Source organism: Brevibacillus sp. NPDC058079, from assembly GCF_042885155.1.
GTDB lineage: Bacteria > Bacillota > Bacilli > Brevibacillales > Brevibacillaceae > Brevibacillus.
In genome coordinates this window covers 590,811-648,481 of the sequence record NZ_JBHVSO010000002.1, presented here as the reverse complement: position 1 = coordinate 648,481, position 57,671 = coordinate 590,811, and the positions used below count along the sequence as shown (strand labels likewise).

Here is a 57,671-nt window from a genome sequence, read left to right as displayed (position 1 = left end):
TCCGGAAAGAACGGCGTTCGAATCTTAGTAAAGTCCTTGTGCTTTGGTGGGGGCTACTCAGTGCCTAATAACCTCTTCACCTTGAAGGATTGACATATCTGACGTTTTTGACGGTTTTTGCTAGCAAATCAATATTTGCTCTATACTAAGTATACACACGATGAATAAGCCGCTCGGGTAATTAACCGGGCGGTTTTTGTTTTAGGTACACGAATTTGGAAGGAGTAAGAGTATTGAGCTAATCGGATGGTTGCATGTCCTAATCTTTGACTTGCCACTTTAGGATTGACACCTTGAGTAAGAAGAAGCGTCCATGGGCATGTCTTGGGTCATAGAGACACATTTTTGGAAATTCTACGCTCTTTAAGACTCGTTTGTACGTTCTGTTCAGATTTGAAGGGATTGTGGTGTCTCTAATATCTTACAAACGCCAAAACTATTATCTTGATAACCTGTACCTCAAGCTCTCTTTTCTTCAAAACGCATACTTCTGTACTCAGCTGCCACAGAGTCGCTCTAAAATGTCAAAATTGGTAAAAACAAGCAGGAATCTGTCGTTTTTAGTAGAATATAACCCTCAATAAGTAATTGAGGTGAAAAAGTTAAATGCTGTTTGTCCTATTTTCAACATTAGAATACCTCGCAATTTTTGCTCTTATGACTACACTATTTCGGTTTGGTTTTTTGGTGCATATCAACCGGATTCTCTTTGTGAGTCTGGTATTAATGCTTTTCTCGTTTGGGCTACGACAATTTACGCCATATGAAGACTATGCAACCATAGCCCAAGTCGTCATAATCTTTGGGGCATTAATCTTAGTATGGAACGTGAATTGGGGACATGCTGCCTTAATGACTATTATCACATCAGGAATATACTTGGGTATTCAGATGATGGAAGTGTTCTTCCTGACCGTTATAGGAATCCTAGAGACAATTGAATCGTTAGGGGATCGAAGCATCAACACAGGGTTCATATTCCAGACAATCTCCGCATTCCTTACCTTTGCATTATGCTATGGACTTAGGAAATGTAGACTGCAATTTACATTTGTCAGAGACGGAGCGCCTTTCTTTATTCACCATAGAATCAACATGGTTATTTTGTCACTGATCATTGTAACAGGTGTATTGATAACGGTCTTGTTTAAATTAGCAAGTACATATGGAATTGCTTCCTTAGTGTGGATTTTCTTTGGGATGGCAATCGGAATCACTATACTGGCATGGCTGGCTATAAAAAGGGATGGGGAATATGATTGAAACTCTCGCTGAAAGAATAGCCATACAACTAAAGTCGATCAATCCGCATGAAACGAAGTCAGTCCCTACAATGAAGTTTGGGTTAATCCTTATCATCAACATGCTGCTCATCATTACGATTAGCCTTACCCTTTCACTCATGATAGGGACATTTCAAGGAACATTAATCACATTGGCCGGATTTTTAGTACTACGCCAATTTTCAGGAGGATTTCACTACTCATCGTCCGTCTACTGCACCATGACAAGTATAGTGGGAGCTGTATTAATCCCTCTAGTTCCCCTTCCTAATGATTTTGTCACCCCGATAATTATCATCACATTAGTCCTAGTAGCACTTTTTGCACCCCAAGAAATGGAAATGCAATCACGACTATTCAAACAAAATCAGACGTTGCTCCTCAAAAGCATCTCAATTATCATCGTCAGTTTATTATTTTTCATAGAAAGCGAGACGCTGGTAAAGACCTTCTTTGTGCAAGCGCTGACGCTAATTCCACTGAAAGGAGGTGGAAAAGATGAGAAATAAAGCGATGATGTTCGTAGCGAAACATGTTTCTACAATTGCTTCATTTGTTGCGGTATTGGCGGTAACTACAGCATCCTTTGGTTTCGTGGGGAAACCTGAAATTCCAGAGGAATTAAAGAAATAATGGGCAATGAACGGGGAAAAATGGTTGTCCCATTGCAATTCTGTAAGTCTTTACTTTATGAACAGAACATCCGTGTATGATTATATTGTACTTATAGACTGCTTCTTTCAAATCATTACCAATAACCTCATTCCCCTTGATGGACAAGGGGGTTCTTTTTTTTATTGCGCTTGGTTCATTGGCGTCTACAACACTGTTTTTTGAATCGTTAATGAATCCAAGTGGACTGTCTCTTAGTCGGAAAATCGACTTTCGAGACAGCCCTCCTTGTTTTTACATACGCTTAACGCTTAATGAAACTTGGAAATAGCGAATTTAGCTGTAAAATTCATTTTTTTCATATAGGAAGAGTTCGCTCCAGCTTGAAATTGTACAGAAATATTGCCGTCTTTTTCTGCTTGAAAGACGCGTCCGTAAGGTGAATTAGTAGGGTATGTACCAATCACTTGATTATCCGCATCAAAGACTGTATAAGAAATCGGGAATCCTGAATTGGTTACAAATATCGTAAGTTCTTCTCCCTTTTTAAGCGAGAAAGATTCTTTTTGCGTTACTTCGTATGAGCTCAGAGAATAGTATTTCGTAACTTCTCGCATGTCTAAAGCCGTTGTTGCTGCGCTAGCATTTGAGACTTCCAATCCTGGCAAAGATACACCTGATAGTACTGCAATTCCTAATGCCCCTGCTAAAATAGCTTTTTTCATAATTGTAATGCCTCCTTTTTTGCTCATCCATGAGCGAAAGTAAATATTTGGAAATTACATCCATTATAATCTCGTTGAAAATGGTTATCAATAAGTTTTTTGTTCGATTTGTTAGATTACCTCGTACGGCGTGATAAACAGGGCATAAAAAAAGAGAGTGATTCAATTGAATCAACATCCCCCTAAAAACGGCACACACATCCCTGTATCCGGACAAAACCCTTCATTCGCCGCACACAACCTCTCCGTAAACCCAGGCTCCTCCTGCGCCAGAAACTTATAGTAACAAACAATTTCATGATTCCTTACAGCTAGACTATTCAACTGAAAATCCAACAAATTCTTCCGATCCACATGCTGATAGTACAAACCTTTCTTCGTAAACGGAGGAGGGTACACCTTGGACGGCAAAGTCGGAATAATATCATGAACATTCACGATCCGAACACTGTTCTTTACAGTCTCATTAAACCGCGAAGCAAAGACAGGATCTCCGACACGAGGACTCCCATACGTATACACAACAGGTCGCATAAACTTCGTATTCACCGCAATATCCAAACCAGCAAGTGCGGCCAAACCTCCCCCTAAACTGTGCCCCGCAACAAATAGTCTTTTCGATCTTGATAGCTTGCTCAACTCCCGAATCAATTCATCTCTCGCAGATTGATAAATACAAGTAAACCCACGATGGGTCTTTCCTGCCTTTTTGACAAAACGATAGGGGACTTGATACAAATCTTGATCAGACTCATTGTCATTAAACGTGCGTGTTCCCCGAAAAGCAACAACAATACTGTCTGGAGACTCGGCTACAAAACCAAATATCTCTTGCTCTGGAGTCTCAACACCAGCCAATGCTCGAATCGTCGAGCGCTGACGATACCCTTTTGGCAAGACAAGTGAATCTGTTTCAAAAAGCTGATAGGCCTGATGGATCATGGCCGCAAGTAAAATCGCATCTTCGCTGTTATATATACGATCGATCATTCATGTGTCTCCCTTTCTGAGTTTCCAGGCTGTAAAAGCTAGCATTTGCCTTGAAACGGAATACACGTATCGGTATCGGGACAAAACCCCGGATTTTCCACACAGAGCGTTTGGGCATAATCAGGGTCAAGCTGAGTGAGGCTATGAAAATAGCAGGCGATACTATCGTTGCGAGGCGTATTATTCAGTTGAAACGAGATCGGAAACTTGTTTTTTACATGTTGATAATAGATACCTTCCTGGGTAAAAGGAGGCGGATACTTTTGATCGGGGAATGTAGGAAAAGGGTCGTGAACATTTACAATGCGTAGACTATTGGCAACAACTTTATTAAAGCGTGAAGCGAAGTGGTGGTCACCAATACGCGGACTGCCATAGGTATAAACGATTGGTTGCCGAAACTGCGTGTTTTCCGCAATATCTAAAGCTGCCAGCACAGCTAGCGCGCCGCCGTAGTTGTGACCAGTAATAAACAGCTTTTTAGATGCTGAAAACTGATTTATTTTTCTGAGTAACCGATCCCGTGTTGATTGATACAGGCATGTAAATCCACGTGAGGTTTTCCCTGCATCTGTAACAAAAGGATAGGGGACTTGGAGGATGTCATAAGCTGCCAAAAGGTCTGCCGGATATGCTGCGTATCCTCTGAAGGCAATGATGATTTCATCTTTTGATTCTGCTACAAAACCATATACATGTTCTGTTGGATTCTCTGCATCTGCAAAAGCCCGAATCGTATATCGAAGCTGAAAACCTTTGGGTAAGATAAGCTCCTCTTCAAAAAATAGGAGATAAGTCTGATAGCTCATGGCTGCAAGGAAAATGGCAGCCTGACTAGTAAACATGTTGTCTTCGTCCGAGAAAACCATGTAGACAAATTCCTTTCCAAACAAGAATAAGGATCTAACACTTTTGAAAGGGCATATATCGAACTCTTGTCTGTCCCTCCCAAATGATAGCAGGGCAATTCTATTCGAATGACACTTACCATGAGCCTATGTTTTTACGATGGAATGCGTGCTTGTATGAAGAAAATATATGACTGCTTATCGGACAGGAGGGGAGGGTGCAATGACGAATTATAAAGTGGTGTGGAAGAAAAAGGAAAAGGAAAAGGAAAAGGGGCGCGTACGCAACGCTCCCCTTTTACAAAGGTTTTGAGAGGATTTCAATTCCCACATCTATTGTTTTCTCTACTCCCATAAAGGTTAAAAGTATTTTCGCTCTATTTTTGTGCCTATCCACTTTTTTGATAATGCCTTCCAGTCCTATTAGGGGACCCGCTTCTACGATCACCTTTGAATTTTCTAGATAAACTTTTGAGTAATCGACAACCTCACCGTTTCCCATGAGTTGGAGTATCAGGGTGATTTCTTTTTCGTCAATGCTCGAATAATAAGCGCCCTCATCTTGCGAATAGTAACTACCGTTATTGACCAAACGCAAGCTTCCAGGAATTTTTTTGATTTTATGGAACATTTCGTTAGTCATTTCAGTCTTAATAAGTACATACCCAGGAAAAATATTCTTGATGACATTATACACAATGCCTGACTTTTTCTCAGGAACCAATCTCTTCGGCACAACGGACATTAAAGACTGCTCATTAAAATAGAGTTTGAGGTACTTTTGAACGACTTCTTCTTTACCAGATTCTACAAAGATGGCATACCATTTCAAGGTGAGCAATCCTTTCATTATGAAGTGGATTCGTAAGTATCTGGAGCGCTGGCTGCTTTCCAAAAAAAATGGGAATGATTGAGTAGATGAATTACCATTTTTTATGGTATTATACTAAATATACCCAATTTTTTTGCGTTATGCAATAAACTCGGTTGTTGTAACATTCTGTATAAATATAAAGAGATAGCGATATAAGTTTTTTATCGAAAGTAAAATCCCTTAGGGAATTTAAGCGATGTTTCGGCACGTTAAAGGAACGTAGGGAGGTCATACGGAGAAACAGTAGTGTGTATATTTATTTACCCACGAACTGGGGAAGCTCTGCCCTTTGGCATAGTAGGAGAACGGAAGGCGGAGAGAGGAATGCATACGTTTTCACAGATATCGACCAGAGAATTCGTTATAAAAGGTACAGATAGAGAGTTTCGTGCCAGTTTGTGCATAGGCTACTTTTCTGTTCCCGCAGATTTTTTAAAAATAGTAAAATTCCTGCACCCAAAAGAATTCGAGTACTATTTTCATCTGGAGTTTGAGCGGAGAGTAAAAAGCTACCTGACAGGGAGATATGTCGCCAAAAGAGCTGTTTCGGTTTTGACTGGAGAAGACAGCTTAGAGCGAATATGTATGGAACAGGGCATTTTTCATCACCCTGTCGTGAACTTACCGAATACAACTAATGTCCAAGTGAGTATCACCCACTGTGACGATCTTGCAGCCGCCATTGCTTTTTCGGAAGAGCTACCAATGGGGATTGATATGGAGAGAATTAGTGTTGATAGAAATAAAGTTCTAGAGACGCAAATGACTGTGAAAGAGAGCAGCTTGTTCTCGTACTTGCCTTATTCCTATGAAACGAATCTTACTCTTTTCTGGACAGTCAAGGAAGCGTTATCCAAAATTTTGAAGACAGGCTTAACAACCTCTTTTCATATCTATGAAATAAGCCAAGTGGAGGCAAAGGACGGGGTTGTTTATAGTCATTTTGAAAACTTTCCTCAATACCATACGGCATCCTTTATCCTTGGTGACTATGTGTGCTCGATCACCTACCCGAAAAAGACAGAGTGGAGTGTTGCTGTAGTAAAGGATGTACTTCAGGAGATAGAACCATCCATGACAAATCTCGGATAAAAATTCCCCATTAGCGGTCAATTGACCAGGCTGTGGGGAGTTTTCTTTATAAAAAACCTTCATGAAAACAAGGGGTGCATCATACATGGAAAAGCCTGTTGTGTTTATGTTTTCTGGACAGGGGTCTCAGTACTATCAGATGGGGAAAGACCTTTTTGATCAGAATCCGGTATTTCGCAAATGGATGCTTAGGTTAGATGAAAAGGTACATTCCCTGATCGGGGAGTCTGTCCTTGCCCAGTTATATGATGACACGAAGCGTCGAGACGACATATTTGATCGCACCCTTTATACGCATCCCGCCATTTTTATGGTGGAATACGCTCTGGCCCAGGTTCTCATGGAAAGCGGAATGAAGCCCGACTATTGTCTGGGGAGCAGTTTGGGGGAGTTTGCGGCGGCGGCTGTGGCTGGGATCATGCCTGTGGAAGAATTGCTGCAACTCGTGGTTGAACAAGCCACCCTTTACGAAACGTATTGTCAGAAAGGGAGTATGCTTGCGATTCTCCACAATCCCGATCTTTATTATCAAGAGCCGCTCTTGCAGCGAAATAGTGAGTTGGTAGCGGTGAATTTTCATTCGCATTTTGTCATTTCCGGGAGCAGTCATCAGCTACAGCGCATGGAGGATTATGTAAAAGGCAAGGGGATTATTTGTCAACGACTACCTGTATCGTATGCGTTTCACTCATCTTACATCGATCCGGCTGAACCACATTATCGGGAGGTATTGAAACATAAATCGTTTGGAATTCCCCAGATTCCCTTTGTATCGTGTGTTCATGGCGAAATCATGAAGGAACTGCCAGTTGACTACTTTTGGCAAGTGGTAAGAAAACCAATGCAGCTTCCAAAAGCTGTCCAAGAGCTGGAGAAACAGCAAAGCTATATTTATTTAGATTTGGGACCAGCAGGAAATTTGAGTAATTTTACAAAGCGAAATCTGCGGCAAGATTCACAATCAGAATGCCACTCGATTATCACTCCTTTTAAAAAGGATGGCGAAAATGTAGAGCGCATCAAGCAGCTATTCTCAAATAAAAGTTTGAATACAAACAGAAAGGAAGGCAGAAAAATGACCACATATGTTTTCCCAGGGCAGGGCTCCCAAATAAAAGGAATGGGGGGCTCTCTTTTTGATGAGTTTCCAGAAATAACGGCCAAAGCTGATCAGATATTAGGTTATTCCATCAAAGAATTATGTCTGCATGATCCAGACAAACAATTAAGTAAAACGCAATTTACCCAGCCTGCTCTGTATGTGGTAAATGCGCTTAGCTATCTGAAAAAAGTGAAGGAAACCGGGAAAAAACCTGACTATGTGGCGGGGCACAGCTTGGGTGAGTACAATGCACTTTTTGCATCAGGGGCGTTTGATTTTGAGACAGGCTTACATTTGGTGAAAAAAAGAGGCGAGTTGATGAGTCTGGCCGTCGGTGGAGGGATGGCGGCTGTGATCGGGTTTACTTTGGAGCAAGTGGAACGCGTATTACATGAAAATAATTTGACCAGTATCGATATTGCCAATCACAATTCTCCTGCTCAATTTGTGATTGCAGGTCGAAAAGAAGATATCGAGCGTGCCAACCCTGTTTTTCAGGAAGCAGGCGTAAAAGTATACATACCGCTAAAGGTGAGCGGAGCATTCCATTCCCGTTACATGAGTGATGCGAAGCAGAACTTTGAGGACTATTTGAATCAGTTTGCGTTTTCCAGTATGACCATCCCTGTGATTTCCAATGTTCACGCAAGACCCTATAAACAGAGCGATGTGAAACGAAATTTGGTTGAACAAATTACACACCCAGTGAAATGGAATGACACCATTCGATATCTCCTGGCCTTGGGGGAAAACGAAATAGAAGAAGTCGGCCCTGGTACTGTGTTGACCAAATTAGTTACTACGATCCGAAATGAAGCAGAGCCGCTGATCATAGAAGTGGAAGAAGAGAAAGAAAACATGGAGCAAGAGGTAAAGCCGGTTGCTATCGCCGTACAGGCGGAAGAGATATCGAACCACATGGAGCAGCCTAAAGGAATTACCGCTTCTTCACTAGGAAATCAGCAATTTAAGCAGGACTACAAACTGAAATATCCCTACCTGGCAGGAGCGATGTACAAGGGAATCTCATCGGAAAAGCTGGTCATTAAAATGGGGAAAGCCGGGATGATGGGCTTTTTCGGAAGCGGTGGCTTACAGCTGGATAGAATCGAGCGTGCCATCCAACAGATTCAACGTGAACTACAGCAAGGCGAGCCGTATGGGATGAATTTGCTGCATCATCCAAGCGACCCGTCGATGGAAGAAAAAACCGTCGAGCTGTATCTTGCTTACCAAGTGAGGGTGATTGAAGCATCTGCATTTATGGCGATTACCCCTGCGTTGATTATCTATCGGGCCAAGGGATTAAAGCGGACGATGAACGGGCAAGTGGAGGCGGCAAACAAAATTTTTGCCAAGGTATCACAGCCTGAAGTAGCGGAAGCCTTTTTAAGTCCGGCACCTGAGTACCTGATAGAAAAATTGCTGCAAGAACAAAAGCTGACAAGGGAAGAAGCGAGTCTGTTACGAGAAGTTCCGATGGCGGATGAGTTAACGGTGGAGGCCGATTCTGGAGGAAATACTGATCACGGTGTAGCATCTGCTTTGATGCCAGCGATGATCAGGCTCCGAGATAACATGATGCACAAGTATGGATACCGTAAGCCGATCAGAATCGGGGCTGCGGGCGGCATTGGAACTCCTGAAGCTGCTGCGGTCGCTTTCATGCTTGGGGCGGATTATATTGTCACAGGTTCGATTAACCAGTGCACAGTGGAGGCGGCGACCAGCGAGTCGGTGAAGGATTCGTTGCAGTTGGCCAATGTTCAAGACACAGAGTATGCTCCAGCCGGTGAAATGTTTGAAATGGGAGCCAAAATTCAGGTGTTGAAAAAAGGCTTATTCTTTCCAGCGAGAGCGAACAAATTGCACGACCTCTATCGTCAATACAACTCGCTTGATGAAATCGATGAGAAAACCAAGAAACAGCTCCAGGAAAAGTATTTTAAACGCAGCTTTGAAGAGGTGTATGAACAGATGAAAACTACTTGCCCACCTCAGGAACTGAAAAGAGCGGAACGAACGCCTAAATACAAGATGGCGTTACTTTTCAAATGGTATTTTAACCGCTGTTTTGACTGGGCTTTGGATGGAGCCGAAAGCTATAAAGTGGATTATCAGATTTACTGCGGTCCTGCGCTAGGTTCTTTTAATCAATGGGTGAAGGGAACGGCTATTGAAAACTGGAGAGACCGTTATGTTGATCAAATCGGTGAAATGATGATCAAGGAGACAGCCACCCTTTTGAATCAACGTATCTATGCCTTAACAGGTTCAAGTAAGTAAATAAGGAATGACTCTCAAATAAGAAAGGAACGGCGAAAAATGAATTTGGAACTAGTAGAATACCACCCTAAAGGCGTTTCAAGCGAAGCGCCTCTTCTTTTTGTACATGGAGCATGTCACGGAGCATGGTGTTGGGAAAAAAACTTCCTTCCTTATTTTGCTGAAAAAGGCTTTTCTTCCTATGCACTGAGCCTTCGTGGACACGGTGAAAGTGACGGCTTTGAAAACCTTCATTCCTACACACTACAAGATTACGCGGATGATGTTCTTGAAGTGATCGGGCGTCTAAAAAACAAGCCAGTGCTGATCGGACACTCCATGGGCGGAGGCATTGTGCAGAAGATCTTGCACCAGCATCCAGATATAATCTCGGGTACCGTTCTCGTTGCCTCGATTCCTCCGCATGGCGGGATGCGCGACTTATTCCGATTGATGTTCAATAATTTTAAAGAAGCTATGCAGCTATTTACATATAACGAAAAAAGAGATGCCTCACTGCTCGCCAATGTCTTTTTTTCCAAGGAGCTGCCGATTGAAAAAAAGGACGAGTGGGCGAAGCTCTTGCAGCCTGAATCACTGAAAGCAAGAACCGAGATGAATGGAAAAATTGTTCCAAAAACCATCAGTGGGAAAGCTCCGATGCTGGTTCTCGGCTCCAAGCAGGATCGGATGATTTCTGAGAAAACAACGCGCCGAATTGGCAAAACATACGGAATTGAACCCGTTCTGTTCCAAAATATCAGTCATGATATGATGCTTGATCCTGAATGGGAAGCTGTTGCTGGCCACATTTTGACTTTTTTGAGCGAATCTATATCTGAATGGCGGAGGTAGGGAATAACATGGAAGGTTCTTATCAAATCGCAAACATTGCAACGAATGTTGAGGTAGAAATAGAACGTTTGAAATCTCAGGTGGAGTTGTTTTGGGATAAAGAGTTGAAGCATCATATTGAGTTTGGTCTGACAGATGGGATGTCGGTCATAGAGCTAGGCTCGGGGCCAGGATTCGTAATGGAAAAGGTCATGCAGGAGTTTCCAAATTGCAGAATGACGGGATTGGAGATTGATCCTCTTCTCGTTGATTATTCCAGAAACTATTTGACACAAAAGCAATCTGATCGATTTGAGATTGTCGCGGGATCCATTATGGAAACTGGCTTACCTAGCGATTCCTATGATTTTGCCATAACTCGACTCGTATTGGAACATTTACCCGACCCAGTCGGTGCGGTTCGTGAAGTTGCGAGGTTGTTAAAACCAGGTGGCAAAGCGGTATTTATCGACAATGATTTTGAGATGCACATCATGACCACCCCACATGTACCAGAATTGCGAGAGCTGTATGATGCCTACTGTGCGGCACGCTATGCGGAAGGCGGCAACCCGAAAATCGGTCGTGAACTGCCAACGGTCCTCAAGCAAGGCGGACTTGGAAAAATAGATTTCGAAGTCATTTGCGCTCACAGTGAGCTTCTTGGGTACGAAATGTTTCTAAAGTCGGAGGGTGTAGGCATTCCTGTGCAGTTGGTGCGTGATGGTTATTTATCCAGCAAGGCACTGGGCAAGCTATCTGTTGCATGGCGAAACATGCTGAATACGGAAGGTCATTCTATTCTCAGACAGCTATACATGGCTGTTGGTGAGAAATCGGTGTAGAAGAAAGGGGGGAGTCGAGTATGAAGGTACTTTTTCATTCATTTCATGATATAGAAACCATTGTGAAAGAAGTAATGACCGACTTATTAAAAGATACGACGAATCCCTTGGATTTCGATAAAAGCTTTGTGGAACTAGGTATCAGCTCGGTTTTGTCTGTAGAAATGGTAGAGATGATTAATGAAAAGCTAGGCATTGACTTGGGGATTGAGGTCGTTTTTGATCATGAGAATATCAAGCAACTAGCCACGCATATTTTCGAAAAATATCAGGAAATCGCTCCAACAACAGATCGTACCCAAGCCGATAACGGTTCATCAACGATTGCGGGCAAGATAGGTAAAATCATTGCTCAGCTATTGGATACACCTGTGGAAACCTTGAATTTCGATAAAAGTTTCATCGAGCTGGGTATCAATTCTGTGTTGGCGGTCGAATTAATAGAAGCAATCAATGCTGACTTGGGGATTCATCTCGGCGTAGAAGTGATTTTTGACTATACAGAGGTGGGTGAGCTGGCTGCATATATCTCTCTGCAATTTGCAACAGAGCTGGCAGCAGATGACAGCCAAATCCTGCCTACTGTTTCAGAAAATGAACGGAATCATTCGAATCATACAAGAAACGAAATTCGCCACTCTGATATCGCGATCATCGGAATAGCAGGCAGATTTGCTGGCTCAGATTCAGTGGAAGCGTTCTGGGAGCATCTTGCGTCTGGCGACAGTTGTATCGAGGAAATAACGCGCAGTGGTTGGGAAGCGGATCATTATTACGGCGGGCTTCTCAAGGACATTGATCAATTTGATGCATCCTTTTTCAATATTTCCCCTGATGAAGCAAAAAGTATGGACCCTCAACAACGGTTGTTCCTGCAAGAATCCTATAAAGCTTTTGAGGATAGCGGATACTCTGTTGAACAGTTATCCGGGAGAAAAGTAGGGGTGTTTGTTGGGGGACGCCATTCAGACTACAAAGAGAAATCCATGTTGGCCGAAGGTGTCTCTTCACAAACGATGCTAGGCAATGAAATGTCGATGTTAGGAGCAAGACTCTCCTACTTTCTAAATCTCAAGGGACCAAGTCTCGCAGTAGATACAGCTTGTTCCTCTGCTTTGGTAGCCATTCATTTAGCCTGCGACAGTCTTCGCAGGGGAGAAACCGAAATGGCTCTTGCAGGCGGAGTGGCGATACACAGCTCCCCTGAATTTTTTGTGATGTCCTCGAAAATGGGGGTGGTCTCACCCGATGGGACTTGCAACACTTTTGACAATGATGCAAACGGAATGGTGTTTGGAGAAGGCGTTGGAGCAGTCGTACTGAAGCCAGTTGCGCAAGCATTGGAAGATGGCGACCATATTTATGCCGTCATCAAGGGCTCGACTGTGAATCAGACAGGAAAATCAAACGGGATTACAGCACCGAGCATGATTACCCAAAAAGAATTGATTGTGGATGCCTATGAAAATGCAGGGGTTCATCCGGAGACGATCAGTTATATCGAGACGCATGGGACAGGAACGCAACTGGGCGACCCTATTGAAGTGAAGGCATTGATTGAAGCATTTCGTTCGTTTACGGATAAAGCGCAATTTTGCGCGATTGGCTCACATAAGCCCAACATCGGTCATACTACGATGACATCGGGATTGGCGAGTCTGTTTAAAGTTGTCATGGCGATGAAATATAAGAAGATCGCGCCGACGATCAGCGTCAAGGAAGTCAATAAGCATATCAAATTGAACGGAAGTCCCTTTTTTATCAACACCGAGCTCATAGAATGGAATACCAGTGAGGCCACTCCGCGAAGAGCAGGTGTGAGCGCTCTAGGATCGAACGGAACCAATTGTCATCTGATTCTGGAAGAAGCGCCAACGGTACAACCAAAACCAAGCAATCAGCAAGTAGGAGCGTATTACTTGTTCCCGTTTTCAGCCAAGAGCGAGTCAGCTCTCACGCAAAAACTGGATGAAATGTCCCAATGGTTAGCAAAAGAAGCGGGACGTTTTCACGAACAAGATATTTCCTATACCTTGTTCACAGGAAGAAGTCATTTATCACACCGTTGCATGTTTATTGCCAAAGACGTAGATGAATTACGGCAAAAAATTGCGGAAGTAAAAGAAACGGGAACATCTACGGATTATTCTGTCCAGTATGAAACGGATTCCGTGCGGCTAGACAAGAGCTTGAAAGAGTTCGGAGAAAAATTAATGACGGAAGTATCAGAGAACAGTTCGCTAACCACCCATGCAAGGAAAGAGAAGCTGTCCACGCTTGCTGATTTATTTGTAAAGGGATACAAGCTGGATTGGAGTTCCTTATATAAAAACGGCAGATACAACCGAGTGCCTCTGCCAGCCTATCCATTTAGAGGGGAACGCTATTGGCTGCCCAAAACAGAGAGACAGGATCGCTTGCCCAATACTCACCCCGAATTGTGGAAGGAGATGGACGAGCTTCTCTGCAAGCAGTTATGGGGGCAAATGCAGTCCATCGGTTGGTTTACTGACAAGAGTGTGAATGTCGCCGACCTTAAGGCAAAAACAGGCTTCCATCACCGTTATGAAAAATGGATGGAAGAAAGTATGGCGATGTTAACTCGTCATGGCTATCTTGATGGCTTTGATGGAGAGCAATGCCTGGTGGTTGATCCGACTTTGATCGAGGTAGAAGCTGTATGGGAAGAATGGGATCGACGCAAGGTGGCGTGGCGTGAGGATGCCAATCTGGAAGTGCGGATAAGATTGCTGGAAGCTACGATGAAATCTCTGCCGCACATTGTAACAGGCAAGAAACTTGCTACGGATGTTATGTTTCCCGGCTCTTCTATGGAATTGGTCCAACATATTTATAAAAATAACCCGGTGGCGGATCACTACAATGAAGTGCTCGCGGAAACAGTCGCAACTTATGTGGAAGAACGCTTGAAAAAAGATCCTTCTGCAAAAATTCGCATCATAGAGATTGGTGCGGGAACGGGCGGAACGAGCACGTTTGTCTTTGAAAAGCTGAAGCCTTATCAGGAGTTTATTGAAGAATATTGCTATACCGACATCTCCAAAGCATTTTTGATGTTCGCGCAAAAGGAATATGGACCGCACGTTCCGTATCTGACCTATCAAATTTTTAATGTGGAAGCGCCTTTTGCTGAGCAAGGAGTTCGAGAGGGCTATTACGATCTGGTGATTGCGGCTAACGTGTTGCATGCCACCAAAGATATTCGCAAGACATTGCGGCATACCAAAGCTGTTTTACGAGAAAACGGTTTGGTTCTTTTAAATGAGATTAGCAGTAATTCCTTGTTCCTTCATCTGACCTTTGGGCTTTTGGAGGGCTGGTGGCTGTCTGAAGATACGGATGTACGTATTCCTGGTTCTCCTGCCTTAACTCCGGCATGCTGGCAAAAGGTACTGGAAAATGAAGGATTTCACACGATCTCTTTTCCAGCTCGGGAAGCTCATGATCTGGGGCAGCAGATTGTCCTTGGAAAAAGCGATGGCGTCCTTCACCCTGATGTTCGAGTCGGTGCGAGTGTTTCGCCTATCGCACGTGAGACGGTTCAGCAGGCAAAAGCAGAAGGGAAAGTCTCTTCGCAGCCAGCACCCCAAAACATCCCAAGCCAGTCTGTGGTGACCGAGCAGACAGTGACGGATTATGTGAAAGATATGATTATTGAAAAGCTGGTCACTGCATTGGAAGTCAATGTCGACTCGGTCGATGTGGACGAGCCTTTCAGAGATTATGGATTGGATTCCATTCTTGGCGTTAGATTGGTTCAAGAGATCAATCAAGCGTTGATGATTGAAATTGAGACGACGATTCTTTTTGATTACAGTACGGTAAATCAACTAACAAGCTATATTTTGTCTGAGTACAAAGCGGTCATTGCTCAAGCGTTAGGGCAGAAGATCAGTCTATCTGAGCAGAGGGAAGATTTCGTCTCTGCTATTCAGACCAAGCCATTCATTCAAGCAGCTCCTATGCTTTCAGAGGAAAAAGGGAGCGTGTCAGAAAAAGCTTCGTTCCTCACTGAACCTATTGCGATTATTGGTATGAGCGGTACGTTTGCTTCATCTAACAACGCTGACGACTTATGGGATCACTTGGTGAACGGTTCGGATTTACTTACGAAAGTGACTCGCTGGGATTTATCGGAGTACGGTCTGAATGAGGCAGAGGGTTATCAATACGGCGGGCTTGTAGAAAATATTGACTTGTTTGATCCGCTTTTTTTCAACATCTCCGGTCTCGAAGCTGACTATATGGACCCGCAGCAACGATTCTTTTTAGAGGAATCCTGGAAAGCGTTGGAGGATGCTGGCTATGCGGGTCAAGGCGTGCAAGGAATCCAATGCGGCGTCTACGCAGGATGTGCCAAAGGTGATTACGATCGCCTCGTGGGAGAGAATCCTCCTGCCCAAGCTTTTTGGGGAAATATGGAGTCCATTGTGCCTGCTCGGGTTGCTTATCATCTGGACTTGCAGGGACCTGCCGTCACGATTGATACGGCTTGCTCCAGTTCCTTGGTGGCGATTCATATGGCGTGCCAAGCCTTGCGGACAGGTGAGGTCGACATGGCATTGGCAGGTGGTGTCTTCATTCAATCTACGCCAGGATTTTATTTGTCTGCCAAGCGAGCAGGTATGCTGTCACCGACAGGACGCTGCCATACGTTTGATGAGCGTGCCGATGGATTTGCGACGGGGGAGGGCGCTGGTGTCGTTGTACTGAAACGTCTCTCGGAAGCTATTGCTTGCGGTGACCATATTTATGGTGTCATTCGAGGCTCGGGAATCAATCAGGATGGGATGACGAATGGGATTACGGCGCCGAGTGCGAAATCTCAGGAGCGCTTGGAACGCAATGTCTACGATACATTCGACATCAATCCTGAGCAAATTACGATGGTGGAGGCTCATGGAACAGGAACCAAGCTGGGAGATCCGATTGAGTATCAAGCGCTCACTCGTGCTTTTCGGGCCTATACGGATAAAAAAGAATTTTGTGCGATTGGATCGATCAAGACGAATATTGGTCATACCCAGATCGCAGCAGGTGTTGCAGGGGTTATCAAAATCCTTTTGTCATTGAAACACAAACAATTAGCGCCATCCCTGCATTTTGAAGCAGGAAACGCAAACATTAAGTTTGCAGACAGCCCTTTTTATGTCAATACAAGCCTGAAGGAATGGTCAGTGGAGTCGCAAGCCAAACGTTGTGCGGCGATCAGTTCCTTTGGAGCCAGCGGTACAAATGCGCATATGGTAATCGAAGAGGCGCCTCAGGTAGAGCAGAATCATGCGAAAAAGCCAGGCTATTTGATTGTGTTGTCGGCGCGCACTTTTGAACAGCTACGCCAACAGGTTGCCCAATTGCATTCGTTTTGCGAAAAAGCACCGGAGACGGATTGTGGAAATATCAGCTATACGCTGTTAGTAGGCAGAAAACATTTCCATCACCGTTTCTCTTGCATTGTTCAACATACAGCCGAGCTTGTTCAGCTTTTGAAAAAGTGGCTGGAAACAGGAAAAGCATCCCAGGCTTTTGTTTCCGAGTTACATGAAAAAGATCATCGTGAACAAACTGCATTGAAACGTTACGGAAATCAAAGCATCGAGAATCTGCATGTGACGAGTCAGGCAAGTGAATATTTGGAGCAGCTGTCTGTGATCGCGGAATTGTTTGGGCAGGGATATGGATTAGATTATGACAAGCTGTTTGCGAACGATCCGTATTCTCGTATTTCACTTCCCACGTATCCTTTTGCCAAGGAACGCCATTGGGTACTGGAGAGTGAAACAAAAGCAAATGCAAGGGGAACGGCAAAAACTACCACAGCGACCGTGATACATCCCATGCTGCATCAGAACACTTCTACTTTTTCTGAGCAACGGTTTAGCTCCACCTTTACGGGAGAAGAGTTTTTCTTGGCGGATCACGTAGTCAAAGGGCAGCGGGTGTTGCCGGGAGTTGCCTATCTGGAGATGGCAAGAACCGCGATGGAGCACGCTGTAGGAGAGAACGTCCACGGGGATACGGCAATTAAACTACAAAATGTCGTATGGGCTCGCCCTATCGTTGTAGGCGATCAGCCTGTTCGGGTACATACGGGTCTCGTTCTCGAAGAAGATGGTGAGGTATCCTACCAAATCTATAGCGAGGCAGAGGGCAGTGATGCCGAGATCGTGGTACACAGTCAAGGAAATGCTGTGCTTACCCCGCACGCGGAGTTGCAAATGCTTGATTTGCCTGTTTTGCAAGAGCAGTGCAGCGAGCAGGTGATTTCATCCGAGGAATTCTATGAGTTCTTCAGAGCGATTCACATTGATTATGGACCCGGACATAAAGGAATAGACAAGGTATATGTCGGGGCTGGACAAGTCTTGGCAAAGCTTATTCTACCGTTGTCGGTCACCGGCTCAGAGGATCAGTATGTCTTGCATCCAAGCTTGATGGATTCAGCTTTGCAGGCCTCTGTGGAGTTGACACTATCCTCCCGTCATGTGATGTCGTTGGATAGTCAGGCAAAACGCAAGCCAGTGATGCCTTTTGCCCTAGAGGAGATTGAAATCATCAGCCCGTGCACCTCTGAGATGTGGGCATATGTGCGCTACAGCGACGGCAGCCAAGCAGGGGATAAAGTAGAAAAATACGATATGGATCTATGCGATGACACTGGAACGATTTGTGTACGTATGAAGGGATTCACATCTCGGGTACTGGAAAGAGAGATTCAAACAGATCGTACAGCAACAAAAGCGGCAGTTGAGACCTCCAGCGAATCGCTGATTGGAACCATGCTGCTCAGCCCTGTATGGGAAGAGGTTGTGTTGACCAGAGGTTCGGAAATGCCACTTGCAAGCGATCAGATTCTGATTGTTTGTGCAGATGACGAGAACCGAAGCCTTGTTCAACAACGCTATCCTCGGGCAGCTGTTATGGTGATTACACCCGCAGAAAGTATGGATGAAATAGCGGTGAAGCTTGCGCAGATTGGTTCGATTGATCATATCATCTGGATTGCGCCATGGATTGATTTAGAATACTTGGCAGAAGAGGCACTTATCATCGAGCAGGAGCGCGGTGTATTTCATGTGTTTCGCTTGCTAAAAGCCCTGCTCAAATTGGGCTACGATACCAAGGAGCTAGGATGGAGTCTCGTAACCTTCCAGACCCAACCGATTCATCCAAACGATGTGGTCAATCCTATTCATGCCAGCCTTTACGGATTAGTCGGTTCGATGGCAAAAGAATACACAAACTGGCGTATCCGACTTGTTGATCTGGAAGCTGGTCGTGCTTGGCCAATAGAGGAGGTTTTCAAACTTCCGCCAGATGCTGAGGGGAATGCATCGGTTTACCGCGGAGGAAAATGGTATCGTCAGGAATTGATTCCATTGCGTCAACCACAATGGGAACCGGCTTCCTACAGACAGGGTGGAGTCTATGTGGTGATTGGAGGTGCTGGCGGTATTGGCGAAGTCTGGAGCGAATACATGATCAGCACGTATCAAGCGCAAATCATCTGGATTGGACGCCGAGAAAAGAATGCAGAAATCCAAGCCAAAGTGGATCGACTGGCTACGCTCGGACCTGCTCCTGTCTATATTGCGGCGGATGCGACGAATCGCAAGTCCTTGTATTTTGCCTATGAAGAGATTAAAAAACGATATAAACAAGTGAACGGAGTCATTCATTCCGCGATTGTCCTGCTAGATAAAAGTCTTGCAAATATGGACGAAGATCGCTTCCGTGCCGGACTTTCGGCAAAGGTAGATGTAAGCGTGCGGATTGCTCAAGTATTTGATCGGGAGCCATTGGATTTTGTCATGTTCTTCTCATCCATCAATTCATTTACCAAGTCTCCTGGACAAAGCAATTATGCGTCAGGTTGTACGTTTAAAGATATATTCGCGCACCAGCTTTCGTTGCATAGCCTCAGTGCAGTGAAGGTGATGAATTGGGGATACTGGGCGAACGTAGGCATTGTTGCCACCAAGGATTATCAGGAGAGGATGGCACAGGCAGGATTAGGCTCCATTGAACCTCGCGAAGCGATGGCGGCCTTGGAAAACCTGCTTTCTGGACCGATGAATCAGGTCGCGTTGGTGAAAACAACGAGATCACAGGCCATGCTTACGATAAATCCGGATAAATTAATTCACATCTATCCAGAAAAACTGGTATCCCACATCGAACGTGTAAAGAATGATATGCCCAAACTAGAGTTTTCGTCTCAACGCAGACAATCTGAAATGGAGGCTTATAAATGAATACAATGGATAAGCTTCTCAGTGAACTACTCTATGGTCAATTACAATCAATCGGGCTGTTTACGGTAAAAAAACAGACATTAGCAGAACTCAAAGCCAAATTGCATGATAGGTACGGCAAATGGTTGGAAGAAAGCATAGCCGTTCTCGTGCAAAACCATTATCTTGTGTACGATGGAGAGTCACTCATCGCAAACGATGCCACTCCTATCGATCTCGATACAGCATGGGAAAAATGGGAGGAAGAAAAAACAGCATGGCTAAACGCACCGAATAGTAAAGCTCAGGTGATTCTGGTAGAGGCAACCATGCGTGTACTGCCAGAGATTTTACTAGGAAAGATTCCCGCTACAGAGATCATGTTCCCTAATTCCTCGATGGAATTGGTGGAAGGGATTTATAAACACAACGAGGTTGCGGACTACTTTAACGAAGTGCTCGCGAATACGATTGTTACCTATGTGAAGCAGCGTACGGAGCAAGATGCTTCTGCACGGATTCGAATTTTGGAAATCGGGGCGGGTACAGGTGGAACTAGTTCGATCGTACTGCCAAGGCTAAAACCCTTTCAGAAGCATATCGAGGAATATTGTTATACCGATATTTCGCAAGCCTTTTTACTTCACGCCGAAAAAGAATATGGAGCCGAAAATCCATATCTCACGTATCGGATTTTTAACGTGGAAAAGCCTGTGGAGGATCAGGATATCGCTGCGGATACCTATGATCTGGTGATTGCAACAAACGTTTTGCATGCTACGAAAAATATTAGTCAAACCTTACACCATGCCAAAACAACTTTACAGAAAAATGGCTTACTGATTCTGAATGAGTTGACCAGCAATACCTTGTTTGCTCACTTGACGTTTGGCTTGCTGGATGGATGGTGGCGCTATGATGATCCAGAATGGCGTATTCCCGGTTGCCCCCTGTTAACGGTTGAAACATGGCAAAAGGTGTTGAAGAAGGTAGGATACCGATCTGTTTTCTTGCCAGCTGAAGAGCAAGTGGATTTATGCCAACAGATTATTGTGGCAGAAAGTGATGGGGTTATTCGTCGCAGCAGTCAACCGAGGCAGTCGGCGGTTACAGTTGCGTATTCGCCTGCAAAAAAGCAAGCCTCAAAGTTGAAGGTGAAGCCACTCAAAAAACAAGTGCCTGTTCGCACAACACCAGCGAAAAAGTCAGGCAGAGTCACTGAGGCATTGCTTCGTGAAAAAAGTACGGCTTATATCAAAAAGTTAATTGGTGAAACGCTTAGAATTCCGACCCAACAGATAAAATCATCAGCCTCATTAGAACAATATGGGATTGATTCGATTCTGGTTGTGCAATTGACCAATTCGCTTCGCAAAGATTTTGCGAATATGAGCAGTACGATATTTTTCGAGTATCAAACGATTGATGCCTTGGTAGAGTATCTCATAGAGACGCAAAAGGAAGCGTTGATCAAGGTAATAGGATTCGAAGCACAAGAAGCAATTGACGAAACATACCCGAGCGAGATAGAGAATGAGGAAATGACCGTCTCTGCTTCAACGGCGTACACCAATCTTCCTGTGAGAAAAACGAGACGCTTTTTATCCGTTCGGGAACAAGAGAGCAAGGAATCCATTTCGCCTTTATCTGTGGTGCGGGATGTGGCGATCATCGGTCTTTCCGGGCGTTATCCGCAGGCGAAAAATGTGGATGAATTCTGGAATCATTTAAAAGAGGGGAAAAACTGCATTTCCGAAATCCCTAAGGATCGCTGGGATTGGAAGAACTATTTTGACGAAGAAAAAGGCAAAAAGGAATCTATGTATACAAAATGGGGCGGATTTATCGAGGATATGGATAAATTCGATCCCTTATTTTTTCAAATCTCCCCAAAAGAAGCCGAGGAGATGGACCCGCAAGAACGGTTATTTTTACAAGAAGCCTATGCGAGTATTGAAGACGCTGGATATACGCCTACAACTCTGTGTGAAAGCAGAAAAGTAGGCGTTTTTGTCGGCGTGATGAATGGTAATTATCCGACGGGAGCCACTTATTGGTCGATCGCGAACCGACTCTCATATCTATTAAACTTTCAAGGTCCAAGTGTGGCGGTGGATACGGCTTGCTCCGCTTCTCTCACAGCGATTCATTTCGCCTTGGAAAGCCTGTACAGCGGTACAAGCGAGTGTGCAATCGCAGGGGGAGTCAATCTCATTGTCGATCCTGTCCACTATATGAAATTGTCAGCTTTGACGATGCTCTCTCCTACGAATCAATGCAAATCCTTCGGCGATCAAGCGGATGGCTTTGTGGATGGAGAGGGTGTGGGCGCTATCGTCTTGAAGCCTTTGGATAAGGCGATAGCCGATGGTGACCATATTTACGGAGTCATCAAAGGAAGCATGATGAATACCGGTGGGAAAACGAATGGCTATACTGTTCCGAATCCGCAGGTACAGGCGCAATTAGTGGCAGATGCCTTACAACGTGCCAAGGTACATGCAAGAACGGTCAGTTATCTGGAAGCACACGGAACAGGAACGGAGCTGGGTGACCCGATCGAGGTTGCTGGACTTACTCGCGCCTTTGAAAAAGACACCCAGGACAAACAGTTCTGCGCATTGGGATCAGCGAAGTCGAATATTGGACATTGTGAGAGTGCGGCAGGAATTGCTGGCGTAACGAAAATATTATTGCAGTTGAAGCACGCGCAATTAGTGCCTTCCTTACATTCCAGCACGCTCAATCCCAATATTGATTTCACCAAGACTCCGTTTGTGGTTCAGCAAGAGTTGGCGGAATGGAGAAGACCGATTGTAGAGATCAATGGCACAACCAATGAATATCCACGAATTGCAGGGATTTCCTCGTTTGGTGCAGGGGGAAGCAATGCCCATGTGATTATTGAAGAATATATTGCGGAAGAGCAACAGCGATCCAGTAGGATGATCACCCCTCAGAACCCAGCTATTCTTGTTTTGTCAGCAAAGAATGCGGAGAGGTTGTATGAGAAAGCACAGCAGTTGTTAGCTTTTATCCAAGAACATTCCTTATCTGATGCGCACTTAGCAGACATAGCGTACACGCTTCAGATAGGACGTGTAGCCATGGAAGAGCGTCTTGCTGTCCTTGCTGGCTCTATGAAGGAGTTGCAACAAAAACTAACAGCTTATGTAGAAGGGCAAGAGCATATTGCTGATTTGTATCGTGGTCAGGTAAACCGAAATCAGGAAATGCTGGATATTTTGACGTCCGATGATGAATGGGAAGAAACGATTGCGAGATGGATGGAACGCGGTAAATATAGCAAGCTTCTCGACCTGTGGGTGAAGGGCTTACCTATCGATTGGAACAAGCTTTATCAGGAAGAGCGACCGAGTCGTATCAGTTTGCCAACATATCCTTTTGCCAAGGAATCTTATTGGATCGAAGCCAAGTCTGTTAGCAGTAGCGCAGGGGTGGGTTCGATTCATCCTTTATTGCACCAAAATACATCTAATTTCATGGAGCAGCGGTTTAACTCCACGTTTACGGGACAGGAGTTTTTCCTGACTGACCATGTCATTAAGGGTCAACGTGTCTTGCCAAGTGCGGCTTATCTGGAGATGGCACGGGCAGCAATACAGTTGGCGACGGGAGGTCTTGATTCGGAGCAAGAACAGGACGGACTTCGTTTCAAAAATGTTGTCTGGACTCAACCTTTGGCTGTTGGGGCAGAACCCGTTCAGGCACATATCGAACTCTATCCTGAGGCGAATGGTGAAATTGTTTTTGAAATTTACAGCGATAGCAAGGAAGATCAGAATCAAACGGCAGAGATTGTACACAGTCAGGGAAGTGCCGTGTTGTGTTCGATTCCAGATATTCCATCATTCGAGCTCTCCGTATTGCAGGAACAGTGCAAGATAAGCACACTCAGCGCAGAACAATGCTATGAGGCTTTCAAAAAGATGGGAGTCGACTATGGGCCTGCACATCGTGGGATTGAGCAAATTTTGATCGGTCAGGGGCAGGTGCTGGCGAAGCTGTCTCTGCCTTCTTCCGTGATGACGACCCAAGGACAATTTGGTCTGCATCCGAGTTTGCTCGACGCAGCTCTACAGGCGTCGCTTGGCTTGATGATAGCAACGAGTGATTTTTCGCTGATCCTTCCCTTTGCTCTTGAGGAATTGGAGATCGTAGGTGCTTGCTCCGCTTCTATGTGGGCACTCATTCGTTACAGTGAGGGCAGTAAAGCTGGAGATAAAGTGGAGAAGTTTGATATCGACTTATGTGACGAGAACGGGAATGTCCAGGTGCGGATGAAGGGCTTTTCTACGCGCAAGATCGCAAATGAATCTGTTGGATCAGGAGTAGAAGCGCCAAAAGCTGCTGTTACTTTCGAAGAGGAGAAGGCCGTAGATTCCTCCTCACTGATGGAACAGGCAACCCATTATTTTAAAAAGCTGCTTTCCTCCGTCATCAAATTGCCAGCAAATAAAATGGAAGCAGACGCCTCGTTGGAAAAATACGGTGTCGATTCCATTGTGGCTATGCAGATGACCAAAGAGTTAGAAAAGCTCTTTGGTTCGTTACCAAAAACGTTATTTTTTGAATACCAAACGATAAAAGAATTAACAGGATTTTTCCTTGAAAATTACCGTGAGAGCCTGATGCACATCCTGGGGATGGGGGAAAATGCGGAAGCCTCCCTCACGCAAGAGCCAGAAGCAACGATTGTGGACGAAAGGACAGCCGAGACAGAGCGCAGGAGCAAAAAACGCAAGTCTCAACGATTCTCGTCCCTGCGAATGGAAACCCATCGAGAAAAAGGAGCGTTGGACATTGCCATTATTGGTATTTCTGGACGCTATCCGCAAGCATGGAATATACAAGACTTTTGGACAAATCTGCGCGACGGCAAGGATTGTATTACCGAAATCCCAAAAGACCGTTGGGATCACAGTCTGTACTTTGATGAAGCGAAGGACAAGATCGGTAAATCGTATTCCAAATGGGGTGGCTTCATAGACGGTGTCGATCAGTTTGATCCACTATTCTTCCATATTTCCCCACGGGAAGCAGAGCTGATGGACCCACAGGAGCGGTTATTTTTACAGTGTGTCTATGAAACGATAGAGGATGCAGGGTATACGCGCGATGCTCTTGGCAAGCATGAAGGCTTAGGAGGCAATGTAGGTGTTTACGTAGGTGTTATGTACGAGGAATACCAGCTCTATGCGTCCGCTGAACAGGCATTGGGCAGAGCGCTTACGATTGCGGGAAGTCCAGCTTCCATCGCTAACCGCGTCTCCTATTTTTGCAATTTCCACGGTCCGAGCATGGCGGTCGATACGATGTGTTCTTCTTCGTTGACGGGGATTCATTTAGCGTGTCACAGCTTGCAACGCGGCGAATGTGAGGTTGCGATCGCAGGTGGTGTGAATGTTTCTATCCATCCAAACAAATATCTGTATTTGTCGCAGGGCAAGTTCGCTTCCAGCAAAGGCCGATGCGAAAGCTTTGGGGAAGGCGGCGACGGATATGTACCTGGCGAAGGTGTCGGAACGGTATTACTCAAACCTCTGGCAAGAGCAATCGCTGATGGAGACCACATCTATGGCGTGATCAAAGGAAGCGCCATTAATCATGGTGGAAAAACGAATGGTTATACGGTTCCCAATCCTCATTCTCAATCAAGGGTGATTCGTCGAGCTTTTGAAGAAGCAGGAATTCACCCGCGAACGGTCAGCTATATAGAGGCACACGGTACAGGGACTTCATTAGGAGACCCTATTGAAATTGCCGGATTGACGAAGACCTTTCAGGAATACACGAAGGAGAATCAGTTCTGCGCGATTGGTTCGGCCAAGTCAAATATCGGGCATGGTGAAAGTGCGGCAGGGATTGCAGGGTTGACCAAGATATTGCTGCAAATGAAATACAAGAGGTTAGTTCCGTCCCTGCATTCCCGCACACGTAACCCGAACATTGATTTTAGCAAGACTCCATTTGTGGTGCAGCAAGAGCTGGCGGAATGGAAGCGTCCCGTGATTGAAATCAATGGGGTAACGAGAGAATATGCAAGGATTGCGGGGTTATCCTCCTTTGGAGCGGGAGGAGCAAATGCTCATCTCGTCATGGAAGAATACAACGAAGAGGAACACCGCCCAGCAATCAGCATCTCGGCAAAAAATTCAGTTGTCATCGTATTGTCAGCGAAGAACAAAGATCGTCTTCGGGAGCAAGTACAGCGGTTGTTGTCTGCTATTCGGGAGCAAGTGCTGAGGGACAACGAACTAGCAGAGATTGCCTATACTCTCCAAGTAGGACGCGAGGCGATGGAAGAGCGGTTTGCTGTGACCGTCAAATCAATCTCTGAGCTTGAAGCAAAGCTAGCGAGTTATCTGGAAGATGAGGATGATGGACAAGACCTGTTCACGGGTCAAGTAAAGCGGAATAAAGAAACGATGGATGTATTTGCAGCAGATGAGGATTTACAACAGGCAATCGATACATGGATCACCAAAGGGAAATACGCAAAGATCTTGCAGATGTGGGTAAAAGGACTGATTTTTGACTGGAACAAACTCTACGGGGATACGAAGCCTCGCCGAATCAGCCTACCTGCTTATCCTTTTGCAAGAGAGCGCTATTGGCTGCCAAAGGTGGAGTCACAAGACACTGGTCTTATCGCAGCAGGAGCACTGGCTACTCTGCATCCCATGCTGCATCAAAATACGTCTACACTTTCGGAACAACGGCACAGTTCGACGTTTACTGGGCAGGAGTTTTTCCTTAGAGATCATGTCGTGAAGGGGCAAAAGGTCTTGCCTGGGGTAGCTTATCTGGAGATGGCACGAGTGGCAGTGGATTTGGCAGCAGGTGTCCGATCTGATAACCAGTCTGCGATTCAATTGAAAAATATCGTATGGGCGAAACCAGTTATTGTGGAAGACGCACCGATCCATGTACACACAGGACTTTATCCGGAAGAGAATGGTGAAATCGCTTTTGAAATCTACAGCCAGTCAAGGGAAGCTCAGGAGAATCAAGTAGTACATAGCCAGGGAAGAGCAGTACTACGATCAGCTATGGAAGCGCCAGCGCTCGACCTTTCTGCCATTCAAGCACAGTGCACAGCGAGTAGTTATAGCTCTAGCCAATGCTACGAAACGTTTCATGCGATAGGACTGACATACGGTCCATCACACCAAGGAATTGAGAAGCTGTTTGTCGGGTCAGACCAAGTGCTGGCGAAGCTGATCTTGCCTCCCTCTGTTACGGATGCAGCAGGAAAATATGTCCTCCATCCGTGTATCATGGACGCCGCATTACAGGCATCGCTCGGTTTTATGATGGGCACTACCGACCTTCAGCCGTCCCTGCCTTTTGCCTTAGAACAATTGAACATTTACAGTGCCTCTACAGCTGCTGTATGGGCGTTGGTTCGATACAGTGATGGCAATGCAGCTACGCAAAACGTGCAGAAGCTCGACATTGATTTGTGTGATGAGCAAGGCAAGATTTGCGTAAGCATGAAGGGATTCACAACAAGGATGCTCGAAGCTGAAAAAACTGCCGGAGTTGCAAAAAGCAAAGGTACAGGGGAATCAAGAAAAATCACTAGTACGCTGATGCTTCGGCCTGCTTGGATCGAAAAAGCCATTCCTAAGGAAGCCAAAGCTCCTGATTATGAACAGCATGTGGTGATGCTCTGCGAACCAGGGCAGATTTCATGGGATAGCATTTCATCTCAGATAAACGGTGCGAGATTCCTTGTATTGCAATCCGATCAGCAAGGCATAGCGGAACGATTCCAAGCGTATGCTGTTCAGGCGTTTGAAGAAATAAAAGCCCTTCTTCAAGCAAAACCAAAAGGGAAGGTGCTCATTCAGATTGTTGCTCCTCTCCAATCGGAACAAAGCCTGTTTGCTGGTATAGCTGGTCTGTTGAAAACCGCACAGATCGAAAACCCGAAAGTAATCGGACAGTTGATCGAAATCGATTCAATAGAAGATTCAGCGGGATTGGCGGAAAAGCTGAAAGCAAACAGCCTTTGCCCAGCCGACAGCCAGATTCGCTATCAGTTCGGGAAAAGATATATGGCGGGATGGAGTGAAGTTACGGTCCCTCAGAATGAAGTAAACATGCCGTGGAAAGACAACGGGATATATTTGATCACGGGTGGAGCAGGTGGCTTGGGACTTGTTTTTGCCGAAGAAATGGCAGCGAGAGCTCATGGCATCACCTTGATTTTGACGGGACGCTCTGTGCTGACTGAGGAGAAGCAAGCAAAGCTTCGTAAGCTTGCGGATAAAGGGGCAAGAATCGAATATCGCCAAGTGGATGTCACGCAGAAACAGGCCGTAGAGGATTTGATCCAAAGTATTCAAGCAGAGTTTGGCGATCTTCACGGGATCATTCACGGGGCGGGCGTGACTCGCGACAACTTTATCCTGAAGAAATCCAAAGAAGAAGTACAAGCAGTTCTTGCGCCAAAAGTTGCGGGACTCATTCATTTAGACGAAGCGACTAAGGGGCTGAATCTGGATTTCTTTGTGCTCTTTTCTTCAGCGGCTGGAAGCTTGGGAAATATGGGCCAAGCAGATTATGCAACGGCCAACGCCTTTATGGATACCTACTCCGCTTACCGCAACGAACAGATCGCGCTAGGCGAACGGCAGGGTCAGACTATCTCCATCAATTGGCCTCTGTGGAAAGAGGGCGGAATGCAGGTAGACGAAGAGACAGAAAAGAGATTGTGGGACGACCTTGGCATGGTTGCTATGCAGACGGCTTCGGGTATCAACTGCTTGTATCGGGGGTTAGCTTCGGGACAAGATCAGTTGATGGTCATGGAAGGCGATCTTGTACGAATGAAGCAAAGGCTGATGGGGGGCTCTGTGACCTCATTGACGCAAAGCGAGGTTCAAGCGTCTTTGCTGAAAATGGTCGCTGATTTGCTCAAGGTTGATAGAGAGGATATTGAAATCCACGCTGAGCTCCATGAGTACGGCTTTGACCAGATTAAGCTGACCGAATTTACAAACAAGCTGAATCAAGCCTATGAGCTTGAACTCACTCCAACTGTATGGGTAGAGTACCCGACGCTTTTTGCTGTCTCGCAATACTTGGTAGATGCATACCAGAATCGGTTCATACAACAGTTCCGACCAGCAGAGAGCGCTAGTACCCCTGCAAAAACGGAGAAAGAACAGCCTGTTTCCGTTGGGCAACAAGATGTGCTTCGGGCAAAAGTAAGGGAGTATCTGAAAAAGGAAATTTCTGCTGTTATCAAGCTCCCAGCTTATAAAATCGATGCGGATGCTCCTCTAGAGAAATACGGGATCGACTCAGTCATGGCGATGCAATTGACCAATCAATTGGAAAAGGCATTCGGTTCGTTGTCAAAAACGTTGCTCTATGAATATCAAAACATAGAGGATTTGACAGGCTATCTTTTGGCACATCATGGAGACAAAATCATCGAAATCATAGGGGCTGGGAAAACCGTAGAGACAAGTACAGTAGAGAATGTTGCTCATGTACTGCCTACTGCTGACTCCATAACAGAGCATCGCCGTCGCTTCTCTTGGTTTGTTACGCGTGAGCAGGAAAATAAACAAACAACATCTGACCTAGACATTGCGATAATCGGTATTTCTGGTCGCTATCCGCAGGCTTCCAATATACAAGAGTTCTGGAACAATTTGCGGGACGGCAAGGATTGCATTACAGAGATTCCGCAAGGGCGCTGGGATCACAGCTTGTATTTTGACGAGGATAAGAACAGACAAGGAAAAGCATACAGCAAATGGGGCGGATTCATAGACGGTGTCGATCAATTTGATCCGCTGTTTTTCCATATTTCTCCGCGAGAAGCAGAAATGATGGACCCTCAAGAGCGCCTTTTCCTGGAAACCGTGTGGAATCTGCTCGAGGACACAGGACACACGCGAGAGGTGTTACAACGTCAATATGATAATAGAGTCGGCGTCTATGTAGGGGCGATGTATCAGCCGTATCACGCATTTGATACGGATATGGATAAGGGCTCTATCATTTCCCTCTCTTCCTACCATTCGATTGCCAACCGAGTCTCTTACTTCTTTAATCTACAAGGTCCAAGCATGGCGATTGATACAGCGTGTTCTTCATCTGCTATTGCCATTTATCATGCCTGCGAAAGCTTGATGAAGGGAGAAAGCTCGCTTGCTATCGCTGGTGGCGTGAATGTTTCGATTCATCCTAAGAAATACCTAGGCTTAAGTCAGGCACAAATGATTGGAAGCCACGCAGATAGCAGAAGCTTTGGAGATGGAGACGGTTATTTGCCAGCAGAAGGCGTAGGCGCTGTACTTTTGAAGCCTTTAGCAAAAGCGATGGAAGATGGAGACTCGATCTTAGCCGTTATTAAATCAGCCGCGACCAATCATGGCGGACGTACCAATGGATTTTCCGTGCCTAATCCCCAAGCACAAGCGCAATTGATAGAAGAAAATTTTGCTAGAGCGGGCATTGATCCACGGACGATCAGTTATGTGGAAGCCGCCGCAAATGGCTCGCTGCTGGGAGATCCGATTGAGCTGAAGGCGTTAACGAATGCTTTTTCGAAGCAGACGGACGATGTTCAGTTTTGTGGAATTGGGTCGGTGAAATCGAATATCGGTCACGCCGAAGCAGCTTCCGGTATTTCTCAGCTGACAAAGGTAATCTTGCAGCTACAGCATCAGGAGTTGGTTCCCTCTATAAAAGCGGAGCCGTTGAACCCGCATGTCAATTTTGCAAAAACGCCTTTTTATTTGCAAAAAGATCGACAAAAGTGGGATCGACCAGTGGTGAGAATCAATGGAGAAGAACGAGAGGTTCCACGCCGGGCGACGATCAGTTCATTTGGAGCAGGCGGGTCAAATGCTCATTTGATTCTCGAAGAATATATTCCGGCGCAGGCAGAGAGGAAATCCAGTTCTTCCGCCACTTCACCCCAGATTGTGGTTTTCTCGGCAAAAAATGCTGAGCGATTGCGTGCCGTAGCCCAGCAGATGCTTGTATTTGCCAAGCAGCAAGCGTTCTCCTTGGCGGATTTTGCCTACACACTTCAAGTGAAACGAGAGGCTATGGAATGCAGATTGGCTATGGTGGTTCAAGATCGAGATGAGCTGATTCATGGATTACAGACGTATTTGGAAGCGGTCGAACAAGGCAGTGAGCCAACTGCATCGATTCCTATCTATACAGGAGATCTCGAAGAAGAGCATGCAGGAGTGAGAAATCTTCTTTCAGGCAAGGTAGGAGATACCGTATTGCAGGTTCTTTTAGCAGAAAATAATCTGGAAAAGCTTGCCCTTCATTGGACGCAGGGAGGTAAAATTCCTTGGGAATCCTTGTATCCACAAGAGCGTCGCATGATATCTCTGCCTACCTATCCTTTTGCGAGAGAACGCTATTGGCTCTCCACTTCCGAGGGTGAGGAGGAGCAGCTAGGAACTGAAACGATCACTCAACCTATGGAAAAAGCGACGTTAGCGATTGCTATCAACCCGGACAGCCCAACAGAGGAAAACATTCAGCGTGATATGGCACAATTTATCTCACGTGAATTACACCTTTCGGAAGGGCAAATTAAGCCAAACAAATATTTCTTGGACTATGGCATGGATTCGATCATGGTTACCAAGCTGATTCGTCATTTAGAGCATCGCTGGAACATCAAGATCAGAGGGCGGGAAGTATTGGAGAACCCGACGATGAAGTCCTTGGCCCATCTCCTTGCGATAAAAATAAAAGAGTGGAGTCATAAAGAGATTGCTTCCACTACAGATTTAGAAACAATGTCTCAGGATAGCGGTGAACGGACGGAGAATTTCGGAGTCGATATGTTGCAAAAATTCAAAGAAGGCCTACTAAGCTTAGAAGAGATCGAACAGTTAATCGACAAAGGAGGGATGATATGATGCGACGGGAAATTCTCATGGCTTACAAAGAAGGTAAGCTGTCTGCTGCGGAAGTCAAAGAGAAGCTTCTGGAGCTGGAAAACCCATCGTTTACAAGTCCTCTGTCCGTCGGGCAGCAAGGATTGTGGATGTTGCAAAAAATGTCTCCTACGATGAGTGCTTATAATGTTCCGTTATGCTTTTGCATCCGTCAGAAATGGGACGTAGCCTTATTTAAACAGGCTTGCCACCTTGTACGTAAACAGCAGCCGATTTTACAGCGTTCGATTATAGAAAAGCATGGTGTTCCGTATCTGCTTCAACATCTGGAGCAATCGCTTGCCATTGAGCAAGAGGACATCTCACACCTAACGTCCCAGGATGTATTGCCGTATCTCAGGCAAAAAGTAAAAGAACCCTTTTCATTGGAAAAGGGTTCTTTGCTTCGCATTCATCTATTGTCGCGTTCGGAAGATGAGCATTTTGTCCTGATTACGATTCATCATATGATATTTGACGGACATTCCTCCTTGTTATTACTACAAGCATTGGTCCATACCTATATCGAGCTGGTTGAAGGAAAGCAGCCAAAGGTAACACTGAATTCAACCGATTACGCTGACTTCGTAAAGTGGGAACAGGACATGATGGCAAGCACGGAAGGTGGGGAACATCGTTCTTACTGGCTGGAGCAATTGTCAGGTACGTTACCACAACTGGAGCTTCCTGCCGATCGCCCGCGTTCTTCTGCACCAAGCTTCGAGGGGCAGGTTTTTACGCACGTATTTTCACGAGATTTGAGTCAGCAGGTGAAAATGCTCTCCAAGCATTACCTCATGAACCCATCTGTTCTCTTGTTAGGGATTTTTAAAGCCTTATTGTATCGCTATACAGGTCAAACCGATGTGATTGTCGGCATGCCGACGATGGGGCGTCCAGAAGAGAGATTCGATTCCCTGATCGGTTATTTTGTCAATATGATCCCCATTCGCAGTCAGGTAACAGGGAAAAAGTCTTTCTCCCATTTCATTCGGGAATTGCAGCTTACGCTGATTGACGGGATGGATCACGCTGTATATCCTTTTCCAGCGATGGTTCGCGAGGCAAATATTCCTCGCCTTCATGGAAATTCACCCGTATTCGATATCATCTTTACGTACCAAAATTTTCTGCAATCGCAAAACTTGCAGCGATTTTATGATGAATGTCAAAACAAGCTTGCCATCGAATTGATTGAGGGTGTTCATCAAGAGGGTGAGTATGAATTTGAGTTAGAGGTGTTTGAGCAGGAAGCCGAGTTTGTAATGAATCTGAAATACAATCCACATGTATTTGATCAAGCGACGATACAGCGGATGGCAGAGCATTATCAGAATATCGCAAACGAAGTCATCCAAAATCCTGACCTCGCTTTGGATGAGATACCACTTATCTCTGCTGAAGAACGAAACATGCTGCTCGTTGAGTGGAATGCGACTGAAGTGGCATTTCCACAGGCTTTATGCATCCATGACTTGTTCGAGAAGCGAGTCCAGCAAACGCCAGATGCGGTGGCTGTTGTTTATGAAAAGCAGTCGTTGACCTACCGTGAACTGGATGAACAGATTACCAAGCTGGCGATCTATTTGCAGGCCAAGGGAGCAGGTCCAGAAGCTACGGTAGGGATTTGTGTCGAACGCTCCTTGGAAATGGTCATTGGCATTTTAGGTATTCTGAAAGCTGGCGCCGCTTATGTTCCATTGGACCCAACCTATTCCACAGAGCGGTTGGCATACATGGTGGAAGACAGCAAGAGCAATTTAGTGCTTACCCAGACTCGCCTTTTGGACAAGGTATCTTCAGCCGCAGGAGAAAATACGAAATGCATCTTGTTAGACAGGGATTGGGAAGAGGTTGAGCAGACAGCCCAGCGACAAAAAACGCTCAATCGGATAGTAAACCCAACCAATCTGGCTTATGTGATTTATACATCTGGAAGCACAGGGAAACCAAAAGGGGTCATGGTGAGTCATGAAAGTATCATCAACACCCTCTTTTTCCTTGAATCTCGTTATCCGGTTATGGAGAACGATGTTTATCTGTTGAAAACCAACTATGTGTTTGATGTTTCGCTGTCCGAGCTGTTTGGTTGGTTCATTGGTAAAGGACGTCTGGTCATTCTTCCGCCACATGGGGAGAAGTCTCCAGATATGTTAGCGGAATCTATCGTGAAGCATCGCGTGACTCATGTCAATTTTGTTCCAGCGATGCTGAATGTCTTCGTAAACGGCGTTGTAGCGAATCAGCCATTCCTACAGCATTGTCCTCTAAAATATGTGATGGTTGCGGGCGAAGCCTTTCCAAAAGAGTTGGTGAAAAAGACGGTTGCCACTTTTCAAAAGGCGAAGATCGAAAATATTTACGGACCAACAGAAGCCTCCATTTATGCAGCATGGTTCTCCTGCTCTGAAAATGAACTGGTCAGCAGCAATACACCGATTGGTAGACCTGTCGCAAATACGCAACTCTACATCGTTGATCGCCATATGAATCCCGTGCCAGTTGGTGTTCCAGGAGAGCTTTGTATTGCAGGAAAAGGCTTGGCTCGTGGGTATTTGAATCGCCCAGAGCTTACCGCAGAGAAGTTTGTAGATAACCCGTTTACACCGGGAACTAAGTTGTACAAAACAGGTGATTTAACACGTTGGCTCCCAGATGGAACGATTGAGTATTTAGGCCGAATCGATCATCAAGTAAAAATTCGAGGCTTTCGAATTGAATTGGGTGAGATCGAGAGCCAACTAATGGCTCATCCACAGATCCAAAGTGTTGTCGTGTTGGTGAAAGAAGAGGGAGATCATAAGCGGTTGGTTGCTTATTATGTTCTAAAAGCAGGTGCGAACCATGAACGGCTTGAGCCGTCAAATTTACGGGATTATTTGAGAAAGAATTTGCCAGAGTATATGCTTCCGGCATTTTTTGTTTCCATGGATAAAATCCCATTAACCGCTAATGGAAAAGTGGATCGCGCAGAGCTGCTGAATCAAAAGCTTGTGGTAACACAGGCGAAGAAGCAGAGTCTGCCGCAATCTGATATTGAGCAAAGGACTTTGAAAATTTGGCAGGATGTCCTGAATGTAGACGGGATCAGTACAGGAGATGGCTTTTTCGATGTGGGTGGAGACTCGATTCTCGCAACCATGGTTGTAGCCAAAATGACGGAAGAGTTTCAGTGCGATCTAAATGTGACCACTCTGTTTAAGTACGTCAATATTCGAGAGATTAGCGAATATATCGCAACAAGGAAAGAGAATGAATCGGATGAGCAAGCGGATTTTGTCAATCCGAACCAGGCAACGGAGTATAGTGAAGGACAAGTGGAGGAGTCATATCCTGAATACTATGAGGATAGCATCGCGATTATTGGAATCTCCTGCCACTTCCCAGGAGCGAAAAATCATAGAGAGTTTTGGGAGAATTTACGAAACGGCGTAGAAAGTGTACGTTTCTTCTCTGATGAGGAAATAGATCAATTACACCTGCCAGATGAATACTTACAGAATCCGAACTTTATTCCGGTGCAATCCACTATTGAAGGGAAAGATCACTTCGATCCAGGATTCTTTCACCTTTCAGCCAGAGACGCAGAATTTATGGACCCGCAGTTTCGACTGTTATTGACCCATTCATGGAAAGCATTGGAGGATGCAGGATATACGCCGAAACAGGTTCCGCAGACGGGTGTATTTATGTCGGCGAGCAATAGTTACTATCAAGCACTCTTGCCGCATTTCACCAAGGAATCACCGAATGTCATGAAAGACCCCAATGAATATGTCTCGTGGGTTTTAGCACAAGGTGGAACCATTCCAACGATGATTTCTCATAAAATGGGGCTGAAGGGGCCGAGCTTTGCCGTCCATTCCAATTGCTCTTCGTCGCTGGTTGGATTGCATCTGGCTTATCGCAGCCTGCAAGCGGGAGAATCGAAGGTGGCTTTAGTAGGTGGCGCAACTATTTTCCCTACGACTTATACAGGGTATGTCTATCAAGCTGGATTGAACTTTTCCAGTGATGGTCACTGCAAGACGTTCGACGCGTCAGCAGACGGCATGATCGGTGGAGAAGGAGTCGGCGTGGTTGTCCTCAAAAAAGCTTCCGATGCGATCAAGGACGGCGATCATATTTACGCCCTCATGAGAGGAATTCGGATCAATAATGACGGGGCAGATAAAGTCGGATTTTATGCGCCAAGTATAAAAGGTCAGGCTGAGGTGATTCAGCAAGTATTAGATGACACCAAGATTCATCCTGAAACGATTAGCTATATCGAAGCGCATGGAACTGGTACTTATTTAGGCGATCCGATAGAATTTGCGGCGCTCAATGAAGTGTATACAACATACACAACCAATAAACAGTACTGCGGTCTTGGATCGGTGAAAACCAATATTGGACATCTCGATACAGCCGCAGGGTTAGCCGGTTGCATCAAAGTAGCACTAAGCCTATACCATAATGAAATTCCTCCATCGCTAAACTATGAAAAGCCGAATCCGAATATCAATTTGGATCAATCACCGTTTTATGTGGTTGATACGCTCAAAAAATGGGAGGATGCGCCTGTTCCCCACAGAGCGGCGTTAAGTTCATTTGGTCTTGGCGGGACGAATGCTCATGCGATTTTTGAACAATGGAAGATCGGGGCCGAAGCTAGGCGTGACAACGTGAGTGATGATAGCAATCATCGCGTTTATTTCGTGCCGTTATCAGCCAAGAACGATGATCGTGTTCTAGCGTATGCCCAGCAACTGGTTGATTTCCTTAGAGATAATCAGGAACGAGTCCATATAGCAGATTTGGCCTATACTCTCCAAGTAGGAAGAGAAGCAATGGAGAGCAGGGCTATTTTTATTGTCAAAGGTACAGGGGAACTCATTCAAAAGCTGGATGACTTATTGAGTGGTGTCGAACAAACAGCGGGTAGCTTTAGAGGAAATGTAAAACAAGCAAACCACGAAGTATCCCTATTGAAAAAGAATGAGACGAATCGTGAACTGATTACCAAGCTGTTTGCAGAAGGCAATGGAGAAAAAGCAGTCGAGTTGTGGAGCAAGGGTCTAGATATCGAGTGGGAAGTCCTGTACAACGACGCAAGACCTCGTCGCATCAGCATGCCTACCTATCCTTTTGCTGAGGAGTCCTATGGGGTTCCTGAGAATGTGTACAAGGAGTCGGTAGCGGCTTCTGTACAGATTTCGCCAATCTCTTCAGCAACTCCAACGACAGAAACGCTTCTTCTTCAACCGTGCTGGAACGAACAGGAGATCAGTCAAAAAGCTGCTTCACCTGTTTTTGCAGAGCATCTCGTGATCCTTTGTGAATGGACAGAGGAATTCCAAGAGCGTATCGAATCCGAAATGAACGGAGTGCGCTGCCTGGTTTTACAGCCACAATCACAGCAGGAAAGTATCGCAGAACGGTTCCAAGCCTACACCGTCTTGGTATTCACGGAAATCCAGCGAATCCTTGCCAATAAACCAAAGGGAAAAGTTCTACTTCAGCTTGTTGTCCCTGACAAAGAGGAACAGCAATGCTTCTCGGCCCTCTCAGGTTTACTGAAAACGGCGCAATTGGAGAATCCCAAGCTGATTGGACAGCTTATTGAAATACATGCAGAGGACAATCCAGAGGAATTGGTTCATAAGCTGCAACAAAACAGCAACGATGAGAAAAGTAAGCACATTCGTTATCAGGATGGCAAACGATGGGTGAGCGGTTGGACAGAACTGAAATCTTCTGGGCAAGCGAAGCATGTATGGAAAGATGATGGGGTTTATCTGATTACGGGCGGTGCTGGCGGATTAGGCTTGATTTTTGCCAAGGAAATCGCTCAGAGAACGAAGGGAGCGACAGTGATTATCACGGGTCGTTCTTCCTTGGATAAAGAAAAGACAGCCAAATGCAGCGAATTGCAAGCACTAGGAGCCAATATTCAATATCGTCAAGCTGATATCACACAAAAGCAGGCGGTAGAAGACTTATTCCAAGCCATCAAGCAAGAGTTTGGTAGCCTCACAGGCATCATTCATGGTGCGGGTGTCATCCGTGACAGTTTTATCATTAGAAAAACAGCGGATGAACTGGAACAAGTGCTGGCGCCGAAAGTTTCTGGACTGGTTCATCTCGATGAGGCAAGCAAGGATATAGCACTTGATTTCTTTATTCTCTTCTCTTCTGGCGTGGGATGCTTTGGGAATGCAGGGCAAGCCGATTATGCTGCTGCCAATGCCTTTATGGATCAATACGCCAAGTATCGCCGGGGGTTGGTGAAAGCAGGCGAACGACAAGGCCAAACACTCTCTATCAATTGGCCGCTGTGGAAAGATGGCGGTATGCGTGTTGATGCAGCGACAGAGAAGATTATGGAGACCAGAGGCATGATCGCGATGCCGACTGCAAGTGGCATACAGGCGCTGTATCAAGGGGTGGCTTCCGGCTCTGGGCAGATGCTGGTAATCGAAGGCAATCTGCCAGCACTCATGGAACAATTGCTAGGTACTCCCGCCGTGTCGCAGCTCGATTCTACACCGATGCAGGATGCAAGGCTATCGGTCGATGCAGGCGTGTTAAAAGAGAAAACGCTCTATCAGCTAAAAGTGATGTTCGGTCAAGAGACGAGACTTGGAGCAGGTAAAATCGCTGTCGATGAACCGTTCGAAACATACGGAATCGATTCGATTATGGTGATCCAGCTGAATAAAAAGCTAGGTGATGTCTTTAGCGAATTGTCCAAGACCATCCTGTATGAATACCAGACTCTTAACACCCTTGCAGATTATCTCGTCGCTGATCATCTACAGGAATGCATGAAGTGGACGGGGCTTGATCGTCAGGGTGCAGTCAATCGCGGAACATCAACACCATTGACGGGGATCGTACGTGATACAGCCAGCCATGAACCGACTCGCAGTGTAGCCGTGCAATCAGGAAATCAGATAGCGCGGGAGCCGATTGCCATTATCGGCATGAGCGGACGCTATCCAAAAGCGCGATCGTTGAATGAGTATTGGGAGAATCTGAAGTCTGGAAAGGATTGCATTACAGAAATTCCGGAAGGGCGCTGGTCACTGGATGGCTTTTTCGAACCTGATCCAGACAAAGCTGTGGCAGAAGGAAAAAGCTATGGCAAATGGGGCGGCTTTGTAGACGGATTCGCTGACTTTGATCCCCTCTTTTTCAATATGTCACCGTGGGAAGCGATGCATTTTGATCCACAGGAACGGTTGTTTATGGAGTCTTGCTGGGAAGTGTTGGAGGACGCAGGTTATACGAGACAACAGCTTGCAGAAAAGTACAATCGACGAGTCGGGGTTTTTGGAGGGATCACAAAGACCGGCTTCAGCTTGTATGGACCTGATTTATGGAAGCAGGGTGAATTGATTTACCCGCACACATCGTTTAGCTCACTGACGAATCGTGTTTCCTATTTCCTCAATCTCCAAGGTCCGAGTATGCCGATTGATACGATGTGCTCCGCTTCGCTCACAGCGATTCATGAGGCATGCGAGCATCTATATAACGGGGATTGTGAACTGGCGATTGCCGGCGGAGTCAACCTGTATCTGCATCCTTCTAGCTATGTCTTTTTGTCAGCACTGCATATGCTTTCCGCAGATGGACAATGCAAAAGCTTTGGGCAAGGAGGAAACGGTTTTGTACCGGGGGAAGGCGTAGGTACAGTGCTGCTCAAACCACTGTCAAAAGCCATTGCGGATGGCGACCATATCTATGGGTTGATTCGTGGAACCAGCGTGAATCACGGCGGAAAAACTAATGGCTATACGGTACCGAATCCAACTGCCCAAGGAGAGCTGATTCGCCAGGCACTGGATAAGGCAGGCGTTCATGCCAAAACCGTAAGCTATATAGAAGCGCACGGAACAGGCACGGAGCTTGGCGATCCGATTGAAATTACGGGTCTCATTCAAGCCTTCCGCAAGGATACGCAGGATACGGGATATTGTGCGATTGGGTCCGTTAAATCCAATATTGGTCACTTGGAAGCGGCGGCTGGAATAGCAGGAGTGGCAAAAATTTTGCTGCAAATGAAGCATCAACAGCTGGTCCCAAGTCTGCATGCGCAAGAGTTGAATCCGAATATTCCTTTTTCGAAAACGCCTTTTGTCGTTCAGCAGGATTTGGCTGAATGGAAGCGACCGTTAATGGAAGTGAATGGGGAAAGGAGAGAATTTCCGAGAATTGCCGGGATTTCTTCTTTCGGTGCAGGAGGGGCCAATGCACACGTCGTGATTGAGGAATACATTCCAGAGGTCAAGGAACGCCCGTCGATCACGGTCAGTCCGCAAAATCCGGCGATCATCGTCTTGTCGGCAAAAAATAAGGAGCGTCTCATCGAACAAGTGCAAAGACTGTTAGCGTCGATTGAGGAGCAATCATTTACAGATGTGGATCTGGTAGATATTGCGTATACGGTCCAAGTAGGACGCGAGGCAATGGAAGAACGCCTGGCCCTGCTGACGAGCTCGCTTTCAGAACTTGTGGAGAAGTTGCGTAGCTTTCTTGCAGGTGATGACAACATTGCCGACCTCTATCAAGGTCAGGTAAAACGCAGCAGAGAAACAACAGACATCTTCGCAGGCGATGAGGAATTGCAAGAAGCGATTGAAAAATGGATACAGCGTAAAAAATTCTCTAAGCTTCTCGATTTCTGGGTAAAGGGCTTGAATGTTGACTGGAATAAGCTTTATGAAGAAAACAAGCCTCGTCGGATCAGCTTGCCTGCGTATCCTTTTGCTAGAGAGCATTACTGGCTGCCAAAACCGAAGACACAGCCGTCAACTAACACACAAGGTACGCTTGGTCTGACTGCGTCCCTGCATCCTTTGCTGCATCAAAATACTTCGGATCTCCGTGAGCAAAGATTCAGCTCTACTTTTGATGGTCAGGAATTCTTTTTATCGGATCATGTTGTAAAAGGAAAGAGAATCCTGCCAGGGGTTGCTTATCTTGAGATGGCTCGAGCTGCTGCGGATTTAGCAGTGGGAGCGTTGGAAGACGAGCAATACGCGATAGAGCTTAAAAATGTAGGTTGGGCGCAACCGATTGTAGTGGAAGACAAGCCTGTTCAAGTCCACATTGGCATTTATCCTGAGGATAACGGGGAGCTTCACTATGAAATATACAGCGAACCGCAAGCAGAACAGGCTGAAGCGGTGATACACAGTCAAGGAAATGTGGTGTTAACAGCGATCACTGCTGCACCCACGCATAATCTCGATGCGATTAAAGCCCACTGCAGCTATCGCACGCTTCATGCAAGTCAGTGCTATGAAGCCTTTCAAACAATGGGACTTGTCTATGGTCCGGCCCATCAAGGAATTGAGCAAGTGTACGTGGGAGAGGGACAAGTATTGGCCAAATTAGTCATGCCTTCCAAGGTTGCCGAGACGCAAGGAGAATTCGTCTTGCATCCGAGCATGCTAGATTCGGCCTTACAATCTTCTATCGGATTACTGCTTGGCGCAGGCGATACAGCGATTCTGAAGCCAATCCTGCCTTTTGCACTGGAGAAGCTGAGCATTTTTAGCCAGACTTCTTCCCAGATGTGGGTATGGATTCGACAGGCTGACGGCAATAGGATGGGAGACAAGGTACAGAAAGTAGATATTGATTTGTGTGACGGCCAAGGAACGGTTTGCGTGCGTATGCAGGGCTTCTCCGCACGAGTGCTGGAAGGCGAAGTAGAGACGCTGGATTCCAAAGGGAAACTCGGAACACTGCTGGTTCATCCTGAGTGGAAGGAACAAGCGGTTGTGAGCAACGCCGAAACCCCTGACTATACACAGCGAGTCGTGATGATGATTGAACCGGATCGCGTTTCTTGGAACAATCTCCAAACCTATTTGAATGGAGTCCATTGCATTCCTTTGCGATCCGGACAAGAAGGCATTTCCGAGCGTTTCATTGATTATACGACGCAGGTATTTGAGGAAATTCAAGAGATTTTCAAGCAAAAAGTACGCGGCAAGGCATTGGTTCAGATTGTCGTTCCCATGCGAGCTGAACAGCCGTTTTTCACCGCATTCTCTGGATTGCTGAAAACGGCGAAATTGGAGAATCCCAACCTAATTGGACAGGTAATAGAGGTAGAAGCGAGCAACGACGAATTCGAGATTGCTGAAAAAATAAATGAGAATGTCCGCTGCCCATTGGATGTTCAGATTCGATATCAATCTGGAAAGAGATATGTAGCTGAGTGGGTAGAACTGGATGCTCCACAAGAAGCGAGCATTCCGTGGAAAGACGGTGGGGTGTATCTCATCACTGGCGGGGCAGGCGGACTGGGTTATATTTTTGCCAACGAAATTGTACAAAAGGTTCAACATGCGAACCTGATTCTGACAGGACGTTCTCCATTGGATCAAGAGAAGCAAGGTAAACTCCGGCAATTGAAAGAATCGGGAGCAAGAGTTGAATACCGCCAAGTTGATGTGACGCAGAAACAGGAAATGGCAGAATTGATCCGTACGATTCAAGAGGACTATGGACGTCTTCATGGCATTATTCATAGTGCTGGCGTGCTTCGTGACAGCTATATCCTCAAGAAAAACAGGGAGGAAGTCCAAACGGTTCAGGGTCCGAAGGTTACGGGCCTCATCAATCTGGATGAAGCCAGTAAAGATGTAGAACTGGATTTCCTGGTACTGTTTTCTTCGGTGGCAGGCAGCTTGGGAAATATCGGACAAGCTGACTATGCTTGCGCCAACGCCTTTATGGACAGATTCGCCCACTATCGCAATGGATTGGTTGCATTAAAGCAGCGACATGGACAGACATTGTCCATGAATTGGCCGTTGTGGGAAGAGGGCGGAATGCAGGCTGATGCAGAGGCTGGTGACATGTTGAAGCATAGCATGGGTGTAGTCGCTATGCAGACTTCGACGGGGATTGCAGCTATGTACCAAGGCTTAGCCTCCGGAAAAGCTCAGGTCATGGTGATGGAAGGTGATCTGGCTAAGCTCAAGCAAACACTGTTTTTGCAAACGCCAGTCAACAGTTTTCAATCGAAACATTCGGTAACGGTGGATGCCAGCAGTCTGTTGCAAAAAGTGGAACTGGCCTTGATGCAAACCGTGTCGGAGCTGCTTCAGGTTCCTACCACAGATATTGATGTCAAAGTGGAGCTGTCTGAACTCGGATTCAATCAGGTTCTCCTGACTGAATTCACCAACAAGCTTAGTCAGCAATATCACATTGGACTGATTCCGACTGTATTCGTGGAGTGTCCGACGCTTCAGCAGCTTGCGTCCTATTTACTTGAAGAATTTGAAGACATGCTGGTCAAACAGATGCAGCCAGTGGCATCGATCACACCAATCAGAGTAGAGCAAAATGAAAAACAAGCGACCACCAGTGTGGAACAAAATGTCCTCCAGGAAAAAGCGACTCATTTTGTGAAAAAGGAATTTGCCGAGGTACTGCAACTGCCCGTAAATCGAATCGAAGAAGATGCCTCGATGGAGACATACGGAATTGATTCGATTCTATCCATGAAATTAACCAACCAATTAGAGAAAAGCTTTGGCTCACTACCGAAAACGTTATTTTTTGAGTATCAAACGATTCAAGAATTGATTGGATATTTCTTGGACTCCTATCGTGACAAATTCATTGAAATCTTGGGTCTGAAGGAACAGCAGCGGCAGGAAACGGTTGTTATCGAAGAAACAGCATCCGTGACAAAAGAAGAAAATACGTCGAAAAGGCAAATGAACAGCCATCGCGGAAGAAGTCGCAAAGGCTCGCGGTTCGTTTCGACACAAAAGGAAACCCAACCAGCCAAAGGAGCTTTGGATGTTGCGATCATTGGGGTTTCTGGACGTTATCCGAAAGCGCGGAATACGCAAGAGTTCTGGAACAATCTGCGCGATGGCAAGGATTGCATAACGGAGATCCCCAAAGAGCGCTGGAACCACAGTCTGTATTTTGATGAGGATAAGAACAAACGGGGGAAAACCTATAGCAAATGGGGCGGATTCATAGACGGTGTTGATCAATTCGATCCGCTGTTCTTCAACATCTCTCCTCTGGAAGCAGAAATCATGGACCCGCAGGAACGTTTATTCCTGGAGTGTGTGTATGAAACCTTAGAGGATGCAGGCTATACCCGTGAATCTCTCGGATCGTCCCAAGGCTTCGGGATTGGCGGTAATGTCGGTGTTTATGTGGGCATTATGTATGAAGAGTATCAACTGTATGGCGCACAAGAAACCATGATGGGCAGACCAATGGCCCTTGGAGGGAGCTTCTCATCTGTAGCGAACCGGGTTTCTTATTTCTTTGATTTCCATGGTCCTAGCGTAGCGGTTGACACCATGTGTTCCTCTTCTCTAACCGGCATCCATTTTGCCTGCCAAAGCTTGCAGCGCGGTGAATGCGAGGTTGCGATTGCAGGTGGTGTCAATGTGTCCATTCACCCGAATAAATATTTGATGCTTGGACAGGGAAAATTTGCTTCCAGCAAGGGACGATGCGAAAGCTTTGGGCTTGGCGGTGACGGCTATGTGCCTGGAGAGGGTGTCGGAGCGGTACTGCTTAAACCTCTGGCGAAAGCAATCGCCGATGGAGATCAAATTTACGGTGTGATTAAAGGAAGCGCCATTAACCATGGCGGCAAAACAAATGGCTATACCGTTCCTAACCCGAATGCACAAGCGAGCGTAATTGGCCGTGCCTTGAAGGAGGCAGGAATTGATCCACGGACGATTAGTTATTTGGAAGCTCACGGTACAGGTACTTCTTTAGGAGATCCCATAGAGATCGCAGGTTTGACAAAAGCCTTCCAAGCGTACACAACAGACAAGCAGTTCTGCTCAATCGGATCAGCGAAGTCCAATATCGGGCATTGTGAGAGTGCAGCGGGAATTGCCGGGATAACGAAAATCCTGTTACAGCTCAAACATGGACAACTAGCACCATCCTTGCATGCGGAGGTGCTAAACCCGAATATTGATTTCAGCACGACTCCGTTTGTCGTACAGCAAGAGCTGGCGGAGTGGAGACGTCCTGTCATTGACGGTCAGGAAATTCCAAGACGCTCCGGTGTGAGCAGCTTTGGTGCGGGTGGCTCGAATGCTCATATCGTTTTGGAAGAGTACATTCCAGACGATGAGAAACGTCCAGCTATCCAAGTAAGTCACACGAATCCAGCGATCATTCTCCTGTCAGCGAAGAATGAAAGCCAGCTCCGCGAACAGGCACAGCGTTTGTTAGCTGCGATCAAGGATCAGTCCATTTCTGACATGGACTTAGCAGCTATTGCCTACACGCTTCAAATTGGGCGAGAAGCCATGGAAGAGCGACTGGCTGTGATGGCCAGCTCCATTCAAGAGCTTCAGGAAAAGCTGATGCAATTTGTAGAGGGACAGGAAAGCGTCACAGACGTATTCCGAGGACTGGTGAAAGGCAATAAAAAGACGATCACCGTATTTGAAGCGGATGAAGATTTGAAACAGGCAATCGATGCTTGGATGAGCAAAAGAAAATACGCCAAGCTGCTTGATCTGTGGGTAAGTGGAGGGGTGGTTGAGTGGCAAAAGCTCTACGGTGAGAAGAAGCCTCGTCGCATTAGCTTGCCTACGTATCCGTTTGCAAGGGAACGTTATTGGATTCCTCAGATGGAGACACAATCTGCGAGAGAAGTTGCAGCCGCATCAGAAGGGACGCTCTTCCTTCACCCATTGCTCCAGAAAAACACGTCTGAGTTGTTGGAACAGCGGTATAGTTCCACATTCCGTGGACAGGAATTTTTCTTGGCAGATCATGTTGTGAATGGACAGCAGCTCTTACCGGGTGTTGCCTATCTCGAAATGGCACGTGAGGCAATCGATCAGTCAGCAGGAGCATTGAAAGCGGAACAGAATGGCATGACGCTCAAAAATATTGTGTGGGCCAAGCCAATTGCTGTCGATGATCAGCCTGTCGATGTTCACATTGGTCTGCAGCTGGAAGACAGTGGAGAGATTGGCTATCGAATCTACAGTCAGCATACCGGAAATGCAGCAGAAGAGAATGTGCACAGTCAGGGAAGTGCCGTATTCCATACGGTTGCGGATACGCCAACCCTTGATCTCGCTATGTTACAAGCCGCGTGTAGCCATAGTATCTTGAGTGGCAGCCAATGCTATGACGGTTATAAAGCAATGGGAATCCATTATGGTCCAGCGCTGCAAGGAATTGAGCTAGTGCATAAGGGCACGGAGCAGGTGTTGGCAAAGCTGTCCTTACCTTTCGCTGTTTTGGGGACAGAAGAACAGTTTGTGCTGCACCCAAGTATGATGGATTCTGCTTTGCAGGCGGCGATTGGTTTATTTATGGGGGCAGATGACAGGAGTCTCGCCGACCATCTTGATTCGCTCAAGCCAATCTTGCCGTTTGCCCTAGATGAGCTGGAAATTTTCAGTCCATGCACGCCGCAAATGTGGGCGTATATTCGCTACAGTGATGGCAGCAACGCTTCTGATCATGTGCAGAAGCTGGATATTGATTTATGTGACGAGCATGGAAATGTTTGCGTCAGAATGAAGCGGTTTTCGTCTCGTAAGCTGGACGGCAAAGGGGAAGGCTTCGAAGCTACAAGGGTACAAGAGATGCTGATGGTTCATCCTTGCTGGCAGGAACAGGCAGGTGCTCAGAAAACGGAGCCTCCTACCTATGCACAGCATATCGTGATGATTGCCGAAGGTTTTGAATCGTCGCTTGCAAGTCTATCAGCACAGATGAATGAAGTGCGCTTGATTCCCTTGCAGTCCCAACAGGATGGTATTGCGAACCGGTTCGAGGCCTATGCTTCCCAAGTATTTTTGGAAATCCAAAGCATCTTTCAACAAAAGATACTTGGCAAGGTGTTATTGCAGGTCGTCGTTCCCGACAAAGCGGAGCATTCGTACGTAAGCGGACTTTCTGGCTTGCTGAAAACAGCTCAGCAGGAGAATCCAAATGTAATCGGCCAATTCATTGAAATAAACCAAGGTGAACATGCGGCAGAAATCATAAACAAGATGCATGAGAATGCCTGCCATCCTATGGACGACCGAATTTGCTATCAAGCGGGTAAACGTTATGTACTGGGCTGGTGTGAAACCAAGCCATTGCATGATGAGGTCGCCATTCCGTGGAAAGATCAAGGAACCTATCTGATTACGGGTGGAGCAGGCGGCTTAGGGTTGATTTTCGCAAGGGAAATCGCGAGCCAAGCGAAACAGGCAACCTTAATTCTCACAGGACGTTCTCCTCTTCGTGAAGATAAACAAGCGATGCTTCATGATTTGCAAAGGTCAGGGGCAAGTGTTGTCTACCGTCAAGTTGATGTGACGGACAAGGAGGAAGTAGTCCAGCTCATCCAAAGTATTCAACAGGAATTCGGAGGTCTTCACGGCATCATCCATAGCGCTGGTGTCGTTCGAGATAACTTCATCCTCAAGAAAACGACAGAAGAATGGAACCAAGTGGTAGCGCCAAAAGTTGCCGGCCTTACGAATTTGGATGTGGCAAGTAAAGATCAGCCTCTCGATTTCTTCGTCCTCTTTTCTTCGATAGCAGGAAGTATAGGAAATAGTGGTCAGGCAGACTATGCTTGCGCGAATGCCTTTATGGATGGCTATGCGAAATATCGGAATGAACGGGTGCAGGCAAAGCAACGTCAAGGTCAAACAGTCTCTATCAACTGGCCGCTCTGGAAAGAGGGCGGAATGCAAGTAGATGAAGCGGTTGAGGAGATGGTGAAACAAAGGGTTGGAATGATCGCTTTGCAGACCGCGACGGGTATTCGTGCTTTTTATGAAGCCGTAGCTTCTCGAAAAGATCAGGTGATGGTAATGGAAGGAGATCTACAACGCCTCCACGCAGCAGTTGTGGGAAGACCGAAGTCAACAGAACAAGAAGTCAAAGCTTTTCCCGTCATACAACCATCAAGTCATCATTTGCCAAAGGAAAAAGCGATCTATTATTTCAAAAAGCTGGTCTCTTCTGTGATCAAGCTGCCAATAGACCGCATCGAAGCAGATGCCTTGTTGGAAAAGTACGGAATTGACTCGATTATGGTCATGCAATTAACAAATGAATTAGAAAAAACGTTTGGTTCGTTGTCGAAAACATTATTTTTCGAATATCAGACTATCGAAGAAATTGCGAAATACTTCCTGGCATCACACCGGGAGCAAATGATGAGTATCCTTGGTATGGATGAGAAAGAAGCAACAACGGCATCCCCTGTTAAAAAGCCGAGCGTTGCACCGATCATCAACAACCGTAGGAGCAGAGGCAACGCGTTGAAGGAAACGACGAGAGAAACCCAACCAGCAAACGACGCCTTCGATATTGCAATCATTGGGGTCTCCGGTCGTTATCCGAAAGCGAGAAACATGAATGAGTTCTGGCGTAACCTGCGTGATGGTAAGGATTGTGTCACTGAAATTCCCGAAAAGCGTTGGGATCACAGCCTGTTTTTTGATGAAGATAAGAAAAAGCAAGGAAAAACCTACAGCAAGTGGGGAGGCTTCCTGGACGGTGTAGATCAATTTGACCCGTTATTTTTCAATATCACACCAAGAGAGGCTGAAATCATGGACCCGCAAGAGCGCTTGTTCTTGGAATGCGTCTATGAAACGTTAGAGGATGCCGGGTATACTCGTGAAGCGCTCGGCTCAACACCTGGCATGGGTCTAGGCGGTAATGTCGGGGTTTATGTCGGAGTCATGTACGAAGAATACCAGCTCTATGGAGCCCAAGAAACACTGCTCGGCAGACCGATGGCGCTGGCAGGAAGTCCAGCCTCCATTGCGAATCGGGTTTCTTATTTCTGCAACTTCCATGGACCTAGCATGGCGGTCGATACGATGTGTTCCTCTTCTCTGACAACTATTCATTTGGCTTGCCAAAGTCTACAGCAAGGGGAATGTGAGGCTGCTATTGCAGGTGGAGTCAATGTATCGATTCACCCTAATAAATACCTGATGCTTGGACAAGGCAAATTTGCATCCAGCAAGGGACGATGCGAAAGCTTTGGTATCGGCGGTGACGGGTATGTACCTGGCGAGGGGGTGGGAGCAGTCCTGCTCAAGCCTCTGGCGAAAGCAATTGCTGATGGAGATCAAATTTATGGTGTGATAAAAGGAACAGCGGTTAACCATGGCGGAAAAACGAATGGATACAATGTACCTAGCCCGAATGCCCAAGCTCGGGTTATTGGACGTGCTTTCGAAAAAGCCGGAATCGATCCGCGGACGATCAGCTATCTGGAAGCACACGGTACGGGGACCTCTTTAGGTGATCCGATTGAAATGACGGGCTTAACGAAGGCTTTCCAAGCGTATACAAATGACAAACAGTTTTGTGCCATTGGATCGGCGAAGTCCAACATTGGGCATTGTGAGAGTGCAGCCGGAATCGCTGGGGTGACGAAGGTCTTATTGCAGCTCAAGCATGGACAATTAGCCCCATCTCTGCATGCTGAAGTGCTCAATCCGAATATTGATTTCAGTATGACACCATTTGTGGTTCAGCAAGAGCTGGCGGAGTGGAAGCGCCTTGTCATTGACGGACGGGAAGCTCCACGGCGTGCCGGTGTGAGCAGTTTTGGTGCGGGCGGATCGAATGCTCATGTGGTGATTGAAGAATATATTTCAAAAATGCAAGAACAGCCTACAGAATTAGCAAGACCGCAAAATCCTGCTTTGATACTCTTATCAGCCAAGAATGAAGAACAGCTACATCAACGGGTACAACGACTGCTCGGAGCCATTGCGGAACAGGGATTGTCCGATGCGGATTTAGCAGAAATGGCGTATACCCTTCAAGTGGGACGAGAAGCGATGGAAGAACGTTTGGCTGTGATCGCGGGCTCGATGATTGAACTTGAAGAGAAATTGAAGCAATTCATAGGAAGACAGAAGGAGATTGAAGACCTGTACCACGGACAGGTAAAACGTCATAAAGAGACCTTGGCAATCTTTGCAGCAGATGATGATATGCCGCAAATGATTGATTCCTGGATGAACAAAGGCAAATACGGAAAATTACTGGACGTTTGGGTCAAAGGGCTGAACATTGACTGGAGCAGCTTGTATGGGGAAAGAAAGCCTCGCCGGATTAGTCTTCCAACCTATCCATTTAGCAGAGAAGCTTATTGGGTGCCTGGTGGATATACGTCATTTACAGGTGCAGCATCCCGAGCCACATATGAGCAGCATCCCGTTCAGCCAGACATGCGTTTTGTGAAAAAGCAATGGAAGGCTTGCCCAGCGATGCCAACCAAGGAAGCTCATCGAACGATTGGTATTTTCACAACGGATGAAACGAAGCATTTGGCGATTCAACTGTCCAACCATTTCGCTAAGAGTGAAATCCTAGAGCTGAACGAGCTCGAATCACGATTCCATCAGGATGAGATGGCGTGGAAAAACTATGATGGCATCGTAGATTTGGTCGGTTGTGGACATCTGCATACCGATTCGCTGGCTTGGATTCCATGGCTGCAACAACTCATTGAGAATGGTCATAAGGAAGGCTTAAAGCTATTGGGTGTGACAAAAGGCTTGGAGTCTTACCAGAATGACACTGTCAATTTGACGGGTGCCTCACGTGTTGGTTTGTACCGGATGCTGCAAAGTGAATATAAGCATCTGCAATCACGCCATGTGGATCTAGATCCATTAGCTGATGGAGAAGAACTTGCGCAACAGATTGCAGCAGAGTTCCTCATTGATGATCAGGAAACAGAGGTTTGCTATCGATTGGGTGAGCGTTATAGCGCTTATCTTCAGGAAGAGATGGTAGCGGACGGTCAGGAGCCAGCGCTTGTTTTCCCTGAGAACCATGTTCTATTGATAACAGGCGGTACACGGGGGCTTGGTTATTTATGCGCCAAGCATTTTGTAGAACGTTATGGTGTCAAAAAGCTGGTGCTCACAGGGCGAGAAAGTCTGCCGCCGCGCGAGCAATGGGGAGCCTATCAGCAGCAAAGCACTTCCGTAGCAAAGAAAATTCGGGCGGTACAAGCATTGGAAGAGCAAGGCGTACAGGTTCAAGTTTTATCTGTATCCTTAACCGATGAAGAGGCTTGGCAACAGCATTTGCACGAGTTGAAACAGACGATGGGTCCGATTGGCGGGGTGATTCATTGCGCTGGTTTTAGCGATGATCAAAATCCTGCGTTTATTCGGAAATCGACGGATAGAATTCAGCAGGTATTACAACCGAAAGTGGCTGGGCTTAATACGCTATACAAAAGCTGCAAGGACGAGCCTTTACAGTTCTTCGTTCTCTTTTCATCTGTTTCGGCAATCATTCCGTCCTTGGCTTCGGGCCAGAGTGATTATGCGCTAGCCAATGCCTATATGGATTATTTTGCTTCCGCACATGCTGATTCTTGCCCGATCAGGAGCATTCAGTGGCCGAGTTGGAAGGAAACAGGAATCGGTGCAGTCACGACCAAAGCCTATCAACAATCAGGACTGGTACACATCACTGACGAGCAAGGACTGCGATTACTGGATCATATTCTTTTGAAAAAGATGGGTCCCGTTGTTTTCCCGGCAGCAATCAACCAAGAGCTGTGGGAACCCCAGCGATTGATGCGACACAAAAAGCAAGAAACTTCTGCTGCGAACCTGTCATCTCATCGTCCAACAGCAGGCAAGCCGACGCAAAGCTTAGCGGATCTTGTGAAGACAGCACAAACAAGACTGATTGAGCTGTTTGCGAAGGAGTTGAAAATAGATCCTGCCAGATTGGAGATAGACAAAGAGTTTCCTGACTATGGGATCGATTCGGTGTTACTGGCTCAAGTCATGAATGAGATCAGTAAATGGTTGGGCAAGGACTTGGACCCGACGATTTTATATGAATATCCCACCATAGGAACACTTGCAGAATGGCTGACCAGCAATCACGGGGATTCCATCGCTGACGATCTGACGCAGACTTCTCCTGAAATGAACGACGATCCGAAGAGTCAGCCCATACGTAGTGAGACTGTGAAAAGCCAGATGGTGAGTAATCAGGCTACCCCATATAGGGAGGCAAATCCATCTGACATTGCGGTAGTGGGGCTCTCTTGCCGTTTTCCGGGTGCTCGTAACGTGGAAGAATATTGGGAGTTGTTAGCGGAGGGCCGTTCAGCCATTGGTGCTGTACCCAAGGAACGCTGGGGGTATGAAAATTCCTATCATGCAGGACTTCTGGACAACATTACTGCTTTTGATCCTTCATACTTCCTGATAGCAAAAGAAGATGCGAAGGCCATGGACCCGCAAGCCTTATTGGTATTGGAGGAAAGTCTTCATCTATGGCATCAGGCTGGATACACACCGAAGGACATCAAGGGAAAATCGGTAGGCGTCTACATCGGGGCAAGAAGTAATCATCGCCCAAGTGAAGATCGTCTGCATCAAACACAAAACCCAATTATGACCGTGGGACAAAACTATTTGGCTACAAATATTTCCCAGTACTTCGATCTTAGAGGTCCCAGCATGGTCATCGATACCGCATGCTCTTCGGCGCTGGTCGGGATGAATATGGCGATTCATTCTCTTCGTAGTGGAGAGATTGGGGCTGCTATCATCGGCGGGGTTAACGTGTTAAGTGGTGATGAAGCGCATCGGATGTTCCACCAAAGAGGAATTTTAAGCGAAGAGCCAGCCTTCCATATTTTTGACAGGCGTGCAGACGGACTCGTATTGGGAGAAGGCGTAGGAATGGTTTTATTGAAGACCGTGGAGCAAGCACTGGCTGATGGTGATGAAATACATGCCGTCATCAAGGGAGTAGCAGTCAACAATGATGGACGAACGGCAGGTCCTGCCACCCCGAATTTGCAAGCCCAAAAAGAGGTTATGCACTCGGCACTGGCTAAAGCTGGCATGAAGCCGGAACAAATCAGCTATATAGAAGCGAATGGCTCGGGTTCAGAGGTTACAGATTTACTTGAGCTCAAAGCCATTCAGTCTGTCTATCGCTCATCTCATACGGCCGCTTGCGGATTAGGATCGATCAAGCCAAACATCGGTCATCCATTATGTGCAGAAGGGATTGCTAGTTTGATAAAAGTCGTGCTGATGCTCAAAAACCAACAATTGGTTCCGTTCCTGTCAGGGCAAGAGCCGATGACCCATTTCCATATGGAGTCAACGCCTTTTTATTTTCAGCGACAGCTTTCTGAATGGAACGATTCGCCCAGAATAGCAGCGATTAATTGTTTTGCAGATGGGGGAACCAATGCCAACGTCGTTTTACAATCCTGGGAGGAGGCAGTCTCACGTCCGAACAAACGACATTCGATTGCACCTCCAACGTTAAACCGATTTGACGTCTACCGTGAAGAGGCAGGTCGTTCAACAAAAACACGGACATATCTGAGCCAGAAGCCCAACCATACGACCAGTATTTGGAAGCGACAAATAGTGGAGGGATAAAAGTGCATGATCTGTTTCTCATAACGATCAACCATCCAATCCTCAAAAATCATAAAGCGCACGGTCAGGAACTGTTGCCCGGATTAGCCCATATTGATCTGTTGTATCAAATGTTTCGCGAAAATGGTCATGATTACAGCGAGCTTGAGCTGCGTAATCTAACGATCTATCATCCGATCATGGTGGGACAAGACTATGATGTCATGCTGAGCATTCAGTGCACGCAAGGCAAAGCAGGACAGTGGCAGATTCGGATGGAGGGTCAGACACAGCGCAACGGCATTTTAGACTCGGAGAAAAAGCTGTATGTTACTGCTGAAATGCATCAAAGTGCCGCTATGCAGTTCGATGAAACGCTGGATCTTCTCATGATAGAGCAAGCGGCAAACAAAAAGGTCAATCTGCATGATGTGTATGAACAATGCCGCCGCCAGGAATTGGTGCATACAGGTTTTATGAAGGCAGAAGGAACGATTTACGAAACAGATTCAGCGGCGGTAATCGATATTTCACTCGGTAAACATGCCCTTCCCAGTGCGGAAGGGTTCATGTTTCACCCGACATTGATCGATGGGTCCGCGATCGGCTCGATGGTAATGTTCACCTCGGTAGTCCAAGAAGAACAGCGGCTATTTTTACCGCTTTTTTATGAATCTTTTCGGGCCTCCGCTCTTTTACAGCAACATTGCTTTGCCAGAGTACAAACGTCATCCATCCAGCGAAAAAATGAGCTGATGTATATGACGATGGAGTTCTTTGATCGTTCAGGTAGAAAAATAGCACATTTGCAAAATTTTGCGGGCAAGCTAGTTCGTGATCCTGGTCTGATCAATCCCAATAAAAAAGAAGTACCTCAGCTTCGAGAGGAGATTCAACCATCGAAGCAAACGGTATCTCTGTCAAAAGGACCTGTTCAGGAGGCGAATGAATCGCAATCTACCCTCGTGAGTAAAGCACAAACTTTTTTACAACAACTGCTGGCAGATCGATTACAAGTTCCAGCCGCATTGATTGATACGCAGATTGGTTACTATGAAATGGGGCTAAATTCACCGGGCTTGTTGGAAGTGGTGAGGGCTGTCGAAGCGAAAGTAGGAACGCCGCTGTCTCCTACTTTATTGTTTGAGTATACGAATATCGCTGAGTTGGCCGCCTATCTTGCCGAGAATCATGCTTCCGTATTCAGCGGGCTTGATTTGATGAAACAGGAAGGTAAACAAGAGTTGCCGCAACCTGCCAGGGTCGTAGATTCATCAGCAATCTCTGAGAGTCATGCAGCGAATGCCAATGAAGAAATTGCGATCATCGGGATGGCAGGGCGTTATCCAGAGGCCAGAAATCTCCAAGAATTCTGGATGAATTTAAAAGAGGGTAAAGACTGCATCAAAGAAGTCCCGAAATCTCGCTGGGATTGGCAGCAGTTTGGGGAACTCAAATCCCCTTCAGGAAAGCAGATGTCCAAATGGGGAGGGTTTATTGAAGACCCTGATTGCTTTGATTCTCCCTTTTTCAGAATATCGCCGCGGGAAGCAGAAACGATGGACCCCCAAGAGCGTTTGTTTTTGGAAACATGCTGGGAAGCGATGGAAGATGCGGGTTATACGCCGAAGACGATTGTTCCGGCTCGGGGGAGCAGTAACAGACGGCAGGTTGGTGTCTTTGTTGGCGTGATGCACAAGGATTATGCCCTCATCGGAGCGGAAGCGATGTCTCGGGGAGAAATGTTCCCGTTATCCTTGAACTATGCACCGATTGCCAATCGCGTTTCTTATTTCTGCAATTTTCATGGTCCAAGCATGGCGATTGACACCGTATGCTCATCCTCTCTGACGGCTGTTCATTTGGCGCTGGAGAGCATCAAGCGAGGAGAATGTGAGGTAGCATTGGCGGGTGGCGTCAATTTATCCTTACATCCTGGCAAATATTTGTCATATGGCATGATGGATATGCACGCTAGTGATGGCTATTGTCATACCTTTGGTAAGGATGGCGACGGGTATGTTTCTGGAGAAGGCGTCGGTACCGTCGTGTTAAAGCCATTGCGCAAAGCGATTGAGGATGGAGATCATATTTATGCCGTGGTAAAAGGAAGCAGTGTGAACCACGTCGGATCGGTGAGCGGGCCTTCCGTACCAAGCCCTGTTGCTCAAGCTGAGGTGATTACAGCATGCTTAGAAAAGAGCGGTGTGGACGCGAGAACGATTCGTTATGTGGAAGCGCACGGGACCGGGACTTCTTTAGGCGATCCGATTGAAATTCAAGGATTGGTGAAAGCGTTTCGTCAATATACAGAGGATCAGCAGTTTTGTTCTATAGGCTCGGTGAAGTCAAATATCGGACATGCAGAATCTGCCGCGGGTATCAGCGGTCTGCAAAAAGCTGTTCTTCAGCTCCACCATAAAACGCTCGTTGCTTCCTTACATGCCAAGGAAGTGAATCCGTTTATTGATTTTGCGCAATCTCCTTTTTATGTACAGCAACGGACAGAAGAATGGAGAACGGTGAGCATGGAAAACGGTCAAGAAGTCACCGTTCCGAGACGAGCGGGGGTAAGTTCGTTTGGAGCTTCGGGGTCCAATGCCCATATTATTTTGGAAGAATACATCCCAGCCGAAACAAAGCCGAAAGCGCAAGCAATTGGCCATAAAAATCACCCAGTGATAATTCCGCTATCTGCCAAGAATAAGGAAAGATTGCAAGCCTATGCGCAAAAAGTAGCGGAGTTTCTAAAAGGGGCATCATCTGACAATCAGCTTCAAGAAATGCTGGAGAAGAAGCTCCGCAAGATTTTATCCAGTATTATTCATGTGGGAGAAAACAGCATTGAGATCGAACAAGAGTGGCATGAATACGGAGTAGACCTCGTTCAAATCACACAGCTAAAGCAAAAACTGCAAGAGGAGCTGCATATTCAGCTAGATATCAAGGAGTTCGATCAAAGCAGCTCTATTGCTTCCGTCATTGCTTCTCTCATGGATAACCATCGAGAGGATATTGAGGGAGAAGTTCAGTCTTTTGCTGATTTAGAAACGCAACTCGATCTGGAAAATGTGGCGTATACCTTGCAAGTTGGACGAGAAGGGATGAAAGAACGAGTAGCCTTTGTCGTCAAGGATATACCTGAGCTGATGGGAAAATTGGAAGCTTATTCGAAAGGCGAGAATACGATCGATACTTGTTGGGAAGGGAGCTCGAAGCCTAACAACGATTCATTCGGATTATTAAGCGATAACCAAGACTCTCAACAGCTTATCCAAAGCTGGGTTGCAGAAGGCAGCATCAGAAAAATAGCTGAAATATGGGTGACAGGCTATGAAATGGATTGGGAACAGCTTTATCTGAATAACAAACCTAGACGTGTTCCTTTGTCCACATACCCATTTGCGAAGAATCGTTATTGGATTCCGGAAAGCAAAAGTAAATCTGTAAGCGGCAAGACAGCAGCGCCATTCACATTCACGAGCGAAGCTGCGATTCATCCACTGTTGCAAAGGAATACTTCTGATTTTTCTGAACAGAGGTTTAGTTCCACCTTTACAGGTCAGGAGTTTTTCCTAACGGATCATGTCGTGAAGAAGCAGAGAATCTTGCCGGGAGTTGCCTATCTGGAAATGGCGAGAGCAGCAGCAGAGCAAGCAACGGCTGCCTTGATAGAAGAACCAACCCAGATTCAACTCAAAAACGTGGTTTGGACACGGCCAATTGTCGTGGGGGACCAGCCTGCACAGATACATATCGGTCTTGTTCCCGAAGAGAATGGTGAGATTACTTTTGAAATCTATAGCGAGTTGGAGGCTATAGATACAGAACCCGTCTTACACAGTCAGGGCAGCATCATGCTTCATTCTGTTGCTGAGAAACATGCCTTGAATCTGTCATCCTTACAAGCGGAGTGCGGTCACCGTGAGTATTCATCGGAACAATGCTACAGCATTTTTCATTCAATAGGAATGGATTATGGGTCAGCACATCAAGGAATTGACTCGTTGTATGTAGGGGAGGGCAAAGTATTAGCCAAGCTGTCCTTGCCAGCCTCCATCTCCGAAATGGAGAATCCTTTTGTACTGCATCCAAGCCTAATGGATTCTGCCTTGCAGGCATCTATCGGGCTCATGATGGTTGCGGAGGATACCCCATCAGCGGATGGCCATTCGAATCGCAAGCCCTCCTTGCCTTTTGCCATGGAGGAGGTCGACATTTACGACAAGTGCACGTCCTCGATGTGGGCGTATGTTCGCTACAGTGCCAACAGCAGCGCAGATGACAAGGTGCAGAAGCTGGATATTGATTTATGCGATGACCAAGGAACTGTTTGTGTACGAATAAAGGGATATTCCATGCGAGTGCTCGAGGATGGGAAGCAGGCAAACCATGTTTCTTCGAGCCTAGCTTCTTCCGCAATCTCACTGGAGCCTCCTGTGGGGAATCTCATGCTGTCCGCTGTGTGGGATGTGACTCCAGTTGAGAAAGGGCAGCTTTTCCCTACTGCTGATGAGCAGGTAGTCATTGTGGGGGGAAATGAAGAGAATGCACGCTCCATTCAACAATACTTTCC

The 57,671-nt window shown here is 46.2% G+C and carries 16 protein-coding genes (2 of these 16 cut by a window edge); 12 read left to right on the top strand and 4 right to left on the bottom strand.

The window, feature by feature from the left end:
* From ACFVS2_RS09540 to ACFVS2_RS09525, 4 genes are all read left to right on the top strand, one after another.
* On the top strand, positions 1-28 hold the final stretch of the coding sequence (locus tag ACFVS2_RS09540; RefSeq protein WP_390233285.1) for a hypothetical protein. Its footprint begins 224 nt before the window's first position; only the last 28 of its 252 coding nucleotides appear in the window; the start codon falls outside the window, past its left edge; the stop codon is at positions 26-28.
* Between the two features lie 578 nt (positions 29-606).
* Complete coding sequence (locus tag ACFVS2_RS09535) at positions 607-1,263, top strand: hypothetical protein (protein ID WP_007716832.1); 657 nt, start codon at positions 607-609, stop codon at positions 1,261-1,263.
* Positions 1,256-1,792, top strand: a complete 537-nt coding sequence (locus ACFVS2_RS09530) for an accessory gene regulator ArgB-like protein (RefSeq protein WP_390233283.1) — start codon at positions 1,256-1,258, stop codon at positions 1,790-1,792. Before ACFVS2_RS09535 ends, ACFVS2_RS09530 begins: the two co-directional genes overlap by 8 nt.
* Positions 1,782-1,916 carry a cyclic lactone autoinducer peptide gene (locus tag ACFVS2_RS09525; RefSeq protein WP_390233281.1) on the top strand — a complete coding sequence of 45 codons (135 nt, stop codon included), beginning with the start codon at positions 1,782-1,784 and terminating at the stop codon, positions 1,914-1,916. The genes ACFVS2_RS09530 and ACFVS2_RS09525 overlap by 11 nt, the downstream gene beginning before the upstream one ends.
* A gap of 290 nt (positions 1,917-2,206) precedes the next feature.
* On the opposite strand, the gene ACFVS2_RS09520 is transcribed toward ACFVS2_RS09525, so the two are convergent.
* The 4 genes from ACFVS2_RS09520 to loaP form a co-directional block, all read right to left on the bottom strand.
* Complete coding sequence (locus tag ACFVS2_RS09520) at positions 2,207-2,620, bottom strand: hypothetical protein (RefSeq protein WP_390233279.1); 414 nt, start codon at positions 2,618-2,620, stop codon at positions 2,207-2,209.
* 171 nt (positions 2,621-2,791) lie between these two features.
* Complete coding sequence (locus ACFVS2_RS09515) at positions 2,792-3,610, bottom strand: lipase family protein (RefSeq protein ID WP_390233277.1); 819 nt, start codon at positions 3,608-3,610, stop codon at positions 2,792-2,794.
* 38 nt (positions 3,611-3,648) lie between these two features.
* Positions 3,649-4,479, bottom strand: a complete 831-nt coding sequence (locus tag ACFVS2_RS09510; protein ID WP_390233276.1) for a lipase family protein — start codon at positions 4,477-4,479, stop codon at positions 3,649-3,651.
* A gap of 277 nt (positions 4,480-4,756) precedes the next feature.
* Positions 4,757-5,290 (bottom strand): antiterminator LoaP, encoded by a 534-nt coding sequence (gene loaP / locus ACFVS2_RS09505; protein WP_390233274.1) that lies wholly within the window; start codon positions 5,288-5,290, stop codon positions 4,757-4,759.
* Positions 5,291-5,656: 366 nt separating this feature from the next.
* Here loaP and ACFVS2_RS09500 point away from each other — a divergent pair, with 366 nt between their 5' ends.
* The 8 genes from ACFVS2_RS09500 to ACFVS2_RS09465 all read left to right on the top strand — a co-directional run.
* The gene (locus ACFVS2_RS09500) at positions 5,657-6,424 is read left to right on the top strand and encodes a 4'-phosphopantetheinyl transferase superfamily protein (protein WP_390233272.1); all 768 of its coding nucleotides are present in this window, start codon (positions 5,657-5,659) and stop codon (positions 6,422-6,424) included.
* An 85-nt stretch (positions 6,425-6,509) separates the two neighbouring features.
* Positions 6,510-9,812: an ACP S-malonyltransferase gene (gene fabD / locus ACFVS2_RS09495; protein ID WP_390233271.1), complete on the top strand. Its 3,303-nt coding sequence runs from the start codon at positions 6,510-6,512 to the stop codon at positions 9,810-9,812.
* A 39-nt stretch (positions 9,813-9,851) separates the two neighbouring features.
* Positions 9,852-10,646 carry an alpha/beta hydrolase gene (locus tag ACFVS2_RS09490; protein WP_390233269.1) on the top strand — a complete coding sequence of 265 codons (795 nt, stop codon included), beginning with the start codon at positions 9,852-9,854 and terminating at the stop codon, positions 10,644-10,646.
* Between the two features lie 8 nt (positions 10,647-10,654).
* Positions 10,655-11,470, top strand: a complete 816-nt coding sequence (locus tag ACFVS2_RS09485; RefSeq protein WP_390233267.1) for a class I SAM-dependent methyltransferase — start codon at positions 10,655-10,657, stop codon at positions 11,468-11,470.
* Between the two features lie 20 nt (positions 11,471-11,490).
* The gene (locus ACFVS2_RS09480) at positions 11,491-19,746 is read left to right on the top strand and encodes an SDR family NAD(P)-dependent oxidoreductase (protein ID WP_390233265.1); all 8,256 of its coding nucleotides are present in this window, start codon (positions 11,491-11,493) and stop codon (positions 19,744-19,746) included.
* Positions 19,743-31,661 carry an SDR family NAD(P)-dependent oxidoreductase gene (locus ACFVS2_RS09475; protein WP_390233263.1) on the top strand — a complete coding sequence of 3,973 codons (11,919 nt, stop codon included), beginning with the start codon at positions 19,743-19,745 and terminating at the stop codon, positions 31,659-31,661. The genes ACFVS2_RS09480 and ACFVS2_RS09475 overlap by 4 nt, the downstream gene beginning before the upstream one ends.
* Entirely contained in the window at positions 31,658-53,116 is a 21,459-nt protein-coding gene (locus tag ACFVS2_RS09470) for an amino acid adenylation domain-containing protein (RefSeq protein ID WP_390233261.1), read from the top strand. The genes ACFVS2_RS09475 and ACFVS2_RS09470 overlap by 4 nt, the downstream gene beginning before the upstream one ends.
* A 2-nt stretch (positions 53,117-53,118) precedes the next feature.
* Positions 53,119-57,671 carry the 5' portion of an SDR family NAD(P)-dependent oxidoreductase gene (locus ACFVS2_RS09465; protein WP_390233259.1) on the top strand. It continues 6,796 nt past the right edge of the window, so 4,553 of the gene's 11,349 nt are visible here — the first part of the coding sequence; the start codon lies at positions 53,119-53,121; the stop codon falls past the right edge of the window.

Coding starts and splice junctions, on each gene's coding strand:
- ACFVS2_RS09480 (WP_390233265.1), top strand. CDS start 11,491: ATGAAGGTACTTTTTCATTCATTTCATGATATAGAAACCATTGTGAAA.
- ACFVS2_RS09525 (WP_390233281.1), top strand. CDS start 1,782: ATGAGAAATAAAGCGATGATGTTCGTAGCGAAACATGTTTCTACAATT.
- ACFVS2_RS09520 (WP_390233279.1), bottom strand. CDS start 2,620: ATGAAAAAAGCTATTTTAGCAGGGGCATTAGGAATTGCAGTACTATCA.
- ACFVS2_RS09515 (WP_390233277.1), bottom strand. CDS start 3,610: ATGATCGATCGTATATATAACAGCGAAGATGCGATTTTACTTGCGGCC.
- fabD (WP_390233271.1), top strand. CDS start 6,510: ATGGAAAAGCCTGTTGTGTTTATGTTTTCTGGACAGGGGTCTCAGTAC.
- ACFVS2_RS09500 (WP_390233272.1), top strand. CDS start 5,657: ATGCATACGTTTTCACAGATATCGACCAGAGAATTCGTTATAAAAGGT.
- ACFVS2_RS09470 (WP_390233261.1), top strand. CDS start 31,658: ATGATGCGACGGGAAATTCTCATGGCTTACAAAGAAGGTAAGCTGTCT.
- ACFVS2_RS09490 (WP_390233269.1), top strand. CDS start 9,852: ATGAATTTGGAACTAGTAGAATACCACCCTAAAGGCGTTTCAAGCGAA.
- ACFVS2_RS09510 (WP_390233276.1), bottom strand. CDS start 4,479: ATGGTTTTCTCGGACGAAGACAACATGTTTACTAGTCAGGCTGCCATT.
- ACFVS2_RS09535 (WP_007716832.1), top strand. CDS start 607: ATGCTGTTTGTCCTATTTTCAACATTAGAATACCTCGCAATTTTTGCT.
- ACFVS2_RS09530 (WP_390233283.1), top strand. CDS start 1,256: ATGATTGAAACTCTCGCTGAAAGAATAGCCATACAACTAAAGTCGATC.
- ACFVS2_RS09485 (WP_390233267.1), top strand. CDS start 10,655: ATGGAAGGTTCTTATCAAATCGCAAACATTGCAACGAATGTTGAGGTA.
- ACFVS2_RS09475 (WP_390233263.1), top strand. CDS start 19,743: ATGAATACAATGGATAAGCTTCTCAGTGAACTACTCTATGGTCAATTA.